The organism is Bradyrhizobium sp. 18BD (assembly GCF_054185225.1).
Map to the genome: position 1 here is coordinate 169,704 of NZ_JAVAYL010000014.1, position 57,040 is coordinate 226,743.

50 protein-coding genes (1 of these 50 running past the window's edge) are annotated in these 57,040 nt (G+C 64.8%); 28 read left to right on the forward strand and 22 right to left on the reverse strand.

Annotation, left to right across the window (positions count from 1 at the left end):
* A protein-coding gene (locus tag RAD16_RS24940) for a glycosyltransferase (protein ID WP_458160497.1) crosses the window boundary here: on the forward strand, positions 1 to 597 show its 3' portion. It extends 489 nt beyond the left edge of the window; only the last 597 of its 1,086 coding nucleotides appear in the window; the start codon falls outside the window, past its left edge; its stop codon occupies positions 595 to 597.
* 99 nt (positions 598 to 696) lie between these two features.
* Positions 697 to 1,767 (forward strand): endo-1,4-beta-xylanase, encoded by a 1,071-nt coding sequence (locus RAD16_RS24945; RefSeq protein WP_458160498.1) that lies wholly within the window; start codon positions 697 to 699, stop codon positions 1,765 to 1,767.
* A 7-nt stretch (positions 1,768 to 1,774) separates the two neighbouring features.
* On the opposite strand, the gene RAD16_RS24950 is transcribed toward RAD16_RS24945, so the two are convergent.
* The 3 genes from RAD16_RS24950 to RAD16_RS24960 form a co-directional block, all read right to left on the reverse strand.
* Positions 1,775 to 2,722 (reverse strand): DUF6492 family protein, encoded by a 948-nt coding sequence (locus RAD16_RS24950; RefSeq protein WP_458160499.1) that lies wholly within the window; start codon positions 2,720 to 2,722, stop codon positions 1,775 to 1,777.
* A gap of 95 nt (positions 2,723 to 2,817) precedes the next feature.
* Positions 2,818 to 3,612, reverse strand: a complete 795-nt coding sequence (locus tag RAD16_RS24955; protein ID WP_458160500.1) for a protein-L-isoaspartate O-methyltransferase family protein — start codon at positions 3,610 to 3,612, stop codon at positions 2,818 to 2,820.
* Complete coding sequence (locus tag RAD16_RS24960) at positions 3,609 to 7,079, reverse strand: ATP-binding protein (RefSeq protein WP_458160501.1); 3,471 nt, start codon at positions 7,077 to 7,079, stop codon at positions 3,609 to 3,611. The genes RAD16_RS24955 and RAD16_RS24960 overlap by 4 nt, the downstream gene beginning before the upstream one ends.
* 136 nt (positions 7,080 to 7,215) lie before the next feature.
* Here RAD16_RS24960 and RAD16_RS24965 point away from each other — a divergent pair, with 136 nt between their 5' ends.
* The 4 genes from RAD16_RS24965 to RAD16_RS24980 all read left to right on the forward strand — a co-directional run bounded on the left by RAD16_RS24965 (position 7,216) and on the right by RAD16_RS24980 (position 15,918).
* A complete protein-coding gene (locus RAD16_RS24965) occupies positions 7,216 to 13,677 on the forward strand; it encodes an amino acid adenylation domain-containing protein (protein WP_458160502.1) in 6,462 nt (2,153 codons plus the stop codon).
* 144 nt (positions 13,678 to 13,821) lie between these two features.
* Positions 13,822 to 13,989 carry a hypothetical protein gene (locus RAD16_RS24970; RefSeq protein ID WP_458160503.1) on the forward strand — a complete coding sequence of 56 codons (168 nt, stop codon included), beginning with the start codon at positions 13,822 to 13,824 and terminating at the stop codon, positions 13,987 to 13,989.
* A gap of 220 nt (positions 13,990 to 14,209) precedes the next feature.
* Positions 14,210 to 14,941, forward strand: a complete 732-nt coding sequence (locus RAD16_RS24975) for a 4'-phosphopantetheinyl transferase family protein (protein WP_458160504.1) — start codon at positions 14,210 to 14,212, stop codon at positions 14,939 to 14,941.
* Positions 14,938 to 15,918, forward strand: a complete 981-nt coding sequence (locus RAD16_RS24980; protein ID WP_458160505.1) for an LLM class flavin-dependent oxidoreductase — start codon at positions 14,938 to 14,940, stop codon at positions 15,916 to 15,918. Before RAD16_RS24975 ends, RAD16_RS24980 begins: the two co-directional genes overlap by 4 nt.
* 206 nt (positions 15,919 to 16,124) lie before the next feature.
* Here RAD16_RS24980 and RAD16_RS24985 read toward each other — a convergent pair whose 3' ends face one another.
* The 3 genes from RAD16_RS24985 to RAD16_RS24995 are packed head-to-tail and all read right to left on the reverse strand — an operon-like array spanning position 16,125 to position 19,163.
* Positions 16,125 to 16,964 carry an ABC transporter ATP-binding protein gene (locus RAD16_RS24985; RefSeq protein WP_458160506.1) on the reverse strand — a complete coding sequence of 280 codons (840 nt, stop codon included), beginning with the start codon at positions 16,962 to 16,964 and terminating at the stop codon, positions 16,125 to 16,127.
* The gene (locus tag RAD16_RS24990) at positions 16,961 to 17,761 is read right to left on the reverse strand and encodes an ABC transporter permease (protein WP_458160507.1); all 801 of its coding nucleotides are present in this window, start codon (positions 17,759 to 17,761) and stop codon (positions 16,961 to 16,963) included. Before RAD16_RS24990 ends, RAD16_RS24985 begins: the two co-directional genes overlap by 4 nt.
* Before the next feature lie 4 nt (positions 17,762 to 17,765).
* Positions 17,766 to 19,163, reverse strand: a complete 1,398-nt coding sequence (locus tag RAD16_RS24995) for an ABC transporter substrate-binding protein (protein ID WP_458160508.1) — start codon at positions 19,161 to 19,163, stop codon at positions 17,766 to 17,768.
* On the opposite strand from RAD16_RS24995, the gene RAD16_RS25000 reads away from it, so the two are divergent.
* Both RAD16_RS25000 and RAD16_RS25005 read left to right on the forward strand, forming a co-directional pair.
* On the forward strand, positions 19,129 to 19,362 hold the full coding sequence (locus RAD16_RS25000; protein WP_458160509.1) for a hypothetical protein: 234 nt from the start codon (positions 19,129 to 19,131) through the stop codon (positions 19,360 to 19,362). The two genes, RAD16_RS24995 and RAD16_RS25000, sit on opposite strands and share 35 nt — an antisense overlap.
* A gap of 125 nt (positions 19,363 to 19,487) precedes the next feature.
* The gene (locus RAD16_RS25005; RefSeq protein ID WP_458160510.1) at positions 19,488 to 20,321 is read left to right on the forward strand and encodes a Crp/Fnr family transcriptional regulator; all 834 of its coding nucleotides are present in this window, start codon (positions 19,488 to 19,490) and stop codon (positions 20,319 to 20,321) included.
* Between the two features lie 169 nt (positions 20,322 to 20,490).
* Here RAD16_RS25005 and RAD16_RS25010 read toward each other — a convergent pair whose 3' ends face one another.
* The 3 genes from RAD16_RS25010 to RAD16_RS25020 form a co-directional block, all read right to left on the reverse strand.
* A complete protein-coding gene (locus RAD16_RS25010) occupies positions 20,491 to 21,516 on the reverse strand; it encodes a histone deacetylase family protein (protein WP_458160511.1) in 1,026 nt (341 codons plus the stop codon).
* A gap of 185 nt (positions 21,517 to 21,701) precedes the next feature.
* Positions 21,702 to 22,643, reverse strand: a complete 942-nt coding sequence (locus RAD16_RS25015) for an SMP-30/gluconolactonase/LRE family protein (protein ID WP_458160512.1) — start codon at positions 22,641 to 22,643, stop codon at positions 21,702 to 21,704.
* Entirely contained in the window at positions 22,600 to 24,675 is a 2,076-nt protein-coding gene (locus RAD16_RS25020) for a PQQ-dependent sugar dehydrogenase (protein WP_458160513.1), read from the reverse strand. The genes RAD16_RS25015 and RAD16_RS25020 overlap by 44 nt, the downstream gene beginning before the upstream one ends.
* Before the next feature lie 206 nt (positions 24,676 to 24,881).
* Here RAD16_RS25020 and RAD16_RS25025 point away from each other — a divergent pair, with 206 nt between their 5' ends.
* Positions 24,882 to 25,115 carry a DUF6894 family protein gene (locus RAD16_RS25025; protein WP_458160514.1) on the forward strand — a complete coding sequence of 78 codons (234 nt, stop codon included), beginning with the start codon at positions 24,882 to 24,884 and terminating at the stop codon, positions 25,113 to 25,115.
* Positions 25,116 to 25,124: 9 nt separating this feature from the next.
* Positions 25,125 to 25,301 (forward strand): hypothetical protein, encoded by a 177-nt coding sequence (locus RAD16_RS25030; RefSeq protein WP_458160515.1) that lies wholly within the window; start codon positions 25,125 to 25,127, stop codon positions 25,299 to 25,301.
* 92 nt (positions 25,302 to 25,393) lie between these two features.
* Here the strand turns inward: RAD16_RS25030 and RAD16_RS25035 are convergent, their stop codons facing one another.
* The gene (locus tag RAD16_RS25035) at positions 25,394 to 26,167 is read right to left on the reverse strand and encodes an enoyl-CoA hydratase-related protein (RefSeq protein WP_458160516.1); all 774 of its coding nucleotides are present in this window, start codon (positions 26,165 to 26,167) and stop codon (positions 25,394 to 25,396) included.
* A 128-nt stretch (positions 26,168 to 26,295) separates the two neighbouring features.
* Between RAD16_RS25035 and RAD16_RS25040 the strand changes: the two genes are divergently transcribed.
* Entirely contained in the window at positions 26,296 to 27,885 is a 1,590-nt protein-coding gene (locus tag RAD16_RS25040) for a gamma-glutamyltransferase family protein (RefSeq protein ID WP_458160517.1), read from the forward strand.
* Positions 27,886 to 27,887: 2 nt separating this feature from the next.
* On the opposite strand, the gene RAD16_RS25045 is transcribed toward RAD16_RS25040, so the two are convergent.
* Genes RAD16_RS25045 through RAD16_RS25060 form a run of 4 tightly spaced genes read right to left on the reverse strand, consistent with a single transcriptional unit; the run spans position 27,888 to position 31,359 of the window.
* Entirely contained in the window at positions 27,888 to 29,171 is a 1,284-nt protein-coding gene (locus RAD16_RS25045) for an NAD(P)/FAD-dependent oxidoreductase (protein ID WP_458160518.1), read from the reverse strand.
* Positions 29,172 to 29,184: 13 nt separating this feature from the next.
* On the reverse strand, positions 29,185 to 29,916 hold the full coding sequence (locus RAD16_RS25050; protein ID WP_458160519.1) for an amino acid ABC transporter ATP-binding protein: 732 nt from the start codon (positions 29,914 to 29,916) through the stop codon (positions 29,185 to 29,187).
* The gene (locus RAD16_RS25055; protein ID WP_458160520.1) at positions 29,913 to 30,566 is read right to left on the reverse strand and encodes an amino acid ABC transporter permease; all 654 of its coding nucleotides are present in this window, start codon (positions 30,564 to 30,566) and stop codon (positions 29,913 to 29,915) included. Before RAD16_RS25055 ends, RAD16_RS25050 begins: the two co-directional genes overlap by 4 nt.
* A gap of 34 nt (positions 30,567 to 30,600) precedes the next feature.
* Entirely contained in the window at positions 30,601 to 31,359 is a 759-nt protein-coding gene (locus RAD16_RS25060) for an ABC transporter substrate-binding protein (protein ID WP_458160521.1), read from the reverse strand.
* Between the two features lie 180 nt (positions 31,360 to 31,539).
* On the opposite strand from RAD16_RS25060, the gene RAD16_RS25065 reads away from it, so the two are divergent.
* Positions 31,540 to 32,199 carry a helix-turn-helix domain-containing protein gene (locus RAD16_RS25065; RefSeq protein WP_458160522.1) on the forward strand — a complete coding sequence of 220 codons (660 nt, stop codon included), beginning with the start codon at positions 31,540 to 31,542 and terminating at the stop codon, positions 32,197 to 32,199.
* A 286-nt stretch (positions 32,200 to 32,485) separates the two neighbouring features.
* Here RAD16_RS25065 and RAD16_RS25070 read toward each other — a convergent pair whose 3' ends face one another.
* Together RAD16_RS25070 and RAD16_RS25075 are read right to left on the reverse strand one after the other, a co-directional pair.
* Entirely contained in the window at positions 32,486 to 33,751 is a 1,266-nt protein-coding gene (locus RAD16_RS25070) for a D-amino acid dehydrogenase (protein WP_458160523.1), read from the reverse strand.
* A 70-nt stretch (positions 33,752 to 33,821) separates the two neighbouring features.
* Complete coding sequence (locus RAD16_RS25075) at positions 33,822 to 35,150, reverse strand: aminotransferase class III-fold pyridoxal phosphate-dependent enzyme (protein ID WP_458160524.1); 1,329 nt, start codon at positions 35,148 to 35,150, stop codon at positions 33,822 to 33,824.
* A 148-nt stretch (positions 35,151 to 35,298) separates the two neighbouring features.
* On the opposite strand from RAD16_RS25075, the gene RAD16_RS25080 reads away from it, so the two are divergent.
* Both RAD16_RS25080 and RAD16_RS25085 read left to right on the forward strand, forming a co-directional pair.
* On the forward strand, positions 35,299 to 35,847 hold the full coding sequence (locus tag RAD16_RS25080; RefSeq protein WP_008561958.1) for a cupin domain-containing protein: 549 nt from the start codon (positions 35,299 to 35,301) through the stop codon (positions 35,845 to 35,847).
* A 198-nt stretch (positions 35,848 to 36,045) separates the two neighbouring features.
* A complete protein-coding gene (locus RAD16_RS25085; RefSeq protein ID WP_283084201.1) occupies positions 36,046 to 36,198 on the forward strand; it encodes a hypothetical protein in 153 nt (50 codons plus the stop codon).
* A 42-nt stretch (positions 36,199 to 36,240) separates the two neighbouring features.
* Here the strand turns inward: RAD16_RS25085 and RAD16_RS25090 are convergent, their stop codons facing one another.
* Genes RAD16_RS25090 through RAD16_RS25100 form a run of 3 tightly spaced genes read right to left on the reverse strand, consistent with a single transcriptional unit; the run spans position 36,241 to position 40,044 of the window.
* Positions 36,241 to 38,502, reverse strand: a complete 2,262-nt coding sequence (locus tag RAD16_RS25090; protein ID WP_458160525.1) for a xanthine dehydrogenase family protein molybdopterin-binding subunit — start codon at positions 38,500 to 38,502, stop codon at positions 36,241 to 36,243.
* Complete coding sequence (locus tag RAD16_RS25095; RefSeq protein ID WP_458160526.1) at positions 38,495 to 39,550, reverse strand: FAD binding domain-containing protein; 1,056 nt, start codon at positions 39,548 to 39,550, stop codon at positions 38,495 to 38,497. Before RAD16_RS25095 ends, RAD16_RS25090 begins: the two co-directional genes overlap by 8 nt.
* A complete protein-coding gene (locus RAD16_RS25100) occupies positions 39,547 to 40,044 on the reverse strand; it encodes a (2Fe-2S)-binding protein (protein WP_008140891.1) in 498 nt (165 codons plus the stop codon). Before RAD16_RS25100 ends, RAD16_RS25095 begins: the two co-directional genes overlap by 4 nt.
* 241 nt (positions 40,045 to 40,285) lie before the next feature.
* On the opposite strand from RAD16_RS25100, the gene RAD16_RS25105 reads away from it, so the two are divergent.
* Both RAD16_RS25105 and RAD16_RS25110 read left to right on the forward strand, forming a co-directional pair.
* Positions 40,286 to 40,909 carry a TetR/AcrR family transcriptional regulator gene (locus RAD16_RS25105; protein ID WP_458160556.1) on the forward strand — a complete coding sequence of 208 codons (624 nt, stop codon included), beginning with the start codon at positions 40,286 to 40,288 and terminating at the stop codon, positions 40,907 to 40,909.
* A 79-nt stretch (positions 40,910 to 40,988) separates the two neighbouring features.
* Positions 40,989 to 41,396 carry a DUF4864 domain-containing protein gene (locus RAD16_RS25110; protein ID WP_458160527.1) on the forward strand — a complete coding sequence of 136 codons (408 nt, stop codon included), beginning with the start codon at positions 40,989 to 40,991 and terminating at the stop codon, positions 41,394 to 41,396.
* On the opposite strand, the gene RAD16_RS25115 is transcribed toward RAD16_RS25110, so the two are convergent.
* A complete protein-coding gene (locus tag RAD16_RS25115) occupies positions 41,393 to 42,658 on the reverse strand; it encodes an MFS transporter (RefSeq protein WP_458160528.1) in 1,266 nt (421 codons plus the stop codon). The two genes, RAD16_RS25110 and RAD16_RS25115, sit on opposite strands and share 4 nt — an antisense overlap.
* Positions 42,597 to 42,857, reverse strand: coding sequence for a hypothetical protein (locus RAD16_RS25120; RefSeq protein WP_458160557.1), 261 nt, complete (start codon positions 42,855 to 42,857; stop codon positions 42,597 to 42,599). The genes RAD16_RS25115 and RAD16_RS25120 overlap by 62 nt, the downstream gene beginning before the upstream one ends.
* Here RAD16_RS25120 and RAD16_RS25125 point away from each other — a divergent pair.
* From RAD16_RS25125 to RAD16_RS25160, 8 genes are all read left to right on the forward strand, one after another.
* On the forward strand, positions 42,808 to 43,251 hold the full coding sequence (locus RAD16_RS25125) for a hypothetical protein (protein WP_458160529.1): 444 nt from the start codon (positions 42,808 to 42,810) through the stop codon (positions 43,249 to 43,251). The two genes, RAD16_RS25120 and RAD16_RS25125, sit on opposite strands and share 50 nt — an antisense overlap.
* Positions 43,252 to 43,328: 77 nt before the next feature.
* Positions 43,329 to 43,613, forward strand: a complete 285-nt coding sequence (locus RAD16_RS25130; RefSeq protein WP_458160530.1) for a hypothetical protein — start codon at positions 43,329 to 43,331, stop codon at positions 43,611 to 43,613.
* A 9-nt stretch (positions 43,614 to 43,622) separates the two neighbouring features.
* Positions 43,623 to 45,062, forward strand: coding sequence for a TolC family protein (locus RAD16_RS25135; protein ID WP_458160531.1), 1,440 nt, complete (start codon positions 43,623 to 43,625; stop codon positions 45,060 to 45,062).
* Between the two features lie 13 nt (positions 45,063 to 45,075).
* Positions 45,076 to 46,407 carry a multicopper oxidase family protein gene (locus RAD16_RS25140; protein ID WP_458160532.1) on the forward strand — a complete coding sequence of 444 codons (1,332 nt, stop codon included), beginning with the start codon at positions 45,076 to 45,078 and terminating at the stop codon, positions 46,405 to 46,407.
* A gap of 32 nt (positions 46,408 to 46,439) precedes the next feature.
* Complete coding sequence (locus RAD16_RS25145) at positions 46,440 to 46,892, forward strand: cupredoxin domain-containing protein (RefSeq protein ID WP_458160533.1); 453 nt, start codon at positions 46,440 to 46,442, stop codon at positions 46,890 to 46,892.
* Between the two features lie 11 nt (positions 46,893 to 46,903).
* Positions 46,904 to 47,236, forward strand: coding sequence for a copper-binding protein (locus tag RAD16_RS25150; protein WP_458160534.1), 333 nt, complete (start codon positions 46,904 to 46,906; stop codon positions 47,234 to 47,236).
* Positions 47,237 to 47,603: 367 nt separating this feature from the next.
* Positions 47,604 to 49,745 (forward strand): flagellar biosynthesis protein FlhA, encoded by a 2,142-nt coding sequence (flhA, locus tag RAD16_RS25155; RefSeq protein ID WP_458160535.1) that lies wholly within the window; start codon positions 47,604 to 47,606, stop codon positions 49,743 to 49,745.
* 294 nt (positions 49,746 to 50,039) lie between these two features.
* Positions 50,040 to 50,240 carry a hypothetical protein gene (locus RAD16_RS25160; protein ID WP_326897770.1) on the forward strand — a complete coding sequence of 67 codons (201 nt, stop codon included), beginning with the start codon at positions 50,040 to 50,042 and terminating at the stop codon, positions 50,238 to 50,240.
* Between the two features lie 955 nt (positions 50,241 to 51,195).
* Here the strand turns inward: RAD16_RS25160 and RAD16_RS25165 are convergent.
* Positions 51,196 to 52,812 carry a winged helix-turn-helix domain-containing protein gene (locus tag RAD16_RS25165; protein WP_458160536.1) on the reverse strand — a complete coding sequence of 539 codons (1,617 nt, stop codon included), beginning with the start codon at positions 52,810 to 52,812 and terminating at the stop codon, positions 51,196 to 51,198.
* Between RAD16_RS25165 and RAD16_RS25170 the strand changes: the two genes are divergently transcribed.
* The 4 genes from RAD16_RS25170 (at position 52,805) to RAD16_RS25185 (ending at position 56,980) form a co-directional block, all read left to right on the forward strand.
* Positions 52,805 to 53,803 (forward strand): SDR family NAD(P)-dependent oxidoreductase, encoded by a 999-nt coding sequence (locus tag RAD16_RS25170; protein ID WP_458160537.1) that lies wholly within the window; start codon positions 52,805 to 52,807, stop codon positions 53,801 to 53,803. The two genes, RAD16_RS25165 and RAD16_RS25170, sit on opposite strands and share 8 nt — an antisense overlap.
* 120 nt (positions 53,804 to 53,923) lie before the next feature.
* Positions 53,924 to 54,667, forward strand: coding sequence for an SDR family NAD(P)-dependent oxidoreductase (locus RAD16_RS25175; protein WP_458160538.1), 744 nt, complete (start codon positions 53,924 to 53,926; stop codon positions 54,665 to 54,667).
* A 286-nt stretch (positions 54,668 to 54,953) separates the two neighbouring features.
* Positions 54,954 to 55,211, forward strand: coding sequence for a hypothetical protein (locus RAD16_RS25180; RefSeq protein ID WP_141262990.1), 258 nt, complete (start codon positions 54,954 to 54,956; stop codon positions 55,209 to 55,211).
* An 818-nt stretch (positions 55,212 to 56,029) separates the two neighbouring features.
* A complete protein-coding gene (locus RAD16_RS25185) occupies positions 56,030 to 56,980 on the forward strand; it encodes a PAS domain S-box protein (RefSeq protein ID WP_458160539.1) in 951 nt (316 codons plus the stop codon).
* Positions 56,981 to 57,040 lie beyond the last annotated feature (60 nt).

Sequence of the window (57,040 nt, forward strand, 5' to 3'; positions counted from 1 at the left end):
CCGCATGTCGAGATCTGGCCGGTCGGCATCGAGACCGATGTGTGGATGCCTGCGCCGGCCGAGCAGAAGAGCGTCGACGTGCTGCTCTACGACAAGGTGCGCTGGGAGCATGACCGCTTCGATGCGGAGCTGATCGAGCCGATCCGCCGGCATCTCGCAGCAAGCGGCCGCACGGTCGAATTGATCCGCTACAGCCATTACAAGGAAGACGATTACAAGGCGGCGCTGGCGCGCTGCCGCAGCATGATCTTCCTGTGCGAGCACGAGAGCCAGGGCATCGCCTGCCAGCAGGCGCTGTCGAGCGGCGTTCCCGTGTTCGCCTGGGATCGCGGCGGACCGTGGCAGGACCCGGAGTATTTTCCGCACCGGGTGAGATACGAGGGCGGCGTGTCCTCGGTGCCCTATTTCGACGCGCGCTGCGGCATGACATTCACCGATGCCGGCAGCTTCATCTCGGATTGGAGCGGCTTCTGGTCGCATGTCGGCGCGGGCGACTTCGCGCCTCGCGACTATGCGATGGACAATCTCACGCTCGAGAAGGGCGCGCTTCATTATTACGGGATCGCTGAAGCGGTGATGCAGCGTCGGGCGCGCTGACAAGGCCGTTCGCGAAAGTTAACCCAACAACAGGAAACCGCGGCGTCGCAAGGCGCCGCTTGGTACATTGGCGCGTTGGTTCCGGAAGGACGCGGCCACGTGATCAAGCTCGACAGACGCGAATTTCTCCTCGGCAGCGCCGCCACGCTCGCGGCGGGCGCATCGGCATCCGCGGCGCCGCCGGTGTCGAAATTTGCGCAGCGCCGTCCAGGCTTCGGCGCTGCCGCCACGCTCTGGGACCTGCAGGCCGATCCGCGGCTCGGCGAAGCCATCAGCACCTATTGCACGCAGGTCGTGCCGGTGCTCGAGCTGAAATGGCCGATGCTGCGGCCGGACGCGCACACCTTCGCCTTCGAGCGCGCCGACGCCATCTATGATTTCGCGGAGAAGAACGACCTGACCATGCGCGGCCACGCGCTGGCCTGGTATCACGACATTCCGGACTGGACCAGGCAGATTAAGGATTCGAAAGGCGTCGAGCGCGCCTATGTCGATCACATCAATACCGTCGTGTCCTACTACAAGGGCAAGCTGACCTCGTGGGACGTCGTCAACGAGCCGATCCCGGACAATCCCAAGGGGGTCGGCGACCGGCGCGACACGTTCTGGACCCAGCATCTCGGCAAGAGCTGGATTCCGCTGGCCTTCCGCACGGCGGCCGCGGCGGACCCTTACGTCAAGCTCGCGATCAATGAATACGACATCGAGTCGGCCAAAGACTCGTTCATCGCCAAGCGCGCGGCCTACCGCAACCTGATCATGGAGCTGCTCGATCAGGGCGTCCCGCTGCACGCCGTGGGGCTGCAATCGCATCTGCATGCCGAGCTCGAGATCGACACGCATGGCTTGGCCGAATTCGTCACCGAGCTGCGCTCGTGGGGCCTGGAGGTGTACGTCACCGAGCTCGACGTCGACGACCAGAAGCTGACGGGCAATCCGGCCGAACGCGACGCCATCGTCGCCAAGCGTGTCGACGATCTGCTGACCGCCATTTCAACCAGCGGCCCGGTGCGCTCGATCCTGACCTGGGGTCTCTCAGATCGATACAGCTGGATCAACGGCACCTTCGCCCGCAAGGACAAGCAGCCGAACCGGCCCTTGCCGCTCGACGGCGAGTTCAAGCCAAAGCCGTTCATGGACGTGATCAGCAAGTTCACGAAAGACGTCTGAAGACGCTCTAGCGCGTCTTCACCTCGAACTCGGCCGCGTCGCCCATGTCTTCGGGCGACAGGCTCGGACCGCGACGGTCGCGCGAGCTGAGACGGAATACGTCGCGGATGTCCTCGATCGAGGTCGACGAATAGGACTGGATGCAGAGCGCAACCTGCTCCGGCGACGCCGCGCGCATCATCGCCTCGATGGCCGGACGATCGAGGCGGGTATCGTCCCAATGCGACACCGCGATGCTGTCCTCCGTCACCCGATGCGCCGCCAGGTGCGCAGGCGAATTGGCGACGAAGTTTCCGTAAAGCAGATATTCGGAGAACTTCTTCTTCCGACACAGCGCGAGCGCCCAGCTCTGGCCCGTCGCCGACTTGATGGCGTCGGTCATCGCGCGCGCCGCGTCCTTGTCCCAGACCAGCGCGTTTCCGACATAATCGTCGGCCGGGAACGTGCGCTCCTTGATGCCGAGAAGCTGATCGACGGTGCGGAGCCACAGCACATGCAGCGGATGGTTGGCGTCGATCCCCTTGGGCGTGACGAACAGCGGCGTCTTCTCGGTGCCGGCGTACTGTCCGACGTCGAATTCGCGGAAGAACAGATTGTCCGAATCCAGGATGCAGACCCGCTGCTCGGGCGCGTTGAGGACGCCGGCGATCTTGAGGATCTGCTGGATGTGCCATCCATGCACCGGCGACGACAGCAAGGAGAGCCAGACGCGCCGGCTGCTGATGAACTGCAGCGCCGGCGGCAGCGCGAACAGCCATTTCGGCAAATAGCGCGAGGCCGGAACGATGACGCGCTTGTCGGATGCGAACCGCGCGAACAGCGGCACATCCTCATCGTTAACGAGAACATAATGCCGCGTATAGCCCGTGAGCCAGGTGTCGATGCTCTCGCTGAGCAGCGAGAAGCGCTCGATATCCTTGGCATAGCTGGCGGTCAGCAGGGCAACGGAATGCATGATGCGTGCTCAAATGGCCATCGAGCTGCACTCATACAAGCGGCGCGAGACGTTGGAAACTTCGATTCGCAATCAAGGTAAAATGAAACGAATTGTTAGCCATCCGAGGGCAGCCCCTGCGCGATGCCGCGAAAGCGCAGTGGTGCCAGGGCGGAGGCGCGCTGCCACCAATCGGCGACGCGGTCGTCGAGCGCGGTGACCCCGCGGCCCCGGCCGGGATAGATCCGGATCTGCTGCACCGCCTCGGCTTCGAAGCCCTTGCCCTTGCGGGTGACCTTGAGGGCGGCACCTTCGCGATCCCGCTGGGTCAGCGGCACCAGGAGACGGCCGCGCCGACGGAGCGACTGGAGCCAGAGCGGATGCGGGTGCGAGAAGCCGGCGTGGACGAGGATCACGTCGGCAGCCTCACCGGTGTCCTTGCATCCGTCACCATTGATCACCGCGACATTGCGATAGGGGCGAAGGTAATCCGCAGCGCGCGTCGCAAGCCGCTCGTCGCATTCGATCGCATGCACCCAGCCCTTCGGTCCGACGATCTCCGACAGCACCGCCGAGAAATAGCCGAGCCCGCAGCCGATCTGCACGACGCGGTCCTTTTCCTTGACGTCAAGCACGTCGATGAAATGCGCCCACAGGCTCGGCAGTCCGGTGTCGAGCTTGCGGCGCGCGTCGATCGCGACCAGCACGTTGTCGTAGAGATGAACGGGATCGGCATCGGGCGTCAGCCGGTAGCTGCGCGCCGCCTCGCTCTTGATGCGCCAGGGTCCCCCCGCCAGAAAATCTTCGCGCGGCACGGAGCCGAGGGCTGCGAGCAGGCGTTTCGAGGAAATCCGCTCGCGCTTTGCGATTCTCTCCACATAGCGCGCACGCGCCTCCGCGAGATCGTTCATCTTGCGGCATCAGCCTGTTCGCGGACGGGCGCGTCGCCGCCGAGCTCGTTGACGAGCTGCATCGCCTGTTTGAGGTCCGGCGTATAAAAGCCCTCGCTGAACTTGCTGACGATCGGCACCAGCAGGAGGCTTGCATGCTCGCGCTTGCCGGCCTCGTGCGACAGGCGCGCGAGGCTGACGGCGGTGCGCAGCTCCCAGGACAGCGCGCCCTGCTTGCGTGCGGTCTCCAGCGACAGGCCGAACAGGTCCTCCGCCTCCTGCACCGACGCCGGGTCGCCGGCCGACAGCGTGATCTCGCCCTGCAGGCGATAGACCTCGGCGAGGTAGGAATGGTCGCCGGTCCGCCGCGCGGTCGCGAGCGCGCCGTCCAGCGCGCGCAAGGCGGCATCGCGCATCCCGACCTTGGCATAGGCTTCCGCGAGCAGGCAGCGGAACCAGCAGCCGGCGAGCCACGAATCCATCGCCTCATATTCGTCGAGGCCGAAGCGCATCTGGCTGATGCCCTCGTCGGCCTCGCCGAGCTGCGCCAGCGCCCAGCCGCGCAGGATCGCGGCCTGCTGTTTCCAGTGCAGGAAATTGTGCTCCGTGGCGATGATCATGGCGCGATTGGCGTAGTCGCGCGTGCCCTCGATATCGCGCAGATGCTGGCAGAGATAGGCGCCGAACACGAGCGCGAAGGCGAGCGAGAACGGATGACGGATCTTCTCCGCGTGCAGGATCGCCTGCTCGCTGTGCTGGCGCGCGGCGTCGGGCCGGCCCAGGAACCAAAGGAGATAGCCGAGATAGGACAGCGAGACCACGCCGGGATCGGTACCGTGGCGCTCCATCAGATCGGAGTGCAGATCGGGGCTGTAGAGGTTGATGCAGCGATGCAGATGGTGTTGGGCTGCGGCAAATCGGCCGCGGTAGAGCATGGTCATCGCGATCGAGCGATGCGCCTCGATCAGATAGCCAGTCTGCTGCGCCGGCTGCGTCCGCTCGTTGAGCCGCTCGCGCTTGGCGAACTTCAACAGCTCGACGCTGAGATCGTGCGCGCGGGTGAGGTCGGCGCGGATGAAATGGCAGACCCAGAGGCCGCGGGTGGCGGCGAAGGCCTTCTCGTCGTCGTCGAGCTGCTGGCCGAGCTCGAGCGCGCGGATGTAATTCTCCTCGACCTCCTGCACGGCATAGCCCTTGGCGGCGATCAGCGCATTGCCGAGCGCGATGCGCAGCTCGAGCTCCATCTCGTCGGCACCCTGCATGCGCGCATTGGCCTGCACGACGCTGAGGCCGCGCCTGAGATGCCCGATCGCCTCCAGATTGGCGCCGCTCTTGGCCGCCTGCTTGCCAGCCTTGAGCCAGAAGCTGGCGGCGCCTTCACTCTGGGCCGACTCGGTCAGATGATGGGCCAGCAGCTCCGGCTCGCGGTCGGTCTTCTCCGGATACATCTCGGCCAGGATCTGGGCGATCCGTGCATGCAGCTTGCGCCGCTCGCTGTGCAAAAGGCTCGCATGCGCGGCGTTCTGGATCATCACATGCTTGAAGGTGTAGAGCGCATCGGGCGGATGACCGCGGCGCATGATCAGCCCGGCTTCCTCCAGATGATTGAGCGCAGCCTCGATCTGCTCCGCCGGCGTGTTGGCAACCGCCTGAAGCGTCTCGTAGGAAAACTCGCGGCCGATGGTGGCGCCGATCTGCGCGATCCGCTTGAACGGCCCCATCCGGTCGAGCCGCGCCATCAGCGAGTCCGTCAGCGTCGCCGGGATCGCGAGCTGGCGCCACGCGCCCGACAGCACGTAGCGCCCGTGCCGCTCGGTCAGCAGGTTGGATTCGAGAACGGTCTTGGTGAGCTCTTCCAGGAACAGCGGCACGCCGTCGGTCTTGACGATGATCTCCTCGACGACCTCCTTGGGGAGCTCACGGCCGGCGACGCGCTCGACCAGCGTCGTGCGCAATTGCCGGCTCAGGCGGTTCAGCACCAGCGTGGTGATGTGCGAATGCGCACTCCAGCTCGGCTGGAATTCGGAGCGCGCGGTGATGACGACCAGGATCGGCCGGTTCTGCACCCGGTCGACCAGGAGATCGAGGACCTCGCGGGAGGTCGGATCGATCCAGTGCAAATCCTCGAAAGCGATCACCAGCGGCATCTCGCGCGCGAGGCCGAGGAAGTGGCTGACCAGCGCCGCGACGGTGGCATCCTTCTGCTGTTGCGGCGACAGATCGAGCGGCGGATAGCGCTCGCCGGTCGGGATCGACAACAGCGCGGCGAACAGCGGCACGACCTGCTCGATGTCGCCATGCGCGGCGGCGATCGCGGTCTCCAGGCTCGCCAGCGACAGCGCAGACGAATCCTCGCGGTCGAGACCGAGGGAGAATTTGAGCTGTTCGGAGAACGGATAGAACGCGGTGGACGTGTAATAGGGCGAGCACTGGAACGAGACCTGCCCGTGGCGGTCGCCCGAGATCCGCTCGAAGATTTCCTGGATGATGCGCGACTTGCCGATGCCGGGCTCGCCGAACTTGACCACGACCTGGCCGTCACCGTCCTTGGCCTGCTGCCAGCGCCCCATCAGCAGCGCGATCTCTTCCTCGCGGTTGACCAGCGGCGTCAATCGACCGCCCATCGCGGCAGCGAAGCGCGTTTCGACGCGCGTGGCGCGCACCACGTGCCAGGCCTGCGCCTTCTCCGAGATGCCTTTCAGCGCGTGGACGCCGAGATTGCGATAGTCGAACTTGCCCTTGATCAGCGACTGCGTCGATGCCGAGATGACCACGCCGTTGGGCGGCGCCAGAGCCTGCAGGCGCGCGGCGAGATTAACGGTTTCGCCGACCGCCGAGTCGCGCTCCTCGGTGCCCTGCCCCACGAGATCGCCGACCACGACGAGACCGGTCGCGATGCCGATACGGACGGCGGGCGAGTGGCTGAGTGCGCCGCGCTGCTCGATCGCGCGCGCGGTGGAGAGCACTCGCACGATCTCCAGCCCCGCGCGCACCGCGCGCTCGGCGTCGTCCTCATGGGCGGTCGGATAGCCGAAATAGACCAAAATACCGTCGCCGACGAAACGGGCGGCAAAGCCTTCGTAGTGCTTCACCACACGTACGCAGGTCTCGCGAAAACTCGCGATCATGTCGCGCACGTCTTCCGGATCGAACTGCGCCGAGAGCGCGGTGGAATCGACCATGTCACAGAACATGGTGGTGAGCTGGCGCCGTTCGGCGCCGGCCTCTGTCCGGCTCTGCGGACGCGCCGTCGTCGCCGGCGGCTCCGCGGTTTCCGCCTGGAACAGCGCCGCCATCGCCCGCCGCAGCCGCTTGCGGTCGCCGAGCGGCAAGCCGAGCTCGACCAGGTCAGCTTCGGTCAAGTCCGCCATGACATCGAGATCGAGGCGGTGCTGCGTGAAGAGATCGGTGTACTGGCCAAGACCGATACCTTCGAGCCAGCTCTTCAGCCCGCCTTCCGTCCCCGTGCCCGGCTCGTTCTCCAGCATGGTGATTCCGCCCGACCATCACTCCGTCGAAGGGCTTTAGAGCCCCTCAACCACAGATTTTGGGGCTCAAACTTCACCTCAGACTGGACGCGTTCCCTAAGTCTTGGGAAGAATAGCTCAATCAGATCAAAAGGGAATGGCGTTGTCGGACATTGCATCCGGAGCGGGAGAGGGATCGGACGGCGGAAGCGCTGAAACCAAGATATTCGCGCATATCGGCGGCCTTCTCGACTTCTACGCCCGCAAGACACCAGCGGCACCTGCCCTGCTCGCGCCGGGTCGGCCGCCTCTCACCTATGCCGCGCTTGGCGAGCGGACGCAGGATCTCGTCCGCACGCTGCGCGGGCTCGGCATTGCGCCTGCTGACCGGATCGCTGTTGCACTGCCGCGCGGCGCCGACAGCGCATTGGCGATGATCGCGGTCGCATCGGCCGGCGCCTGCATCCCCGTCAATCCGGATCTGACCGCAGACGAGCTGCAGCGCTATTTCAGCGAATTGAAGCTCACCGCGCTCGTCACCCGGGCCGACATGAACTCACCAAGCCGTGATGTCGCCAGGGCGCTGGATATTGCAGTGATCGATTTCGTGCCGGGGCCGAAAGACGATCTCGGCGGCGGCGCATTCAAGGGCCCGGTGGTCGGCCCGGCCAACCCCAGCGGCGCCTCGCGCGGCGACGACGATGCGTTCATCCTCCTGACCTCGGGCACCGCGGCGCGGCCAAAGATGGTGCCGCTCACACATCGCAATGTGTGCCTGTCAGCCTACAATGCAGGCCACGTGCTGTCGCTTTCATCCCGCGACCGTCTGCTCAACGCCCTGCCGCTGTTTCACGCCCATGGCCTGATCTCCGGTCTGCTGACGGCGCTGGCCGCGGGCTCGAGCGTGATCTGCACCGAAGGCTTCGACGCAGCGTCGTTCTTCGGCTGGATGCGGGAGCTGCACCCGACCTGGTACACGGCGGTGCCGACCATTCATCGCGCCCTGCTGACGGCGGCAGAAGCAAACCCGGACCTCGCCCGAGCCTCCTCGCTGCGCGTGATCCGCTCGGCCTCGTCCTCGCTCGCGCCCACGATCCTGAACGGGCTGGAGACGACGTTCGGCGTTCCCGTGCTCGAAACCTACGGCATGACGGAAGCGGCCTCGCAGATCGCCGCCAATCCGTTCGAGCTGCGCAAGATCGGATCGGTCGGCCGCGCTGCGGGGCCGGAGATCGCGATCATGGACGAGGCGGGCCGCACGCTTGCGAGCGGCGGGCATGGCGAGATCATGCTACGCGGTCCCAACATGACGCGCGGCTATTATAATGACGAGGCGGCGACAGAGGCCGCTTTCCGCGACGGCTGGTTCAGGACCGGCGATCTCGGCTATCTCGATGCCGACGGCTATCTCTTCATCGTCGGCCGCATCAAGGACGTCATCAATCGCGGCGGCCAGAAGATCTCGCCGCTCGAGGTGGAGGAGGTCCTGCTCAGCCATCCGGCGGTGCTGGAGGCCGGCGTATTCGCCGTCCCGCATCCAAAGCTCGGCGAGAACGTCGCCGCGGTCGTGGTGCTGCGGGCGAATTCCGAGGCGACCTCGGACCAGCTGCGCCAGTTCGCGCGCAAGCGTCTCGCAGCCTACAAGGTGCCGAGCCTGATCCGCAGCGTCGCAGCGCTGCCGAAGGGCGCCAGCGGCAAGGTCAAGCGCAATGCGCTGGCCGACCTGATCGCAGCGCCGGGCGACAGCCATGAGGCGGCGCAGCTTCCGCGCAATGAATTGGAAACCCAGCTCGCGGAAATCTGGGCCGGTCTGCTGGAGCTGCCGCAGGTCGGCGTCGATCAGGACGTCTTCGCACTCGGCGCGGATTCGCTTGCGGCGACGCAGATGCGCTCGCGCCTGCGCGAACGCTTCAATGTCGACTTCTCCTTCGAGGATATCTTCGATTGCGCCACGGTGTCGGCGCTGGCGGCCCGGATCGAGACTGCCGCAAGCCGCCGCGACGCGGCATTGCCGGCCTGGCGGCAGGCCGCGGCAGCCGACGCACCACTCTCGTTCCAGCAGCAGCGGATGTATCTGCTCTCGCGGCTCGATCCGACCCGCTACAATTATAATGTCGTCGAAGTCGCACTCCTCAAAGGCCCGGTCGATATCGCCGCGCTGTCCGCGGGCCTCACCGCGATCTGCGCGCGCCACGAGGCGCTGCGCTCAATCTTCATCGAACCGCAGGGCGAGCCGGTGCAACGGGTGCTGCCATCGCCGCCCCGGTTCGAGCGGATCAAACTCAAGCCCAGCCCCGCGGACAGACAGGCCGCGGTGATCCGGCGCGAGGCGCTCAAGCTCGCGCAGTATGAGTTCGACCTGGCGCGCGAGGCGCCGCTGAAGGTCTCGCTGCTGTCGTTCGACGAATCCAGCCACGCGCTGGTCGTGAACGTACATCACCTCGTCACCGACGGCTGGTCGCAGCGGCTGTTCTGGGAAGAGCTCGCCGCGCATTATTCCGCCGCACGCAAGAAGAGCGTGGCGGCCCTTCCTTGGCCCGCCTTTCAGTATCGCGATTTTGCGCTGTGGCAGCAGAGTTGGGCGCAGACACCGGCGGCAAAGGAGCAGCTTGGCTACTGGAAGACCCAGCTCGACGGCGTCACCACGCTGCCGCTGCGGACCGACCGGGCACGGCCGGAGGTCTGGAGCGGCCACGGCGCCCGTCATTATTTCGAGTTCTCCAAGGCGCTCTCGGGCGACATCCGCGCATTGAGCCAGGACCAGGGCGTCACGCCCTTCATGACGCTGCTCGCGGTGTTCCAGTGCCTGCTGTTCCGCCACACTTCGCATGAGGACGTTGCGACCGGCTCGCTGATCGCCAACCGCAACCAGATCGAAAGCGAGCGCCTGATCGGGCTGTTTGCCAACACCCTGATCCTGCGCAACGATTTTGGCGGCGATCCGAGTTTTGGCGACATGTTGCGGCGGGTGCGGCAGGTCACGCTCGATGCCTATCGCAACCAGGACCTTCCGATCGAGGAGGTGCTGCGCGCGTTGCAGGTCGCGCGACGGACGGACGGCAATCCGCTGTTCCGGATCATGTTCATCCTGCAGAACGCCTCGATCGAGGCCGCGCGTTTTCCCGGCCTGTCGACACGGCGGCTGGAGGTCGACCCAAAGGTCGCACGCTTCGACATCACGCTCGAACTGGTCGAGGCCGACGGCCGCTTCACCGGCTTCTTCGAATACGCCACCGACCTGTTCGACGCGGCGACGATCGAAGGCATGGCCGCCCAGTTCAAGACCCTGCTCAAGGCCGCGATCGCCGATCCCGAGCAGCGCATCTCGCGCCTGCCGCTGCTCACCGAGGCCGAGCGCCGGCAGTTGCTGGCGAAGGGCCAGGGCTTGGCTGCCAATTTCACGACGCGCGGCAATGTGATCGAACGGTTCGAGCGCCAGGCGAAGAGGACGCCGAACGCGATCGCCGTGTCGGATGGCCGCAGCTCGCTGACCTATCGCGAGCTGGCACGTCGCAGCCAGGCGATCGCGCGCTGGCTGGTCCGCGAAGGCGTCGGCCCCGAGACGGTGGTCGCCTTGCTTGCGGAGCGCGGGCCGGACCTGCTGGCCGCGATGATCGCGGTGCAGCGCGTCGGCGCGGCCTTCCTGAATCTCGATCCGGACCAGCCGCCGGCGCGGCTCGCGACCATTCTGGGATCGAGCTGCGCCCGCATGCTGCTGACCGGGCGCGCGCCGTCAGCTTTGGTCGAGGCACTGCTCGAGCCGCTGGTCGAGCGCATCCATGTGGCCGAACTCGAGGACACCATCGCGCCGGGGACGACCAAGCCGGCCCGGGCGGCGCGGCGCACAGGCGCGAGCCTTGCTTATCTGATCTATACGTCCGGCTCCTCCGGCGCGCCGAAGGGCGTCATGATCGAGCAGCGCGGCCTGTCGAACCATCTGGCATCGCTGATTTCCGAGCTCAATCTCTCGGCCAAGGACGTGATTGCGCAGACGGCGCCGCAGAGCTTTGTCATCTCGGTCTGGCAGTTCCTCGTAGGCCCCATGGTCGGCGCGCGCGTGCACATCTGCGGCAATGCGGTCGTGCAAGACCCGATCCGGCTCGCGCAGGAGATCGAGCGCGAGGGCATCACCGTGCTCGAGATTGTGCCGTCGCTGTTGCGCGTGATCCTCGAGCGCATGGACGCGGCACAGGTTCGGCGCGCATTTGCGAAGCTGCGCCTCCTGATCTCGACCGGCGAGCCGTTGCCGGTCGATCTCTGCCGCGCCTGGTTCGCCCACTGCCCGAAGGTGCCGCTGATCAACGCCTATGGCGCGTCGGAATGTTCCGACGACGTCTCGCTGCATCGCCTGACCAAGGCGCCGCCGACCTTCACGAGCAATGTGGCGGTCGGCGCGCCGCTGCCGAACACCCAGCTTCACGTGCTCGATCAAAACCTGCAGCCGCTCCCGGCCGGCGTGACCGGCGAGCTCTGCATCGGCGGCACCGGAATCGGACGCGGCTATATCAACGATCCCGCGCAGAGCCGGCTGCGTTTCATCGCCGATCCGTTCGCGCGCCAGGAAGGCGCGCGGCTGTACCGGACCGGCGACCTCGCGCGCCGCCGCACTGACGGCACGATCGAATGCCTCGGCCGCGCCGACCATCAGGTCAAGGTCCGCGGCTACCGTATCGAGCTCAAGGAGATCGAAACCACGCTGGCCGATCATCCCGACGTGCGCGCCGGCATCGTCGAACCGCGCCGCGAGGCCGGCGGCGATGTCAGGCTGATTGCCCATATCCTTGCAAGATCAGGCAGCCAGAGCAGCGCCAGCGCGCTGCGCGAATTCCTGAAGAGCCGACTGCCGAGCCACGCGATCCCGTCCGCATTCCTGTTCCTGGACCAGGTGCCGCTCAACGCCCATGGCAAGCTCGACCGGTCGGCGCTGCTCGCGCCGGCACACCAGGACACGTCTGGGCCGGACGCGGCGGTGCCGGCGCGGCGCTTCACCGAAAAAGTGCTCACCGACATTTGGATCGACCTGCTGAAGGTCGAGAGCATCGGCGTCACCGACAATTTCTTCGACCTCGGCGGCCATTCGCTGCTGGCGGGCCAGGCGATGGCGCGCGTTGCCCGTGCACTCGGCGTGTCGCTGCCAATCAAGACCATCTTCGAGGCGCCGACGATCGAGGAGCTCGCGCGCCGGGTCGACGACGCCGTGGCGGCGAAGCCGCACCAGCCTGCCGCAAGCTTTCCAAACCTGGCTCGAACAAGACTGGCCGAAAACGGCCTGCCGACGCTCGCGATCGCGCAGGACCAGATGATTCGCATCGAGCAGAACCTGCCGGGGCTGCCGCTGTTCAACCTGCCCTTCGCCTTCCGTCTCGAAGGCCCGCTCGATCCGGCCGCCCTCGCACAGGCGTTCGGCGACATCGTGCGCCGCCACGAATCGCTGCGGACCGGGTTCGGCTGGAGCGGCGGCGAACCCGTCAGCCGGATCGCCACCGCAAGCGAGCTTGGACCCGTCCTCACCGTCGAGACCATCGGCGACGGGCAGGTGCACAACAATAAGCGGCGCAAGGCCCTCGAGCGCAGGAAGATCGATCTCCTGATCAAGCAGGAAACCTATACCCCGTTCGACACCGCGCGGCCGCCGCTGCTGCGGGCGCGGCTGTTGCGGCTCCATGCCGACCACCACGTGCTGCTGCTGACGCTGCATCATGCCGTTGCCGACGGCTGGTCGATCGGCGTGCTGTTCGAGGAATTGTCGAGCCGTTATGCGGCGCTGACCGGACGTCCGTCGGCGCCGCTGCCGAAACCGCCACCGGCCTTTTCCGACGTCGCGCGCTGGCAGCGCTGGTGGTGCGGCACCGACGCCGCCCGCCGCCAAGCCTCCGACTGGACCGGAAATTTGCGCGGCGCGACGCCGATCTTCGACGGCAAAGCGAGCCCCGGCGCATCCACCGGGCATCATCCGGTCAGCCTGGAGCGCGAGCTGATCGGCGGGCTGACGGCATTCGCCGGCCAGCATAATGCCACGCTGTTCATGTGCCTCCTCACGGGCCTGAAGGCCCTGCTGTCGGCGAGGACCGGCCGCGGCGACATCGCAATTGCCACTGCCATGGCGAATCGCGCCCAGCCCGACACCGACCGGATCGTCGGCCCGTTCGAGAACACCGTGATCGTCCGCACCCGAATCACGCCGGAGCTGTCGTTCACGCAAGCCCTGGGCAAGGTCCGCCAGAGCGTGCTCGATGCGCATGCGCGGCAGGAGCTGCCGTTCAACATGCTGGCCGACCATCTCGAGCAGGAGGGGATCGATCCGGCCGCGCTGCTCCAGGTCTATTTCACTCTGCAAAATCCGCTGCGCCAGCCGCTCGACCTGCCGGAGATTGCCGCGCAATCGATCGGCAATGTCGCGCGCGAAGGGCAGCCGGTGCTGCCGATCGACCAGACCTGGCTGTCGCTGATGCTCAAGGAACGCCCGACCGGAATCACCGGTTCATGCAATTACAAGGGCGAATTGCTCGATGGCCGCATGGTCGGCGAGTGGATGGGGGATCTCGTCACACTGCTGGGTGCGGCCCTCGCCCAACCCGGCACGCCGCTCGGCCGATTGCTCGCGCGCAGGGCGGCGTGACCGGCCATACAGGACGAACGAATAGGGGTTCACTCGCCAAAGCTGTGAATGATCAAGTTGCATCTTGATTATTTGGCGCCATACGCGCAACATTATTCCCGCGTTTTGATTTGGACTATTATTTTTCAACCGGGGGAGTTTGTTATGGGTTTCATCAAATTTACCAAGGGCACCTCGCTGAGCGACAAGGACCGCAAGGCCCTGCAAAAGCTGCTGACCGACGAGAAGAAGAAGCTCCAGTCGGCGCTGAAGGAAGTCGACGCCAGCCTTTCGGTGCTGAGCGGCGCGAAGAAGGCCAAGAAGAAAAAGTAAGACTAGTCGGCGGAGATGCCGCACGAAATCTTCGGGCAACGGCCACGCCGCCTGCGAGCTGTGGGGGCTCGCACAAGCTTGCGTCCGTAAACCGTCCAGCAATCGACAAGAATTTGCCCGGCTGGACCATTACAAGCGTCCGCTTAGTTGATTCTTGCTCAGTTGTTTCTTCCGTCAGGGCCGGGGATTTGGCCTCGGCCTGACGCCAAAGGCCCAATTGATGGCAGACGACAGGATTGAACTGTTTGTCGGACTAATCGAGACCTTTGACGCGCCGGGCGCGGCAGATGCCTGCCGCCGGCTCCTCTCGGTCGACGAACGGGTCCGCGCCGACCGCTTCATGTTCGAGCGGCATCGGCGGCAATATATTTTCGCACACGCCATGCTTCGCCTGGCGCTGTCACAGGTCGCGCCCAACGTCGCGCCGACCGACTGGTCGTTTGCGGCCGGACGCTACGGGCGGCCGTTTGTCGCGGCGCCCAAGACCTCGACCGCACTGCATTTCAGCCTGTCGCACGCCGACGGCTGCGTCGCCTGCGTCGTATCGGGGCATGAGACGGTCGGCGTCGACGTCGAGACCGTGTCACGGCGGGTCGCGCCGCTCTCCACCGCGCTTCGCTTCTTTGCGCCGGAGGAGGTCGAGACCCTGCGCAGCCTGCCGGAGCCGGCCGCGATCGAGCGCTTCTTCGACTACTGGACGCTGAAGGAGGCCTATCTCAAGGCCAGGGGCTTCGGGCTCAATCTGCCGCTCGACGCCTTCGCGATGCAGGTGTCGCGCGAGGCGATCGAGATCAGCTTCAAGCCCGATATCGCCGACGATCCCGATGGCTGGCGCTTCTCGCTCTGCTCGCCCTCCCCCTCGCATCGCCTCGCCATCGCCGACGGCTCCCGTGCGAGCGGCGGCCTTCCCATCACCCGCAACGCCTGGCCTTTCCAGGAAGCGGCTGAATGACGACCTCGCGGCTGCGCGTCTTTCCCGCAATCTCGCGCAACCGCGATCCCAAAAAATATGTCGGCGAGCTGATGCGGGTGGCAGAGTTCGCCGACCGCAACGGCTTCGAAGGCATCCTGCTGTTCGAGGGCAACGACGTGTTCGTCGAGCCCTGGGCCATGGCGCAGCACATCATGGCGGCGACGACGCGGTCCTCGCCACTGATCGCGGTCAATCCGGTCTACATGCATCCGTTCACGGCGGCGAAATTCGTTTCGTCGCTGGCGCAGCTCTACGGCCGCAAGGTCTATCTCAACATGATCACGGGGACCGCGGTCAGCGACTTGCAGGGCCTCGGCGACGAGCAGTCGCATGCCGACCGCTATATCAGGCTCGGCGAGTTCGTGGCGCTGATGCGCCAGTTGCTGGAAAGCCCGCGGCCGGTGAACGTCGAGGGCCGGTTCTATCGCGCGCAGCATCTGCAACTGCGCCCGCGCCTGCCGGCGGAGCTGATGCCGGAATTTCTCATCGCCGGCCAATCGGAAGCCGCGCAGCGCGTGGCGAAGGAGACCGGCTGCATCAAGATGCAGATGCTGCCGCCCGATCTCGATCGCGGGCTCGATGTATCAGGCATGAATTTCGGCATCTTCGCCCGCGAGGGACGCGAAGAAGCGCGGCAGGCGGCGCAGGCGCGCTTCCGCGACAGGGCCGATGACCGCGAGCTGCTCGCGCTGACTGTCGAGAACAGCGACTCCGTGTGGAAGCGGCGACTGTATGAAGGGCAGAGCGGCGAACTCCAGGACAACGGCTACTGGCTGCTGCCATTCCTGACCTTCCAGGCCGACTGCCCCTACCTCGTCGGCAGCTACGAGGAGGTCGGCGCGAAGCTGAAGGAGTTTGCGGCGAAGGGCCTGACCACGATCATGCTCGACATGGTCGCCGACGAGACCGAGATGCAGCACGTCTGCAAGGCGCTCAAAGCGAGCGGGATGTTTTGAACTCTTCTCCCTCTCCCCGCGTGCGGGGAGAGGGTCGGGGTGAGGGGGCTCTCCGCGAGGACGGTGACAATCGGACTCGCGGAGACTCCCCCTCACCCGGATTGCATCTGCGATGCAATCCGGCCTCTCCCGCAAGCGGGGAGAGGCGAGAAGGGCCCGCTGCCAGGTTCAATTCCTCAGGGCTGCCCCTGCAGCGAGCGGATGTTCTAGGACGTCACGCCGAGCGGGCCGAGCCGCGCCAAGGGCTCGGAGCCCTCCGGCCGCCGTAACAGCTGCATGACATGGCGCTTCAGGCGCACGAATTCGGGTTCGGTCACGAGATCATGGCTGCGTGGCCGGACAAAGGGCAGCACGATATCCTCGATCACCCGGCCGGGCCTCGCGCTCATCACCACGATGCGGTCGGCGAGGAACAGCGCCTCGTCGATGTCGTGGGTGACGAAGACCATGGTGGTCGGGATCTTGCCCCAGATGTCGAGCAGAACCTCCTGCATCATGCCGCGCGTCTGCGCGTCGAGCGCGCTGAAAGGCTCATCCATCAGCAGCACCCGCGGCTGGTTGATCAGGACCCGCGCGATCTCGACGCGCTGCTGCATGCCGCCCGACAGCTGCGCCGGATAGAAGGCTTCGAAGCCGGACAGGCCGACCAGCTTGAGGATGGCGTCGGCAGCGTGGTCGCGCTCCCGCCTCGCAAGACCACGCATCTTCGGGCCGAAGGCGACATTGTCGCGGACCCGCTTCCAGGGAAACAGCGTGTGCTGCTGGAACACCATGCCGCGATCCGGGCTCGGCCCCTGAACGTCCTGCCCGTCGACCATGAGCCGGCCCGCCGTGACCGGCAGATGCCCGGCCAGCGCACCGAGCAGCGTGGACTTGCCGCAGCCGGAGGGGCCGAGAATGCAGACGAGCTCGCCCGGTGCGATTGCGACATCGAGACCGCTCACCGCCTCGAAGGCATCCGCGTCGGCGCCGAGCGAAATCGAGACGCCGGCGACATCGATGCGACCGACGCTGTTCGTGCCGATATCCGCAACCCGGATGTTCATCGCGCCACCTTCGGGCTGCGCCAGGGCATCAGAAGCTGCCCCGCCGTCGTCAGCAGCCAGCTCGAGCCCATGCCGAGCAGGCCGATGATCAGCATGCCGACGATGATGTCGGCATAGTTCTGCAGCGTGTAGGCTTCCCAGGTGTAATAGCCGATGCCGAACTGACCCGAGATCATCTCCGCAGTGACGAGGCAGAACCACGAGGTGCCCATGCCGATCGCAAGCCCCGTGACGATGCTGGGCGCGGCATCCGGCAGCACCACCTCCGTCAGGATCGCCAGCTCCCCCGCACCCAGGCTACGCGCGGAGGCGACCAGCCTGCGGTCGACATTGGCAACGCCATGGACCGTGTTCAGCACGATCGGAAACAGCGCCCCGATGAAGGTGATGTAGATCATCGACAGTTCGGACGACGGGAAGACCAGGATCGAGAGCGGGATCCACGCCACCGCCGGGATCGGCCGCAGCAATTCGAGCGGCGGCAGCAACAGGTCGCTCGCCGCGCGCGACCGGCCGATCGCGAAGCCAAGGACCACGCCAATCACCACCGCCGCACCGTAGCCCGCGAACACGCGCCACAGGCTGCTGGTGATGTGCGCCGCCAGTTTCGGCGAACGAAACAGAGCGAGTGCGGATTGAACGACCTCGACCGGCGGCGGCACGTTGCGGAAGGTGACGATCCCGAGATTGAGATGCGTCATCGATGCGACCTGCCACAGCGCGATGCAGGCCAGGATCGAAAGCCCGCGGACCGCCCATCGAAGACCTGCAGGCCGCACCTGGACAGAGGTCGCCATGGCCTCACCGGCTCACGACGAGGGACTCGCGCGCGGCTGCGAAGTCGAGCACGGCGCCGCCATGCTGCTTCGACCAGCGCTCGGCCGCGTCCTTGAGCAGGAACGCACTCAGCTCGCCGCCGGACGAGCGCACGAACCAAGCCTGGTTCGCGAACAGCTTGATGCCGCTTTCGCGATCCTGGGCATAGACGACGCGGATGATCTTTCCGTCCTTCTCGAGACCGGCGAGCGCCTTCAGCGCGTTCTCGGGCGAGGCATAGTGGCGAACATGGGTTTCGTCCTTGACCCAGATCTGGGCAACGCGGCTGAAGTCGCCGATCTCGACGCCCGTCGCCGCGTCCTTGGCGCGAAGCGGAAGCTGCGCGTAGTTCTTCAGCTCCGCATCATAGTCGCGCCCGGCCTGCGCAGCCGCGATGCGAATGAACTTGTCCGTGACGAAATGATTGATATCCAGATCGCTGTCGGCGCGCTTGAGCAGCTTCAGCGTCTTGATCGACGTGGCGACCGCCTGGCGATACTCCGGCTTCCAGGTCACGTCGCGGGTCTGAAGCCCGAGCGGGCCATGAAAGAGATAGTCGACTTCCGCCTCGATGCCGGTCACCTTCGCAATCAGCTCGCTGTATTTCTCCGGCTCCTCCGCGATCAGGCGATTCGCCTCAAGCGCGGCGCGCAAATAGGCGACGACGATCTCCGGATATTTTTCGGCGTACTCGGCGTCGACCAGGCTGCCGTGGAACGTCGGCGCGTTGGCCTGCGCGCCATCAAAAATCTTGCGCGCAAAGCCGCGCCATGGAAACAGCTCGGCGAACGGCACGAAGTCGGCATGCGCCTCGATCTTTCCCGCCTGCAAGGCAGGCCCCGCCACCTCCGGCGCCTGCGTGATGATGTTGACGTCGGTCTCGGGATTCCACCCCTTGGCCTCGATGGCGCGGAGCAGCATGCCGTGCGAAGTCGAGGCAAAGGGAACGGAGATGGTCTTGCCCTTGAGCTCGTCGAGCGACTGCACCGGCGAGCTCGATGGCACCACGATGCCATTGCCGCTGCCCTTGGTGCTGCCGGACAAGACACTGATGAACAGGCTGCGGCGGCCCGCCTTCTGGAACGCAACGCCGTTCAGCGAGCCCGGGAAATCCGCCATCGCACCGAAATCGAGCTTGCCCGCGACCATCTCGTTGGTGAGCGGTGCGCCGCTCGTGAAATTCTTCCACTGGATGTCGTAGGTGACGTCCTTGTACTTGCCGTCATGGGGCAGGAATTTTTCCAGCAGCTTCAGCTCGCGAATGAGCAGCCCGCCGGTCGCGCAGTTGATCGTCGTATCCTGCGTCCCGACCGCCACACGGATCGTCTCCGCCTGCGCGGTCGCGAACATGGCGATCGTCAAAGTCACGACTGCCGCACTCATTCTGAAAGAGCTGAAAACGATCATCGAACTGTCCTCGGCAGGCCGGCTCATGCCGGCGGCGATGCGAGCCGGCACTATCGAAGGCGCGGCGAACAGCATGAAGCAATTACTTGCATCGTCATTACCGCTGCCCGTCGTGAATCCGTCACGCAGCACCGCAAAGGATTTTCTCAGGAGCAACCCATCGGCAGAGAAATAATTCCGCCGACGATCGTCGTACATATCAAGCTTTGCTAAGTGATTTGGAACGATCGCAAAGAGATGGACATCGCCCCGCCGCGGCTCTTACCTAGTCGCAAGACCCCGAAGAGCTGACGGATTACGATGACCACACTCAAGGAAGCTGCCGCGACCGAGCCTGCCGCTTTCGCTGACCGAAGCCACGCAGGCGTTGCGTTCGATTGGCCCGCCAACACGCGCCGGCCACGCAGTGCACGCGCGACGCCCGCAAGCTCGGCGCTGTTCATGAGCGAGACGATCGACGGACTGAACGCAGGCGCGCATTTCCTCGATCGACTCTCCGCATCGGAACAGACACGCGTGCACGCGGCCGGCCGCACCATCACGGTGCCGCAGGGCGAGATGGTGTTCAGCCAGGGCGACGGCCACGACGGCATCTTCATCATCCGTCGCGGGCAGGTTCGGGTCTATTACACGGCGCCGTCGGGGCGCGAGATCACGCTCGCCTATTGGACGCCGGGACATTTCATCGGCGGTCCGGAGATTTCCGGCGGCGGCATTCACATGTGGTCCGGCATCGCCATCGAGGCCTGCGAGATCTCGGCGCTGTCAGGCCCCGCGCTCGAGAAGCTGCTGACCGGCATGCCGCGCTTCGCGCTGGCGCTGATCGACGGGCTCATCGCCAAGGGCAAATGCTACTCCTCGATGGCGCAGATCCTCGGCACGCGGTCGGTGATCGAACGGCTGGCGCAGTTCCTGCTTACGCTGTCGGAGCTGCACGGTGTCGCCGAGGGCGACACCATCATCATCAACCGCAAGATCACCCATGACCAGATCGCGGCGATGGTCGGCTCGACCCGGCAATGGGTCACGATGATGCTGAAGCGTTTCCAGAACCGCCGCATCATCGCCATCGACAGCAGCACGATCCGGATCAGGCGGATGGATCTGCTGGAGCAGATTTTGTTCAAGGACTGAAGCAGACGAGCGTGAGACGAGGGCTCTCTTCTCCCTCTCCCCGTTCTTACGGGGAGAGGGTCGGGGTGAGCGGCCCCTCTCGCCAAGTGAGGCTGTCGAAGACCTGTACCCCCTCACCCGGATCGCAAGAGCGATCCGACCTCTCCACGCGAGCGGAGAGAGGTAAAGCTCACCTTGCCTCTTCGAATCCCGCCAGCACCGAGGTCAGGTTGGCGCCGAGGATATCCGAGAGATAGCCACCTTCCTGCACGAACACGGTCGGCAGGCCCATCTTGGCGATGGCCTGGCCGATGCGGCGGAAGCCGGGCGTGGTGACGGCGAGGCCCTTCAGCGGGTCGTGCTCGGAGGCATCGAGGCCGAGCGCGATCACGAGCGCGCCGGGCGCGAAGGATTCGATGGCCTTGCGCGCGACATCCATCGCCTGGATGTAGCCGTCATCGCCGGTGCCGATCGCCAGCGGGATGTTGAGATTGGTACCGAGGCCGGGACCCTCGCCGCGCTCATGCGCATAGCCCCACACATAGGGATAATACGCGACCGGATCGGCGTGGATCGAGACCGTGTACACGTCCGGCCTCGCGTAGAAGATTCCTTGGGTGCCGTTGCCGTGATGGACATCGACGTCGAGGATCACGACGCGCTCGTGCTTGAGGCGCAGATGCGCGGCGACGATCGCGCTGTTGTTGAGGAAGCAGAAGCCGCCGGCCATGTCGCGATAGGCGTGATGGCCGGGTGGACGACAGAGCGCGTAAACCGCATCTTCACCGTCCATCACCATCTGCGCCGCGGTGACCGCAACATCCGTCGCAGCGCAGGCCGCGGCCCAGGTGCCGGGACCAATCGGCGCTGCGGTATCTGCGGTATGCCAGCCGAGCTTGCCGACGATGTGGGTGGGATAGGTCGCGGCATGGCGCACGGGATGGATGTTGCCGATCATCTCCGGACCGGAATCGCCGAGCGCGGTCCAGGCGTCCCAGGCTTCGCTCAGGAACGACAGATATTCCGGGCTGTGGATGCGCGCGCGGGGCCCCTGACCGAACTTGGTCGGCTCGACCAGTTGATGCTTGCCGTCCTTGAGACCCTTGAGCAGGCGGTCGGCGCGCTCGGGCTGCTCGGTGGTGCGCTTGACGACACCGCGAACCAAGAAGAATTGCGGATCGTGGCTGCGATGCAGTTCGGTATGGACGGCTTTCACTCAAACACTCCGTGGTCGCATGGGCTGTACCACAGAAGTCTTGATCCCTGCGGCCGCCAGACGCAAGCAAGAAGAATGCCGTCCCCGTCGCGCCGCCCTGCGCCGGAAGCAGACCGCCGTTGAAGTGTTCTCTTGTTTGAGCATGATCTTTCGGAAAACCGCTACACACTTTTCCGGATCATGCTCTAGCAGCGTCCGCGCTGGAGGCAGTGCTCGCGGCCCTGCTGGTCGGTGCGGAAGGACTCGATGAAGCCGCCCTGGCGCTGGGTGACGAAGACGGTCTTGCCGTCACTGCCGCCGAACGCGAGGTTGGTCGGCTCCTTGGCCCTCAGCGCGACCTCGCGCTCGACCGCGCCATTGGGCTTCATCAGCGCGATCGTGCCCTTGAGGATGCGCGCGACATAAAGGCGGCCGGCGACGTCGGTACGCAGGCCATCGACGGTGTCGGGCTGAAATGCCTTGACGAGCCTGGCACCGGTAAGCTCGTTGCCCTTGATGGTGTAGGACCAGATCTGGCCGTTGCTGGACTCGCTGATATAGAGCGTCTTGCCGTCCGGACTGAGATCGATGCCGTTGGTCGTTCCCATCGCACGCGGCGCCGTCATAACCTGCCCTTGTGCCGACCCATCCGCGGCCTTGGCAATCCGCCAGATGTGGCCTTCCCTGCCCTTCCAGTTCGGATCGGTCGCATAGATCGTGCCGTCGCGGGCGATGGTGATGTCGTTGGGCTGGTTCATCTCGTCGGAGTGAAACCAGAGGGCAGGCGCGGTGCTTCCCTTCGCGATGGTGAAGATGTTGTGCTTCTTGTAGTCGGCGATGAACATGGTGCCGCTGCGATCGAAGCGGATCGCGTTGCCGACGCTGCCTTCGGGAAGCAACGCGAACAGCTGTGACGCTGCACCACCCGCAGGCAATTTGCCGATCGTGCCGGGCTTGCCGAAATTGACCACGAACAGATTGCCGTCGAGATCGGCGGCCGGCCCTTCGATTCCAGAAGTGTATTCGCCCGGCGGCGTCACCTGCACGCTTTCGAACAGCTTCGTTTCCGCCTGCGCGGATGCGGTCGCGATAATGAGGAAGACGCTACTGCACAGGCACCAGAAATTCCTGCCGGATGTAATAGCCATCGTCGTCGCTGCACTCACCATTCAAATAAGGATCGGCCGGCCGGAAGAATCGGCTGAAGCCGGATTTGTCTACAGCGCTCCTTTGTGTCACGACAACGACCTTGCCGGCCGGTATTTCGCCGCATTCCTTGTTGGCCTTGCCGTAGATTTTGCGTTGCGGCGGACCGGGCTTGATCCGCATCCGTGTGCCCGGAACCATCTTGGCGACGAGCAGGTCCGCCGTATCGAGCAGGCGCGCGTAGCCGGGCTCGGTCTTCGGCAGGCTCTCGCCGCCGGGCGGCATCAGCTTCTCGGCGCCGAGCCCGCGCAGGCGCGTGCGCAACCTGCCTGAATCAGGGTCGCCGGGATAGATCCAGCCGTCCTGCGACAGCATAAAGCGGAGCGCGGTTGCGTCCTTCTCCGCCTCCGATTGACCCGCCTTCAGGCCGAAATCGGAATGGCAGCCGACGCAATGCTTCTCGACGAGGCCCTTGCGCAAATTGGTGAGGCGAACGCTGTTCTGAGCGTCCCTGGCGACGAAGACCGCGAGCTGGTCGATCATCGCCTGGCTGCGCGTGTCGCAGGGGAGTGGCGGAGGCGGATCGCCCGCGGCACGATCGATGCGGATCACCGTCTGGTTCTTGTCCTCGACCAGCCAGATCGCGCCGTCCTCGGCGACGGTTACGCCGACGGGGGCGCCTTGCGGCCGCGCACCGTTCACACGATGCCAGCCGGCGATCAGCTCGTCGAACGGTGCGGCGGCAATCTCGGTGCCGTCGGCCTGAAAGCTGTGGGTCGGATCAGCCGCGCAGCTGACACGGTAGCGCACCGGCGGAGGGCTCGGCTTGGGAAAGCCGTGGTCGTCGACATCGTAGACGAGAACCCGGCTGCCGGTGGGGCGATAGCCGTGCAGGCCGACCAGCAGCTTGCCCTCCAGCTCCGGGAATTTCGCGCCGTGATAATAGAGCATCGCGAGCGGTGCGCCGTGCGGCGGCATCAGCGAGAGCGGCGCTTTGTAGAGTGCGTTGGCTGTGCAGAGCGATTTGTAGACGCCTGCTTGCAGCACGCTTTTGAATTCGGGGCTCGGCGTCGACAGGTCGTAGCAATAGGGCCAGCCGTAATGCCTGCCCTGCTCGATCGCGTTGATCTCCTCATTCGGCTTGAAGATATCGGGCAGGTCGCGGCCGTTCTCGCCCTGCAGGAAGGCGTAGCCGGCATCGGGGAAGTTCGGATGCAGCGCCAGCGCCATCGAGTTGCGCAGGCCGCGGGCGTAGACGATGTGCGGCGGGTCGGGATCCTTCGCCGTCAACGCCGGGAAGACACCACCCGCGGGCGGCGTGAATAGCCAGATCGACGCCATCGCGGATGTGCCCTCGGCCGCCGCGCATGGCTTTGTGATCGGCGCCGGCGTGATGCAGTCGTCGCTGTGCGAGCCGATGTTGACGAACAGCCGGCCACTTTTATCAAAGACGAACTGCTTGAGCGGGTGCGCGCTCTCGTCGAGCCTGGTGCCATCGGGCAGCGTGATCCGGCGGCCCGGCATGTGACGGATGATGGTCTCGACCGTGCCGCGCGGATTGTCCGCGAGCGGATCGAACCGGAAGATGGTCTCGGCGGTCGCGGCATAGAGCTTCTTGTCCGGGCCGATCACGAGGCCGAAGGGATACTCGACGTCGGTCAGCAATTCCTTGAACCGCTGGCCCTGGGGCGCGCGCGGATCGAGCAGCAGCAGCCGTCCGTCGGTGTGCCCCCAGCCGCCCATGTCGGCCACCACGAACAGGTCGCGGCCGGGCACCTGGACGATCGAGCGCGGGAATTTGAGACGGCCCTCTTCGCTGGCGACGAGGCCGGCGCAAAATCCCGCCTTCATGTCGATCTGGAGTCTGGGAAAGGCCAGATCGCCGCTGCCGCAGGTCTCCGTGCCGATCGCGTAGCCGCTTTTCCTCACCGGTTCGGAGGAGGCGCCGGGGGCGAGAGCGAGCAGCGCCCCGGCGACGACAGCCGCGAACAGGCGTGAGCGTCGACGTTCACGCCAGAATGTGAGGTGAGGCACGGCAGGCTCCGGACTTTCCGGCCAGAGTTGTTCCATGTCGAGGGAACGCCGTCCAGTTGGTCATCACCCGCCTGTGATTAAACCTGTAACGACCTTGGTGCCGACCAATCTCCGTAGATTCCCTTACCGGGCTCGCCCCGAATGTTTCGCGAATGCCTCGGGTGGTATCGGTTTGCCGTCCCAATCGCTCCCAATAGGAGACGCATATGGTCCAGGTCTATTTCCACTGCTCCAACACCGACGGCACGCTGATCGATCGCAGCGGCACGGCGGTGGCCAGCCTGACCGAGGCGCGTGACCGTGCGGCCCAGATCATGAATTCGATGATCCAGACGCCCGGCTCTGAGGACTGGCGCGACTGGGTGATCCATGTCAGCGGCTCCGACGGCGAGGATCTGTTCGACCTCCCCTTCACCGCCATGCTCGGCAAGCCGCATTGAGGTGATGCCATGCTGTTCGCTTCGCTGACCATGCTCTGCCAGCCGCTCAGCTTCGTCGCCACCAAATGGCAGAAGCTGGTGCGGATCGCCGGCAACCCCTACCGCCCCGAGCTGCACTACATGCGCGGCCCGGGCCCGAAATGGCGCGCCAAATATCAGGCCAGCCGGCTGGACCGCGGGCTCTGAGCACTGCGGCTTCGCCGCTCTCCTGCTGATCTCTATCTTCGTCGTCATAGCCGGGCTTATCCCGGCCATTTTGCGTTTTTGGAGATCCGTATTCACTTCCCCGTAAACTTCGCCTTGCGCTTTTCCACGAAGGCATTGCGGCCTTCGACGGCATCGGCGCTCTTGCGGATCGTGGCCTGAAGCTCGATCTCGCGGCGGAACTGCGCCTCGTAGGTCGCGTGCTCGCTCTCCTCGACCAGGGCGCGGGTTGCGACCAAAGCCCGCGTCGGGCCGTCGGCGAGGCGACGCGCGAGGACCAGCGCTTCGTCCATCAGCCTGGCATCGTCGACGACCTGCCGCACCAGGCCGATGTCCCGGGCGCGTTCCGCCGTCAGCGGCTCGTTCAGCAGCATCAGCTCGAGCGCGCGCTGACGGCCGATCAGGCGCGGCAACAGCCAGGTCGAGCCGAGATCGGGCACCAGCGCAATGCGGCTGAAGACCTGGATGAAGCTTGCCGACCGCGCCGCAACAATCATGTCGCCGGCCATCGCGAGGCTGAAGCCGCCGCCGGCGGCAACGCCGTTGACGGCAACGACCACGGGCACGCGGCATTCGCGCAGCGCCTTGAAGGCCGGCCAATAGAACCGCATGACGCCGGCGGCGATGTCCTCGCCGAGCGCTTCCGACGCCTTCAAATTCTGCCCCGAGCAAAAACCGCGCCCCGCGCCGGTGAGGATGATGGCGCGGATGCCCTCATCCCCGGTCATCTCGGCGATGGCGGCGGCGAGCGCGCCGAGCAGGTCCGGCGTCATCGCGTTCAGGCTTGCCGGCTCGTCGAGCGTCAAGATCCCGACAGCGCCATCCCGCGCCTGTTTCACACCTGCCATGTCGCGTCTCCCTTTGGATGTTCTCGTTGATGGCAATGTGCCATTCTTCGCGGGCTCCGCCAATTGCGGAGCTTCGACGTCAGCGCAACGAAGCCAAGACAACTGAATCCAGAGTTCAAGACGACATCATGCCTCATCAGTTCAGCCTCAACCAAACCGTCCGCAAACCCGCCGTCACATCCAAGGGCGGCATCGTCGCCTCGCAATCGCGGCGGGCGGCCGAGGTGGGGGCGGAGGTGCTGGCGGCCGGCGGCGATTGCGTCGACGCGATCGTGGCGACCACCTTTGCGCTGAACGTGCTGGAGCCCTGGAACAGCGGCATCGGCGGTGGCGGCGCGATGGTGCTCTACCGCGCCAAGGAAAATCGCTACGAGGTGATCGACTACGGCATGTGCGCGCCGCAGAGCATCCGCGCGGCCGATTACCCCATCGTTGGAGACCGCCTTGCGACCGACCTGTTTCCGTGGCCGCGGGTGAAGGACGACCGCAACGTTTACGGTCCGGGCGCGATCGCCGTGCCAGGTGTCGTCGCCGGCATGGAGGAAGCGCACCGTCGATACGCCAGAATGTCGTGGAAAGAGCTGGTCGCTCCGGCGGCCGCGCTCGCCGGCGAAGGCCTGCTGGCCGACTGGTGGACCACGCTGACGATCGCAGGCTCGGCGGCAGAACTTCGGCGCTATCCCGCGAGCGCGGCGATGTTCCTGAAGGACGGCCTGCCCCCGAGCCCGCCCTGGAGCATCGAAGCCGAGATCCGGCTACCGCAGGACAATCTGAAGGCGACGCTGTCGCATCTTGCCGAGGCCGGGCCGCGCGATTTCTATCAGGGCGATCTCGCCAAGAGCATCGCGTCCGACGTCAAGGCCGATGGCGGCTCGCTGTCGGTCGAGGATCTCGCCGCGTTCCGCGCCCATCTGCGCGAGCCGCTGGCAATCCCCTATCGCGGCGGCAAGGTGCTGGCGACGCCGGAGCTCACGGCCGGGCCGACCATGGCGCATGCGCTGCGCTTGTTGCAGCAGAATCTGAAGCCGGCAGGTACGCCGGATGCGGCCGCCTATGCCGAATATGCCGTTGCCCTGCAGGCGGCCTATCGCGAGCGGCTCAAGGACATGGGCGATGCCGACGGCAAGCGCTCGCTCGGCGCGGAATATCTGGCGCCCGCCTGCACCACGCATTTCTCCGTGGTTGACCGGGACGGCAACATCGCAGCGGTGACGCAGACACTGCTCTCGTCCTTTGGCTCGAAATACGTAACACCGCACACCGGCATTCCCATGAACAACGGCATCATGTGGTTCGATCCGACGCCGGGCACCACCAACTCGCTCGCCCCCGGCAAGCGCTGCCTCACCAACTACACGCCCGTCATCGCCGAGACCAAAGATGGCAAGCGCCTCGCGGTCGGCGCCTCCGGCGGCCGCCGCATCTTGCCTTCGGTCATGCAACTCGTGTCCTTTGCGATGGATTTCGACATGGACCTCGATGCCGCCATCCATCAGCCCCGGATCGACTGCAGCGAAGGCGCGATCGTGCTCGGCGACATCAGGCTGCCGGCGGATACGCGCAAGGCGCTCGCCGCACGCTTCGATTACAAGGAAACGCCGGTGCAGACCCTGCCGATGAAATTCGCCTGCCCGAGCGTGGTGATGCGCGACGGCGATGTGAATTCCGGCGCAGTCGAGATCTTCCAGCCCTGGGCCGACGCGGTGGCGGAAGGCTGAGGCTAGATCCCCAGCCGGTCCCGCACGCGGCCGGTGATCACGGCCGTCGTGACGCCGACCGGCCAGAACGCGTGCATCGGGATCGGCTTGATGCCGGTAACGGGCATGTCGATCTCGGCCTTGGCGCCGCCGATCAAGCGGCGCGCAAGCTGCGCGCCCATCGCGGTCGAGAGCGCGACGCCCCGGCCGTTGCAGCCGAGCGAGATCAGGATGTTCTCGGCGGGCTCGTGCACATGCGGATAGTGGTCCTTGGTGATGGCAAGCCGGCTGTTCCAGCCATGGGTCCAGGTCACGCCCTTGAGCTGCGGCCACAGCCGCTCGGCGTAGCGGATGAGATAGGCGACGTCATCAGGCGAGTTGATCCAGCGCATCGGGCCGCGGCCGCCCATCAGGAGGCGGTTGTTCTGGTCGATGCGGTAATAGACGGTGATGTGGCCGCTCTCATAGAGCACGGGACGCGTCGGCATAATCGAGCGCGCGACATCGTCCGAGAGCGGCGCGGTGGCGGCGATCGAGGAAAACACCGGAACGATGGTGCGGCGGAGCGCAGGCCAGAGATCATCCGTAAAACCGTTGGTCGCGAGCAGGACCTTGTCGGCATGCACGACCGCGCGCGGCGTCTCGATCCGCCACCGGCTGCCGTCGCGGCGGAGCGATAGTGCCGGCGTCTCGCCATGCACTTTCGCCCCCGCCGAGATCGCGGCGCGCGCGAGACCGCGGGCGTAGCTGAGCGGATGCAGATCGCCGCCGCGCGTGTCGAGCATGGCGCCGATGTAGCGATCCGTGCCGGTCATCTCGCGGAGTTGCTCGCGGTTCAGATACGACACCGGCATGCCGCGGCGGATGCATTGCTGCGCCGTCTTCTCGATCGCCGCGGCGCTCGCCTCGTTATAGGCCGCACGCAGCGTGCCGTTCTGCCGCGCCTCGCAGGGGATCTGGTAGCGGCGGATCAGATCGTGCGTGAAATTGGTGGTGCCGTAGGAGAACTCGATCATGCGGCGACCGAGCTCGGCACCGAAATCGGCTTCGATCTGATCGGGATCGTGCTTCAGGCCGGGATTGGTGTGGCCGCCATTGTTGCCCGACGCGCCCCAGCCCGGCTCCTGCGCCTCCAGCACCAAGGCTTCGACGCCCTGCTCCGCCAGATGCAGCGCGGTGGACAGGCCAGTGTAGCCACCGCCGACGATCGCGACGGAAACGCTTCTGTCCGTGTCGAGCGGCGGCGTGGCCACCCGCGCGACGGCGGTGTCGGCATAGAGCGAGGGCGGCAGGGGCAGACGCGTCATTACAAACGTCCGGTCAGAGCGGATGCAGCACGCGGCGCAGAAAGTCCTGCGTGCGTGGATGCTGGGGTTGGTTGAGCAGCGCCTTTGCCGGGCCCTGCTCGACGATGACACCGCCGTCGATGAACAGCACGCGATCGGCCACGTCGCGAGCAAAGCCCATCTCGTGGGTGACGACGACCATGGTCATGCCCTCGTCGGCGAGCTTGCGCATCACGCCGAGGACGTCGCCGACGAGTTCCGGGTCGAGCGCCGAGGTCGGCTCGTCGAACAGGATCGCCTTGGGTTGCATCGCCAGTGCCCGCGCGATCGCAACGCGCTGCTGCTGGCCGCCCGAGAGCTGCGGCGGATGCACGTCGGCCTTCTCGGCGAGCCCGACGCGGGCGAGCAGCGCGCGGCCGCGCTCATACGCCTGGGCGCGCGGCTCCTTCTTCACGAACAGCGGCCCCTCGATGACATTTTCCAGCGCGGTGCGATGCGGGAACAGGTTGAAACGCTGGAACACCATCGAGACCTGGGTGCGGATCGCGACGATCGACGGCGCATCACGATCGACCTTCAGGCCTTCGACGCTGATCTCGCCACGGTCGTAGCTTTCCAGCCCGTTGATACAGCGCAGGATGGTGGACTTGCCGGAGCCGGAGGGGCCGATGATGCAAACCACCTCGCCCTTCTCGACCTTCGCCGTGATGCCCTTGAGCACCTCGACCTTGCCAAAGCTCTTGTGGACGTCGTTCAGCTCGATCATCGCTTGCCGGCCCGCTTCTCGAAGTGACGGACCAGCAGGATCAGCGGGATGCTCATGGTGAGATACATCAGCGCCACCAGCGTGAACACGTTGGTGTTCTTGAAGGTCGAGGACGCGATCAGCTTGCCCTGCAGCGCCAGCTCGGCGACCGTGATGGTCGAGGCCTGCGAGGAATCCTTCAGCATCATGATCATGACGTTGCCATAGGGCGGCAGCACGATGCGCACCGCCTGCGGCAGTACCACGCGGCGCATGGTGAGCCACCAGCCCATGCCGATCGACTGCGCCGCCTCGATCTGGCCCCTGTCGATGGCCTCGATGCCGGCGCGGAAGTTTTCGGCCTGATAGGCCGAATAGGCGATGCCGAGCCCGAGGATCGCGGCCTGCAAGGCGCTGAGCGTGACGCCGAGATCGGGCATCACGAAGTAGAGATAGAACAGCAGCACGATAATCGGGATGCCGCGGATCACGTTGATCAGGCTGGCGCTGAGCATCGACAGCGCCTTGATGCCGGAGACCCGCATCATCGCCCAGATCAGGCCGAGCACCGTCGAGAGCAGCAGCGAGCCGATGGTGACGATGATCGTCAGCGCGACGCCGCTCATCAGGATCGGGAAGAACTCGGCGGCGTCGTGCCAGAAGCCTTTCATCGGGCAGCCTTCGATGAACCGCTATCAGTTTCTATCAGCCTTGTGCCTTCAGGCCCCATTTATCGAGGATCTTGTCGATGGTGCCGTTGGCCTTCAGCTTGGCGAGCGACGTGTTGATCTTGCCAAGCAGCGCGGCCTCGCCCTTGCGCACGCCGATGCCGACCGAGCCGACGGTAACGGGCTTGTAGCCGTCGACGAGGCGCACTTCGGGGAAGCCGCCCTGCTTGATGTTGTAAGCGAGGATCGGATAGTCGGCGTAGCCGGCCTTGAGTCGGCCGGTGTTCACGTCGCGCAGGATGTCGGGGATGGTGTCGTAGGCCTTCACGTCGGCGAACAGGCCGGACTTCTTCAGCGCATCGACGAAGGCGGTGCCGACCTGCGCGCCCACCGTCTCGCCCTTCAGATCGTCCTGCGTGACATAGGCCTTGGTGTCGGTCTTCGGCACGACCAAGCCTTCGCCATAGGTGTAGATCGGATCGGAGAAGTCGACGACCTCCTTGCGCGGCGCGGTGATGAACATCGCGGCCGCGATGATGTCGATCTTGCTCGAGGTCAGCGACGGGATCAGCGCCGAGAACTGCATCGGCTCGATCTGCACGTTGAAGCCGGCATCCTTGCCCACCTCGGTGACGAGATCGACCATGATGCCTTGGATGGTGTTGGTCTTGGTGTCGAGGAAGGTGAAGGGAATGCCCGTCGGCGTCGAGCCGACCTTCAGCACCTGCTGCGCCGAAGCCGGCGTCACCGCTGCAATCGCAAGCGCCGCGACCGCGGCCAGACCAAAACGCTTCATCGCATCCCCCTTTGGGTCCGGCCGGTGGCGGCGCCCGCGCGTTGTCGTGATCAGACGTTGCGGGCCAAGCCGTTTCGGCCTATTTTCACCAATATGAAAATTTGGCCACACTTTCGCGGGTGACGCAAGCGGTTTTCATGCACATGAAGGAAGCGGTTTGACGTGAGCGGTGGCAAAAGAATGCGCAAACCGGCCGCCGCAAAGCCGGCCAGGAAGGCCAAGAGCGGCAATAAGAGCGGCAAGAAGGCTACCGTGAAGCCGGCGGAGCCGGCAATGGATGTCGCAGTCGGCCGCCGTATCAGGGATCTCCGGCGTATCAGGCAATTCTCGCTCGAAACGGTCGCGGCACGGACGGAGCTTTCGATCGGCTTCCTCAGCCAGATCGAGCGCGGCCTTTCTTCGCCATCGCTGCGTGTGCTGGCCACGCTCGCCGACGTGCTCGGCGTCGGCATCGCTGCACTGTTCGGCGCAAGCCCGAGCGCAGACGGCGCATCCGATCAGGTGGTAACGCGCGGCCTGCAGCGGCCCGAGCTGAAGCTCTGGCGCACCGGCGTCTCGAAGCAATTGCTCAGCCCGGCCAGTGCCGACAACAAGCTGAACCTGTTCCTGGTGCATCTGGAGCCCGGCGGCTCCACCGGCGATGAGCTCTACACCCATGACGGCGAAGAGGCCGGCCTCGTGCTCGAAGGCGAGATGATGCTGACGGTGGACAGCGAGACGTGGTCGCTGAAGACCGGCGACAGCTTTCGCTTTGCGAGCCGCCGGCCGCACCGGTTTTCAAATCCGGCGCAGGATGCGAAGGCCGTGGTGCTGTGGGTGAATTGCGTGACGGGGGCGTAAGCCTCTCTCCACGCACACAACTCTCACCCCGTCATCCTGAGGTGCGAGGCGTGGGACGCAACGCGTCCCACGGGGAGCCTCGAAGGATGCGCGGCCCGAATGCAGCCGGGCCGTCGCCCTTCGAGGGCCGCTTCGCGGCCACCTCAGGGTGACGGGGATGGAGTTAGATGCGCCGCCGCCTCTACATCGTCATTGCGAGCGAAGCGAAGCAATCCAGACTTTTCCGCGGAGGGATTCTGGATTGCTTCGTCGCGAGAGCTCCTCGCAATGACGAGGGGATAGAGTCTCAGCCAAACCGGTGATTATACCGGTCCACCGTCAGCGCACTCACATCAACCTCCGGCTTCTTGCCCGACAGCATATCCGCGAGCACGCGCCCCGAGCCACAGGACATGGTCCAGCCGAGCGTGCCGTGACCGGTGTTGAGGTGGAGGTTGCCGTATTGCGTCGGGCCGATCACCGGAGGACCATCCGGCGTCATCGGACGCAGGCCGCTCCAGAACGTCGCCTTCGAGAGATCGCCGCCGCGCGGGAACAGGTCGGTCAGGGAGTGATCGAGTGTGGCGCGGCGGGCATCGTACAGCTTGGTCGAGAAGCCCGAGATTTCGGCGGTGCCGCCGACGCGGATGCGATTGCCCAGACGCGTGATCGCGACCTTGTAGCTCTCGTCCATCACGGTCGATTCCGGCGCGCCGGAGGCGTCCTTGATCGGCACCGTGATCGAATAGCCCTTCACCGGATAGACCGGCAGCGAGATGCCGAGCGGCGCGACCATCTGCGACGAATAGCTGCCGAGCGCGAGGACGTAAGCGTCTGCCTGCAGCATCCCGGCGCTGGTCGCGACACCGCTGACGCGCGCGCCTTCGGTGACGATGCGGTCGATGCCGGTGTTGAACATGAAGCGCACGCCGAGCGCCTGGGCATGCTTGGCCAGCGCCTGCGTGAACATGTGGCAGTCGCCGGTCTCGTCCTGCGGCAGGCGAAGTCCGCCGACGAACTTTTCTTTCACGCCGGCGAGCGCAGGCTCGACCGCGATGCAGCCTTCGCGGCTCAGCGTCTCGTAAGGCACGCCGTATTGCTTGAGCACGGCGACGTCCTCGCCGGTGCCGTCAAGCTGCGCCTGGTAGCGGAACAGCTGCAATGTGCCTTGCGAGCGCTCGTCATATTGAATGCCGATGTCGCGGCGCAGATCGCGCAGGCAATCGCGGCTGTACTCCGCGATCGGAATCATCCGGCTCTTGTTGACCGCGTAGCGCGCGCTGGTGCAGTTGCGCAGCATCTTGAGCAGCCAGACCCACATGACAGGATCGAGCTTCGGCCGGATCACCAGCGGGCCGTGCTTCATCAACAGCCACTTGATCGCCTTCACCGGCACGCCGGGGCCGGCCCAGGGCGAGGAATAGCCGGGCGACACTTCGCCGGCGTTGGCAAACGAGGTCTCCAGCGCCGGTTCGGGCTGACGGTCGATGACCGTCACTTCGTGGCCGGCACGTGCGAGGTAGTAGGCAGAGGTGACACCGATGACACCGCTGCCGAGGATCAGAACTTTCACGCTTCGTCAAACTCCCGCGGCATCACGCGCGCCGCTGCAAGATAAAACCCTGCAGCGGCGAGAGCAATTATCAGGCCACCTTCTTGATGGCGTCACCGAGGATCGAGACCATCTGGTCGATGTGGCTCTTCTCGACGATGAGGGGCGGCGACATCGCGAAGCTGTCGCCGCTCATGCGCAGGTAAAGACCGGTGTTGAAGCAGTCGACCATGACATCATAGCCGCGCGCGCCGACGACGCCGTCACGCGGGGCAAGCTCGACCGCGCCCATCAGACCGCAATTGCGGATGTCGACGACGTTCGGCAGACCCTTCAGCGAATGCAGCGCATCGCGCCAGTATTCGGCCATCGTCGCACCGCGCGTGAGCAGGCCTTCGTCCTTGTAAATGTCGAGCGTGGCGATACCCGCGGCGCAGGCGGTCGGATGCGCGGAATAGGTGTAGCCGTGGAACAGCTCCATCTGGTTTTCCGGGCCGACCATCATACCGTCATGCACCTTGCGGCTCGCGAACACCGCACCGCAGGGAATGGTGCCGTTGGTGATGCCCTTGGCGGTGGTCATCAGATCCGGCGTGACGCCGAAGAAGTTGGCGGCGAAAGGCGTGCCGAGGCGGCCGAAGCCGGTGATGACCTCGTCGAAGATCAGGAGGATGCCGTGCTTGTCGCAGATCTGGCGCAGGCGCTGCAGATAGCCCTTCGGCGGCGGCAGCACCGCAGTCGAACCCGGCACCGGCTCGACGATGACGGCGGCGATCGTCTCGGCGCCGTGCAGGCCGACCAGACGCTCGAGATCGTCAGCGAGATCGGCGCCATGCTCGGGCTGGTCCTTGGCGAAGGCATTACGAGAGAGATCGTGGGTGTGGCGGATGTGGTCGACGCCCGGCAGCAGGGTGGCGAAGGCGCGGCGGTTGGCGACCATGCCGCCGACCGAGGTGCCGCCGAAGCCGACGCCGTGATAGCCTCGCTCGCGGCCGATCAGGCGGGTGCGGCTCGACTGGCCGTTGGCACGATGATAGGCGAGCGCGATCTTCAGCGCGGTGTCGACCGACTCGGAGCCGGAGTTGGTGAAGAAGATGCGGTCGAGACCCTTCGGCGCGATCTCGGCGAGACGCTCGGCGAAGTCGAACGCCAGCGGATGGCCCATCTGGAAGGTCGGCGCGAAGTCCAGCGTCATCAGCTGGCGCTCGACCGCGGCGGCGATCTGCTTGCGGCCGTGGCCGGCATTGACGCACCAGAGGCCGGCGGAGCCGTCGATCACCTTGCGGCCGTCGACGGTGGTGTAGTGCATGCCCTCGGCCGAGGAGAACAGGCGCGGCGCTTTCTTGAACTGACGGTTGGCCGTGAACGGCATCCAGAACGAGTCGGTCTTGATAGTGTTCGGAATCTGATGAAGGGTCACGGGCCACGCTCCTTTGCTGACCCACTAGCAGAGCCACGGCTTCCCTGGGGCAACAAGTCCTTTTCTGGTGACCTGCAAGCCATTGATTTTACTGGGGCAGCCGGTCCATATTTGCGCGATCCGCAACACCTGAAACAGGGCCAGGGGCATGAGTGTCGACATCGGTGGACGGCTGCGATTCATCCGGGCGCGCCACAAGCTGTCGCAGCGCGAGCTGGCGAAGCGCGCCGGCGTCACCAATTCGACGATCTCGCTGATCGAATCCAACCAGATGAACCCGTCGGTCGGCGCGCTCAAGCGCATCCTCGACGGCATCCCGATGGGGCTCGCCGAGTTCTTCGCGCTCGAGCCGGAGTCACGACGCAAGATCTTCTACCGCGCGGAGGAACTGACCGAAGTCGGCAAGAAGCCGATCTCGTATCGGCAGATCGGTGACAATCTGTTCGGCCGCAGCCTGCAGATCCTGAAGGAGCGCTACGAGCCCGGCAGCGACACCGGGCGCGTGCACCTCGTCCATGACGGCGAAGAAGGCGGCATCGTGATCTCGGGTAAGCTCGAAGTCACCGTCGAGGACGAGCGCCGCATCCTCAATCCCGGCGATGCCTATTATTTCGAGAGCCGACGCCCGCATCGCTTCCGCTGCGTCGGCGGCAAGCCGTGCGAAGTGATCTCGGCCTGCACGCCGCCGACATTTTGACGCGCATCGGGAACATCCGGGATCTTACGGAGCCACCGGTTTCCTACGGAGCTTGAGCCATCTCAATTTCCGCGCGCGGAACCTCTATATGGTGCGAACCGTAGCCGAGCAGCCTGACGCAGAGGTGCTGAGGTTACGGCCCCGGACACTTCGGCTTCTTTGGGCACTCCGGGGCCGCTCCGTAACAGAGCTCGCAAGATGAAGATCACACTCGCTAACGCAGAAGCCGCGCTCGACGAAGTTCAGCGCGATGCCGACAAGCTCCATTCACGCGAGCTGCGCAAGGCTATTGCCGAATACATCGAGACCCAGCGCGAAGCGCTCAAGGCGCTCCGCAAGAAGCTGCATTGACGTACGGCGGCGGAGCGAGAAGATCTCGCCCCGCCTCTTGCCTCAAGCCTGCAGCAACAGTTCCTCGATCTTGATCGGGAAGCGGCGAACACGCTTGCCCGTCGCATGCCAGACCGCGTTGGCGACCGCACCGGCGCTGCCGGTGATGCCGATTTCGCCGACACCCTTGATGCCGAGCGCATTCACATGCGGATCGTGCTCCTCGACCGTGATCACGTCGAGCGGCGGCACGTCGGCATTCACCGGGATGTGGTACTCGCCGAGATTGGCGTTCATGATCCGGCCGCTGCGGCGATCGGTGATGGCCTCCTCATGTAGCGCGAACGACATGCCCCAGATCATCCCGCCGAACAGCTGGCTCTTCACCAGATGCGGATTGACGATGCGTCCCGCGGCGAAGGCGCCGACCATGCGGGTGACACGGACCTGGCCGAGCTCGGGATCGACCTTCACCTCCGCGAACACCGCGCCATGGGCGTGCATCGCATATTCTTCCATCGCCGCAGGATTCGGCGCGCCGGTTCCGCGCGCCTCGACCTCGGCGACCCCGGCGCGCGCGAGGATGTCGACGTAGCTCTCGCCGCGACTCTCGTCGTCGCGCCGGATCAATCGGCCGTTGCGCGCGATCACGCCGGCATTGCCGGCGCCGAACAGCGGCGATCGCTCGTCGTTGGTGGCGAGATCGGCGAGCTTGGCGATCACGGCAGCGCCAGCGCTGTGGATCGCAGCACCCGCTGTTGCCGTGTGCGCCGAGCCGCCGGCAATCCCTGCGTCGGGCAGATCGGACGAACCGGCCTTGAACTCGACGCGGTCGATATCGAGCCCGAGCTCGTCAGCCGCGATCTGGGCCAGCGCGGTCCAGGCGCCCTGCCCCATGTCATGCGCGCCGATCTCCATCGCGCCGGAGCCGTCGCGGCGGATCACAGCGCGCGCCTCCGCCTGAAACATCAGCGCGGGGAACGTCGCAGTGCCCATCCCCCAGCCGACCAGAAGTCCGGCGTCGTCGCGCATCTGTCTGGGCTGGAGCGGGCGCTTCGCCCAGCCAAAACGCGCTGCGCCCTGATCATAGCAGGCACGCAGCGCTTTCGAGGAAAATGGTTTTCCCGTGATCGGCTCGACCTCGGCATAGTTCTTGAGGCGGAACGCGAGCGGATCGATGCCGCAGGCCCAGGCCATCTCGTCGATCGCGCTTTCCAGCGCAATCGATCCGGTCGCCTCGCCCGGCGCGCGCATGAACAGCGGCGTACCGGTGTTGACGCGCACGGCGTCGTGCGAGGTGTGGATCGCCGGGCTGGCGTAGAGCGTGTGCGAAGCGTCGGCCGCGGGCTCGTAAAAGTCGTCGAACGTGCTCGACACAGTCCTGGCATGGTGCTCGAGCGCGGTCAGATGTCCTTCACCATCAGTGCCGATGCGCAAGCGCTGGCGCGTTGGCGCGCGATGGCCGACCGGGCCGTACATCTGCTCACGCCGCAGCACGAGCTTTACCGGCTTGCCGACCAGCTTTGCGGCCATCAGGCCGAGCACGGGAGGTCCGGCCATGAGACCCTTGGAGCCAAACCCGCCGCCGAGGAACGGGCTGCGGATGTGGATCTTGTCGTGCGCGATGCCGAATAATTCGGCGACGCGAGCCAGTGACAGCATGAGACCCTGGGTCGGCATGTCGATCTGCACACTGTCACCATCCCAGTGAGCTACGATCGCATGCGGTTCCATCGCGTTGTGATATTGCGGCGGCGTCTCGTAAATCGCGTCGATCTGCTTGTCGGCCGTGGCGAGGCCTGCTTCGATATCGCCGTGGTGATTTTCGGTAGGATTGCCGACACCGACGACCGGCGGCACGTAACTCGTGCCGGCATCGAGGCCGACCAGGGCCGGCATCGTCTCGTAGCGGGGCGCCAGCAGCACCGCGCCTTCCGTCGCCGCCTCCAGCGTCTCCGCGATCACGACGGCGATCGGCTGGTTGGCGTAGCGGACCTCGTTGCTCTGCAAGACTTCCATCCGGAACACGAACGGATTGGTCTTGATCTCGGGGTCGATCGCGAGCTGCGGTTTGTGGTCGGGCGTCATGACGTCGACGACGCCGGGGTGGCGCTTTGCGGCGGCGACGTCGAGCGAGGTGACACGGCCACGCGCGATGCCGGCGACCGCCATTACCGCGAACAGCATGCCGGGCGGATGGTTGTCCGCGGCGTAGGTCGCCTGCCCCTTGACCTTGAGGATGCCGTCACGGCGGGTCAGCGGCTGGCCGATGTTCGAGCCGTGGCGCAGATGGGCGGGCGCGCTGGTCAGATTAAGCTCAGGCATGGATGGCTCCGGACGTGGAGGCAAAGGGAGAGGCCGGCAGCGCGGGGATGCGCGCGGGCGTACCGGCGGCGGCAAGGGTCAGCGCGCGCACGACGATGCGGCGCGCGAGCTCGATCTTGAAGGCGTTGTCACCGGACGGTTTTGCGTCGGTGAGCGCGCGCCAGGCGGCTTCCTGGAAGGCGTCGGCCGTGGGTGCAACGCCCCTCAGCACGTCTTCCGCGGGGCGAGCGCGCCAGGGCTTTGCGGCGACACCACCGAGCGCCAGCCGCGCTTCCGCGACCTTGCCGTTCTCGATCCGCAGGGTAGCCGCGGCAGACACAACCGCGAAGGCATAAGACGTCCGCTCGCGAACCTTGAGATAGCGCGCATGCGTTGCGAAACCACGCGCAGCGGGCGGCAGGCGCACCGCGACGATGAGGTCGCCGGGTTCGAGCGCGGATTCACGCTGAGGCGCATCGCCGGGCAGCAGATGCAGTTCGTCGAGCGCGATCTCGCGGCGGCCATTCTTGCCCTCGATCTCGACGATGGCATCGAGTGCAACCAGCGGCACGCAGAAGTCCGAGGGATGCGTCGCGATGCAGCTCTCGCTCCAGCCGAGCACGGCATGGGTGCGGTTCTCGCCGTCGCGGGCGTCGCAGCCGCTGCCGGCCTCGCGCCTGTTGCAGCGGCTTGCAGTGTCGTAGAAATATGCGCAGCGTGTCCGCTGCAGCAGATTGCCGCCGACGGTCGCGGCATTGCGCAATTGCGCCGACGCGCCCGAGAGCAGCGCTTCGGCCACGGCCGGATATGAGCGCGCGAACACCGAATCATGCGCGAGGTCGGCGTTGCTGACCAGCGCGCCGATGCGCAACGATCCGTCGGCGAGGGTCTCGATTTGATCGAGCCCGTCGAGATGCGTGACGTCGACCAGGCGATCCGGCCGGCTGACGCCGCCCTTCATCAGATCGAGCAGGTTGGTGCCGGCGGCGAGATAAACGGCGCCCGGCTGGGCGGCAGCAGCGACGGCTTCGGCCACCGTGGCCGGCCTGACATAATCGAACTGTTTCATGCGGAGCGCCTCTGATTGGATTCGTCCATGCCGGCCTGCGCTTCGAGCACGGCATCGACGATGCCGGCATAGGCGCCGCAGCGGCACAGATTGCCACTCATGCATTCGCGGATGCGCTCGGGATCGTTGCCGGCCTGCGCCTCCTGCATCATGCCGATCGCGCTCATGATCTGGCCGGGCGTGCAGAATCCGCACTGGAAGCCGTCATGGGCGATGAAGGCGGCCTGGACCGGATGAAGCTGATCGCCGCGCGCGACGCCTTCGATGGTAAGGATATCGGCGCCGTCATGGCTGATGGCGAGCGCGAGGCAGGAATTGATGCGCTTGCCGTCGACGAGAATGGTGCAGGCGCCGCACTGGCCGCGGTCGCATCCCTTCTTGGTTCCGGTCAAATGGAGGCGCTCACGCAGGAGATCGAGCAGCGTGACGCGCGGATCGTCGAGGACAAAGTCGCGCCGCGCACCGTTCACGGTGAGGCTGATGGAGTGGTTCATACAAGGCTCCGATCAGATATGGACATGGCTCATCGGTCGGCGCGCCACCTCCGTGGCCGCCGTCGATACCGCGCCGCCCGGACACAATCCGGACCGGCACATGAACGAAGATACGGAGGCACCCTCCGCTTAACAAGGGCCGCCGGAAAATATTTGGAATTCGTCAAAAGCCCATGCGCAGACAACGCGATGCAGCCCTGCAAGGGTTCAATCTAACCAATTCGTGATCTACATTGGCGGCATGGACGACCACATCGACCAGATTCGGAAGCCCCGCGCCGACGCCGTGCGCAATCGCGAGCGCGTGCTCGAGGCTGCGAAGGTCGTTTTCAACGCGGGCGGACCGGAGGCAAGCCTCGAGGCCGTGGCCAAGCGCGCCGGCGTCGGCATCGGCACGCTCTATCGGCATTTTCCGACTCGCGAGGATTTGTTCGAGGCGGTGTACCGGCGCGAGGTCGAGCAGCTCAGCGAGCTCGCCGAGCAGTTGAAGAATGCCAAGGACCCGGTCGACGCCTTGCGGCGCTGGCTGCGGTCAGGTGTCGAATTCGTTGCGACCAAGAAGGGCATGGTGGCAGCCCTGGCACTCGCGGTACAGAGCGGGTCCGAGCTGCATGCCTTCTCCTTCGAGCGCCTGACCAAGGCGATCGGCTCGCTGCTCGATCGCGCAGCCGCGGCTGGCGCAATGCGCGCCGACATCAGTCCCGAGGACTTGCTGCGCGCGTTCTTCGGCATGTGCTACATGCACGACCAGCCCGGCTGGCAATCCTCGGTGCTGCGGATGCTCGACGTGTTTGTCGACGGCCTGCGCGTGCAGCCCGGCGCGAAGGCCAAATCACGCACCGCCAAGCGCGCGAAGCCGCTGTGAAACCGAAGCGATAGCGCGTCCGTACTTGGCAGGGTCGTGCTAGGATCAGCATCGCCGGGATTTCAACGCGGAGTCTGTCATGCGCATTGCCGCCTTGCTGGTCGCTCTTTCTCTTGTTCTTGGCCCTGTCACGGCACGCGCCGGCGACGTCTCGGCGGCACAGGGCGTCATCCGCGCCCAGGAGCAGGCCTTTGCACGCGACGATGCGGCCGCGGCCTATTCCCACGCCGCGCCGGCGATCAGGGAGATATTCCCCGCGCCCGACATCTTCATGTCCATGGTGCAGAACGGCTACGCGCCGGTCTACCGGCACAAGAGCTTTGAGTTCGGCGAGAGCAAGAGCGAAGGCAACTGGATCTCTCAGCACGTCCACATCGTCGATGCCAATGGCGAGGCCTGGGAAGCGCTCTACACGCTCGATCAGCAGGCTGACGGCAGCTACAAGATCACCGGCTGCTCGCTGCTGAAGATCGGGCGGGAGGTTTAGGTCGCAAACCCCGGCCCGGCTTTCGTCGCGCTCATCCGCGAGCGGATCAGCAGCGTCAGGACGATGCCGATGTTGAGCGCGTTCCATGCCACGCCGTTGGCAAACGCCGCGGCATAGGATCCCGTCGCATCGAAGATCACGCCCGACACCCAGCCGCCGAAGGACATGCCGAACACGGAGGCGAAGATCACGATGCCGACACGGGTTGCGGCTTCGCTCGCGGGCATCGCCTCGCGCACGATGATGGCGTAGCTCGGCACGATGCCGCCCTGGAACAGGCCGAACATCGCCGAGATGATGTAGAGCGAGGCGAGGCTGTCGAAGAACAGGTAGAACACCAGCGCAAAACCCTGCGCCAGCGATCCGACCAGCAGCGTGCGGATGCCGCCGATCTTGTCGGCGAGGAAGCCCGAGCCGATCCGGCTGATAATGCCGCAAGCCATCATCAGCGACAGCATCTCGGCGCCGCGCGCCACGCCATAGCCGAGGTCGCCGCAATAGGCGACGATATGCACCTGCGGCATCGCCATGGCGACGCAGCAGGAGATGCTGGCGATCGAGAGCAGCACGGTCAGCGTGTTGGTGGACAGTTTGAGATCGACCTGCGGCGGCCGCGCGTTGGCGTGATTGCAGACCTTGTCGTCGCCCATCTGCGCGCGCAGGACCAGAACCAGGATCGACATCAGGGCCAGGCAGACGAGGCCGATGCCGATATGGGTGGTGCGCCAGCCGATCGTCTGCATGCCCTCGTTCACGATCGGCGGCCACATCGTGCCGGCGACGTAATTGCCGCTGGCGACAATGGTCACGGCGAGACCACGATAGCGCTCGAACCAGTGCGAGGCCTCCGCCATCAGCGGCGCGAAGGTCGCTGATGTCCCGAGCCCGATCAGGAAATAGGCCGCCACGAACTGCCAGAGCTGCGTCGAGAGTCCCGCCAGCGTGTTGGCAATGCCGAGGAAGGCGATGCTGATCGCCATCGCCGGCACGATGCCGAACCGGTCGGTGATCTTGCCGGCGATCACGCCGCCGAGCCCGAAGCCGAACATCATCAGCGTGAAGGCCAGCGACACCGCGCCGCGCGTGGCGGCGAATTCGGCCTGCACGATAGGAATCACGACCACGACCGCCCACATGCCGACGCCGCCGACCGAGCCGATCAGCAGCGCGAGCAAAAGCCGCACCCACGCCTGACGCGAATCAGGGGTGAACGAAGCCGGTCTCTGTGCTGGGTGATTTGGTGCGTGCACGGCGCGGACCATGTTCGGTGATCGCCACGCGGTCAAGCATCGTGCCGCGATATTGGGCATGCGCGGTGCACTGCGGTAAGAAGAGCTTGGCGAAAGTTCGTTTTGCCATTAGTTTGCAATCTGCGTGTGCAACAATGCCGCGCGAGGAGCCTGTTGGCGGAATGCTGTTGCAATTGACGCGATCGATGCGGATCAAGGTGGGGCGGATCATCGCCCTCGCCTATCTGTTCTGCGTGCTCGCGCCGGCTGCGGCATTGGCCTGGGGCAGTGGTCCAGCGCCATGCCTCGACGACGGGATCCTTGCCGACCTCGTTCCGGTGCATCACCAGATGGCCGCGGACCATAAGCATGGCGACATGTCGCATGACCACGCGGGACCGCATGCGCATCACCAGACCGCCGCACAGGACGCACCCGCCTCGCATCACCACGACGGCAAGGGCAAGGCTGGCCCATGCTGCGCGATGATGTGCGTCAGCGCGCTGCCGGCCGATCTGCCCAGCGTCGCCAAGCCGCTGCAGCCGATCTCTGCCTGCACGCCAGAGATCGTGGTGAGCCTGCACAGCGCAGCACCGCCCCGGCACTACCGCCCTCCCATCGCCTGATCTGACTCGACGACGTCAGGGCCGACGCGCGTCTGCGCGCGCGAACCCGTGGTCTCAAGACAGATCTAGGATGATTCATGCTGAGCCTTTCCGGGGCGAAGTCTGCCGTCGCATCTGCGGCGCGTGGACCACACTCTCTATTCAATTGGCCGCTGCTGGCCGTGATTGCGCTGTCGCTGTCCGGCTGCGTGCCGGCAACCACGCAAGTGGCCACCGCCGATCCTGCCGATCCCGCGGCGAAGGTCGCGCCTGTCGGCTATCGGTCGGCGATCGCGCCCTACACCAGCCTGCGGCCCGCGACGCCGGCGCCATGGCGCGACCGCAACGACGCTGTCGCGCCGCAGCCGAAGCAAGACCGGTAGGAACGCGCCATGGCACACCATTTTGCGCGAAGCCTGCTGGTTCTCGCCTCGTTCGGTCTCTTTGCACCAGGTCTTGCCGGCTGCGCCGCCTTCTCGCCCGACAGCGGCATGACCGAGGTCGCGGAGCTGACCAGCCAGAGCATCAACAAGGATGTCGCCTTCGTTCGAACGCCTGAGGGCGCCGGCGTGGTCGACGCGCGCGTTCGCCAGTTGCTGTCGCGGACACTTAGCGCCGGCGCGGCCGTCCAGATCGCGCTGCTCAACAACAAGGGGCTGCAAGCCGCCTATAACGAGCTGGCACTGGCCGAGACCGATCTGGTCGAGCAGAGCCTGCCGCCCAATCCCGTGTTCTCGATCTCGCGGATTACAGGCAACGGCGCGAGCGAGATCGAACGGCAGGTGGTCGGCGACATTCTCGCGCTGGCCACCTTGCCGTTCCGCTCCGACATCGCCCGCGAGCGTTTTCGTCAGGCGCAACTGCGCGCGGTGCTGGCGACATTACGGCTCGCCGCGGACGTACGACGTGCCTATGTCGGCGCCGTCGCGAGCAACGAGATGGTGGTGCTGCTGACCGACGCGAAAGCGACGGCGGAATCGACCGCGCAGCTTGCCGTCAAGCTCGGCGAGACCGGCTCGCTCAACAAGCTCGACCAGGCCCGCGAACAGGTGTTTTACGCCGAGACCACCGCCGACCTCGCCACCGCGCGACAGGCAGCGACCAGCGCCCGCGAAAGACTGGCCCGGCTGATGGGACTGTGGGACGGCGGCCTCGACTTCCGCCTGCCCAATCAATTGCCGCCGCTGCCGCGCCGGCCGCAAGCGCTGCCCTCGATCGAAGCCGACGCGGTCGCCCATCGCATCGACTTGCAGATTGCGCGGCTGGAGCTGACGGCGCTGGCGAAATCGCTGAACCTCACCGAGGCGACGCGATTCGTCACGCTGCTCGATCTCGCCGGCATCTCCCGCCGCACCCAGGATCCCGAAGGTCCGCCGTTCCGCGAGCGCGGCTTCGACGTGCAGTTCCAGATTCCGATCTTCGACGGCGGCGAGGTGCGCGTGCGGCAGGCGGCGGAGACCTACAATCTCGCCTTCAACCGCCTCACCGAGCGGGCCGTGAACGTTCGATCCGAGGCGCGCGATGCTTATCGTGTCTATCGCTCCAGCTACGACATCGCCAGCCACTACCAGCGCGAGATCATCCCGTTGCGAAAGATCATCACCGACGAGATGCAGCTCCGCTTCTCCAGCATGCAGGTCGATATTTTCGCGCTGCTGACCGAGGCACGGCAACGCCTGGCCGCGCTGCGCGGCGCGATCGACGCCAGGCAAAGATTCTTCCTCGCCCAGTCCGAGTTGCAGACCGCCGTCAATGGCGGCGGCGCGCCTGCGGCCGGTGGCGACAATCCAACCACCGTCGCCGCGGCAGCGCCTGCCGATGGCGGCCACTGACATGGAGACCAGCATGTTTTCCCGCCGAGGATTTTTGGGCACCGCCGCGCTTGCGAGCGCCTCCGTCGTCAGCGGCCGCGTTCAGGCGGCGTCGATCCCGGAAGCGCCCACCATGGACAAGGTGGTGATGCTGCCGCCGCTGCATCCGATCAGCGGGCCCGACTATCGCCCCGTGGTCACGCTGAACGGCTGGTCGCTGCCCTTCCGCATGAACGGCGACTGGAAGGAATTCCACCTCGTCGCCGAACCCGTGGTGCGCGAATTCGCCGAAGGCATGAAGGTGAATCTGTGGGGTTACAACGGCCAGTCGCCGGGCCCGACGATCGAAGCCGTCGAGGGTGACAAGGTCCGCATCTTCGTCACCAACCGCTTGCCCGAATACACCACCGTGCACTGGCACGGCATGATCATCCCCAGCGGCATGGACGGCGTCGGCGGGCTGACCCAGCCGCACATCGATCCGGGCAAGACCTTCGTCTACGAGTTCGAGATGAAGAAGAGCGGGACCTTCATGTACCACCCGCATTCCGACGAGATGGTGCAGATGGCGATGGGCATGATGGGCATGGTCGTCGTGCATCCCCGCGATCAAAGCTTCCGGCCCGTCGACCGCGACTTCGTCTTCGTGATGAGCACCTATCGCGTCGATCCCGGCACCTATTTGCCGCAGGTCAACGAGATGACCGACTTCAACATGTGGACCTGGAATTCGCGGGTGTTTCCGGGCATCGATCCCTTGCCGGTGCGGCTCGGCGACAGAGTGCGCGTGCGCATCGGCAATCTCAGCATGACCAACCATCCGATCCATCTGCACGGCCACAGCTTCGCGGTGACCTGCACCGACGGCGGCTGGATTCCGGAAAGCGCGCAGTATCCGGAGACGACCACCGACGTCCCCGTCGGCGCGGTGCGCGTATTCGACGTTCTCGCCGACAATCTCGGCGACTGGGCGTTCCACTGCCACAAGTCGCATCACACCATGAACGCGATGGGACACGAGGTGCGCAACCTCATCGGCGTGTCGCGCAAGGATCTCGCGAGGGCCGTCGGCAAGCTCGCGCCGGATGCGATGGCGATGGGCTCGACCGGCATGGCGATGGGCAAGATGGAGATGCCCGCGCCCGACAACACGCTGCCGATGATGACCGGCACCGGTCAGTTCGGCCCGATCGAGATGGGCGGCATGTTCACGGTGATGAAGATCCGCGAGGACCTCGCGCGCGACGATTACCGCGATCCCGGCCCCTACCAATTCCCGAAAGGCACCGTCGCCTACGAGGTCGAGGGGCCCGATGCAGCACCGGCACGGCAACCCAACGCGCCGATGCACAAGATGAAGATGTGAACGTTTCGATGAACCACCAACTGGAGAAGAAGATGAAGACGACCAAACTTGCACTCGCGCTGGCTGCGCTTTCGATCGCGCCAGCCCTTGCTCACGAGCAGCACGACCACGGGACCTTCTCGGCCGGCGAGCCTGGCAATCCCAACAAGCCCGCGCGCACCATCGAGGTCCTGATGAACGAGATGGACTACACGCCCGCCAAGATCGAGGTCAAACGCGGCGAGCAGATCCGCTTCGTGCTGCGCAATGTCGGCAAGGAGGACCATGAATTCCTGCTCGCCACCACGAAGGAGAATCTCGCGCATGCCGAGGTGATGAAGAAGCATCCGCACATGGAGCATGACGATCCCAACGGTGTGCGCCTCGCACCGAGTAAGACGGCCGAGATCCTCTGGAAGTTCAGCAAGGCCGGCACGTTCGAATTTTCCTGCCTGATCCCGGGCCATCGGGATTACGGCATGGTCGGCCACGTCACCGTGAAATGAGGGAGTCCACCATGAACCGCATCATCCGCATCGCCGCAGCGCTGGCTGTGACCGCCGGCCTCGCCACGGGAGCCTTTTCTTCCGGAGCCTTTACTCAGGGAGCCCTGGCGGCCGGGGCCGCCCCGATCAGCGGCGAGGTCAAGAAGATCGACGAGAGCGCCGGCAAGATCACCCTCAAGCACGGGCCGGCCAAGAGCCTCGGCATGGAGGAGCCCATGACCATGGTCTACCGCGTCAAGGACCCGGCTCTGCTCAAGCAGGTCAAGGTCGGCGACAAGGTGACCTTCGAGGCCGAGGAGGCCGCGTCGGGGTACACGGTGACGAAGATGGAGAAGGCCAAGTAGCCGACTTCCCTCAATCCGTCATTCCGGGGCGCGCCCTTTGGCGCGAGCTATGATGCGCAATTGCGCATCTGAGAATCCATGCCTCCCCATCGCCCGCGGCCTGATGGATTCCGGGTTCGCCCTTAGGGCGCCCCGGAATGACCTCCAAGACCCCCGTCCTGCCCCCTGCCGCCCCCTCCGTTAACCCTTTGCTAACCATACACCCGGCAAGAATTGCCGAGTGAAGTCGAGTGTCGTCAGCCGCGTTTAGAACGGGAGACCCCCCGTGGACGCCAGTGCGGTGCCTCACTTTCGGAACGGCGGCCCTTCGGCCGCCGTGCAGACGTTTGGGGCGCGCGGCCGGCGGTCGCGCGGGGAGGCAGCTACCATGGTCGACGTCACCGCAGGACAGGGCGTAGGCAGCCCGAAGCCGAGCATCCCCTCCCTCAACGACATCGTCAGCATCCTCAAGCGCGGCGACATCGCGCTGGCGCTCGGCGTGCTCACCATCCTGGTGGTGCTGATCCTGCCGCTGCCCGCCATCGTGCTGGACCTGTTCCTGGCGATCTCGATCACGCTCTCGATCCTGATCCTGATGACCTCGCTGTTCATCCAGGCGCCGCTGGAATTCTCCGCCTTCCCGACCATCCTGCTGATCTCGACCATGCTGCGCCTGTCGCTCAACATGGCCTCGACCCGCCTGATCTTGTCGCACGGGCACGAGGGCACGGATGCCGCCGGTCACGTCATCGAAGCCTTCGGCAGCTTCGTGATGGGCGGCAATTTCGTCATCGGCATCATCGTCTTCGCCATCCTGATCATCGTCAATTTCGTCGTCATCACCAAGGGTTCGGGCCGTATCGCCGAAGTCGCCGCGCGCTTCCACCTCGACGCGATGCCCGGCAAGCAGATGGCGATCGACGCCGACCTCTCCGCCGGCCTGATCGACGAGAAGGTCGCCAAGCAGCGCCGCAAGGAGCTGGAGGACGAGAGCGGCTTCTTCGGCGCCATGGACGGTGCCTCCAAATTCGTCCGCGGCGATGCCATCGCCGGCCTGCTGATCGTCTTCATCAACGTCGTCGGCGGCATGATCATCGGCGTCGCGCAGCAGGGCCTCTCCTTCGCCGACGCCGGCCGCAGCTACACGCTGCTGACCGTCGGTGACGGCCTCGTCACCCAGGTGCCGGCGCTGATCGTCTCGACCGCGGCCGGCCTGCTGGTCTCCAAGGCCGGCGTCTCCGGCGCCGCCGACAAGGCGCTGATGAAGCAGTTTTCCGGCTATCCGCAGGCGCTCGCGATGTCGTCGGCGGTCATGCTGGTGCTGGCGGCCCTGCCGGGCATTCCGACCATTCCCTTCCTGGCGCTCGGCGCCGGCGCCGGCGCGCTGGCCTGGCACGCCCGCAACCACAAGAAGACCGCTATTCACGCCGAGCAAGCCGCCAAGGCCGCGCCTGCGGCAGGCGCTCCGGGGGCCGCGGGCGCCGCCGCTGCGGAAGAGCCGATCTCGGCCGCGCTCAAGATCGACGACCTCAAGATCGAGCTCGGCTATGCCCTGTTGCCGCTCGTCAACGGCCCCGACGGCACCGACCGCCTCACCGAGCAGATCAAGGCGCTGCGCCGCTCGCTCGCGATCGAGATGGGCTTTGTGATGCCGGCAGTTCGTATCCTCGACAACGTCCAGCTCGAAGCCAACACCTACATCATCAAGATCAAGGAGGTCGACGCCGGCAGCGGCAAGATCTGGCCGAACCAGTTCATGGTCATGGACCCCGGCGGCAGCCAGGTGCAGGTGCCCGGCATCCACACCACCGAGCCGACCTTCGGCCTGCCCGCGACCTGGGTCGATGCCAGCCTCAAGGAAGAGGCTTCGCTCAAGGGCTACACCGTCGTCGACGCCGCGACCGTGCTCTCGACCCACCTCACCGAGCTGCTCAAGGCCAACATGTCGGACCTGCTCTCCTATGGCGAGGTGCAGAAGCTGCTCAAGGAGCTGCCGAAGGAGCAGAGCGAGCTGGTCAAGGACATCGTGCCCGGCCAGGTCACGGTCTCCGGCATCCAGCGCGTGCTGCAATTGCTGCTGGCCGAGCGCATCTCGATCCGCGACCTCTCGACCATCCTCGAAGGCATCGCGGATTCGCTGGCTTTCTCGCGCAATCCCGCGACCATGGTCGAGCACGTCCGCGCCCGCCTCGCACGGCAGATCTGCGCCCAGAACACCTCCTACAACGGCTATCTGCCGCTGATCGCGTTGTCGGCGCGGTGGGAGCAGGCCTTTGCCGAATCCATCATCGGCCAGGGCGAAGAGCGCAGCCTCGCGATGCAGCCGTCGAAACTGTCGGAGTTCATGACCGCCGTGCGCGAGGCATTCGAGCGCGCCGCGCGCGAAGGCGAGGCGCCGGTGCTGGTCACCTCTGCGGCAATTCGTCCCTTCGTGCGTTCCCTGGTGGAGCGGTTCCGCGCCCAGACCACCGTGTTGTCGCAGGCTGAAATCCACCCGAGGGCGAGGCTGAAAACGGTCGGAAGCATCTGATTTGCCTTAAGAAGCCGTGTGTTTTTCGGCCACAGGCAAATGGTTTTTGAGTTCCTGGCGCCTTGTCGACCAAATGCCGACAAGGCGCCTCGCAAGCAAATTACATCCTTGAAATAATTATATAATCGAACAATCTCGGATCGTTTTTGATCGCGATCTTTCACGTCCTTTCACGCTCTTGTGATCGCCCCTTGGGAACGAATCCCCCCAATACTAGGTTGTTGGGCACCGGAAGCATGAACTAGCCTGAACTGGCTGGCGACTACTTCCGGTAGATGGCGGCAGGAGGCTTCCATGAACCACTCGATCTACAGCGCAGATCGCTCGACCCACTTGAAGGTGGTCGTCGTAGCCCTCGTCGCAGGGATCGCGTTGGCAGGCTTCGGCATCACGGCACGTTCGGGTTCGGACGAAGGTCTGACCCAGACCGCCCGCGTCATCAAGGCCGGCAAGCCGGTCGTTATCACCAGTTCGAACGCGTCCCTCGTTCGATAAGGAGAACTGACAAGTTTTGTGAATTCACGCGGCCCTTTACCAGCCCCCCAAAGTCGCCACGTGGATATGTAGACGACCCCAACCCCAAGTCGACTACAGAAAGCGCCCGCCCCCCACGGGCGCTTTCTCATGTCTGGGGTACTGTTCAGGACGCGCATAAGTCTATCCAGCTCGTCATTGCGAGCGCAGCGAAGCAATCCAGAATCCCTCTGCAGAGGCAGTCTGGATTGCTTCGTCGCTTCGCTCCTCGCAATGACGGAGCAAGGCGCATTGCCGTCGCTTCCATGGCTCGCATCTCCTTCGCAGACACACCTTCGCGCTCTCGCGGCTCATCTCGCCCGAGCTTTGCTGGTCGCCTCACCCTCGGTGAAAGAGGGCGCAGGGAAGACCGGGTGCCGGCCGGGCACCCACGGTCCACTGTGCGAAGGGTGGCTACAAAGATCTGCACAGCGGCATACAGGTGAAGCCCAACACACGGCCTTCCCTGCGCAGTGGTTTGACGGCTTATGTCGCGCTCTCCCCGGGGAGCGATGCACTATTGCCCCCGTCGCCTCGCGGATGACTGATGGATGAACCCGGTCGGGCCGCATACATCACCACAAGACTTGGCGCACAGACCCCGGGCGCCAGGACCACACGATTTTGCCGTACGCCGATCACACCGGTCGTGCGCGCGACGGTTTTGCTCACAGTTACCCGCCCTGCAAAACCCTTCGCGCCGATGTGACCCGCGCCCACCGCCGCCCGGCCCGCGTTCGTGACGATCGCGATACGCCCCTCTTCCTTGGGCCGGAATAACGCGACACATACGCCAATTCCGAATTTCGGTAAAGTGGATATTTTCGACTGTCGATCTCGACCAATTCATGGCGTGTTTTGCCCGTCGGGCAGCACAAGGGCTTGTGGCCCGTTGCCTCCGAATCATCATTGCGAGCGCAGCGATGGCGGACCGAAATCAGGCTCCGGACTTTAAACCCGCGCGCGACAGCGCTTCACACATCTTCTCGCGATATGGCGGCGCAAAGCACCACATCTTGTAGTACGCGTCGGCTTCGCGGATCGTGAACCCCGGCCTCATGCGCAGCAGAGTTGCTACGTGCGCCTCCGCCTCCTTGATGCGGTCGAGGTAGGGCAACGTGTAGGCCATGTGCAGATGGCTGATCCAGAGTTGCTCGACATAGGATTGGCGGAACGCGCTAAAGGCCCCTGCATAGTCATCGCGGGCGAAGGCGCGTTTTGCACTCGCCCACCACCACCAGCGGGGCGTGCTGGGCGCCGTCAGCGCAATCCCCCGTTCAGCGAGCGCAACGCCCTCATCCCAGAAGCCCGCATAGGCCATGAGATTGCCGAGCGGGCCGAGATTTTGCGGATCATTGGGATTGAGTTCGATCGCTCGCATCGTCTCGATGCGAAGCAGATCAGGCTGGCAGGCCATCCAGGCGGCACGTGCGACCAGTCCGCGAACGAATGCGTCGTTCGGCGCGATCTCGACGGCGCGATTTGCCGCTTCAACCGCCTTATCCGCGAGGTCAAGGCGATCTTCGACGCTGCCGACTTCGCCGCTCGGCGAGGGAAAGCCCCACGTCCGTTGACTATTGAACACCAGAACCAGCGCCGCCCAGGCTGCTGCGTTTCGCGGCTCCGCGCGCGTCAGGCGTTCAAGGCATTCGCGCGCCTTTGCGACGGGCTCCAGAACGGTCGCATCTGTCGGAATGCCGATCACCCCCTGGACGATGCACTCATAAGGCGTCAGCTCGTGACTGGGCTTGGACTGTATACGCCTGTATTCGGCAGCGCCGATCGCGCCCCAATAGCTGCCGATCATGGCGCTGGCCTGGCCGGATATCTCGTCCTGCGTGGCCAGCAGGTTGGAGGCGGTCACGTTGGCTCTGAAAGTCTTGCTCCAGACCTGGGTGCCGTTCCGGGCATCGGACAGCTGAATATCGATGCGGGCCAGTTCGCCGTCCAGCCAGAGATGACCCTCGACGAGATAATCGACGCCGAGCGCGCGCCCGAAGTCGCCCGCGCTTTCGAAGCGATCCTTGTGGGATTTGGTCACGCTTCGCGCCAGAACGCGCAATTCGCCAAAGCGGCCCAGCGCAGAGATGACTTGCCGCGTCAGTCCGTCGGCAAGCACATCGAGGCCACTGCCGTCATGGTCCGCCTCGAATGGCCACACCGCGACAGTGGGTCCGGCCGAAAGATCCCGCGCGACCTGCACGGTCTGCTCGACCAGGGACATCATGTAGCCGCGCCGGGGAACGGTTCGAATTAGATCGCGGGCACTCTCGCCAAGCGCGCGCCGAATTTCGGAGATGCACTGGGTGAGGGAATCTTCGGTGACCGTCAGGCCAGGCCAATTGGTGGCCAGGAGCTCGTCCTTCGAGATGACCCGCCCTGGGCTCGTCGCCAGATGCCGCAGCACGCAGAACGATTGATAGCGCAGATCGATGCGCGCGCCGGTCGCGTCGCGCAATTCCTGTTGCCGCAGATCAAGCGTCAATTCGGCGATCTGGACCTGCTCCAGACCGTTCAAAACATTTGGTCCGACGTCTTTGGGACGGATGTTCACAACTGGCCCGGGTATCGCGCAGAAGACCTGCGGTAAACTGCACCTGCCTGACCCTGTGTGCAAGGCGATAACGCGGCGGCAACGATCAAGATTTCAGAACTATTTCGGATCGCTTCAGCTGGCTTTCAGGACGGCCAGCCGTGCGCTGCCTAGGGATCCGCCATCCCTGATCGCCAAACGGCGACCCGGGCATTCGGGCCGGACGAGATCCGCCCGAGAACGCGGTTCAATCCGGGAGTTCGTGATGGTCGGATGGGTTGTCTTGGTCACGGGTGGCCTGACGGGTATTGGACGCGCAGCCGCCATCGCCTTTGCAAGGCAAGGTGCCATCGTCGTCGTCGCCGGTCGGCGCGAGGAGGCCGGCGCGCAACTCGTCAACGAACTTCGTGCGGTCGGTTCGGACGCCGATTTCATCGCCGCGGATGTGCGCCACGAAGATAACGTTCGCATGATGATTGACCAGACCGTCGCGCGATTTGGGCGCCTCGACGTCGCCGTCAACAATGCGGGCACGGAAGGCAGGCCGGGTCCCGTGACGGAGCTGACGCCGGAAAGCTACGTGGCGGTGTTCGATACCAACGTGCTTGGAGTGCTGCTCTGCATGAAGCACGAACTACGCGTGATGCAGGCGCAGGGCTTCGGAAACGTCGTCAACATTTCATCGACCATGGGCAGTCGCGGCGCGGCCAACGCCTCTCTTTACGTCGCAAGCAAGCATGCCGTCGAAGGCCTGACCAAATCCGGCGCACTGGAGGCCGCGGCGTTCGGCGTCCGGGTCAATGCCATCGCGCCGGGCCCGATCGAAACTGCGATGCTCGATCGCTTTACCGGCTCGAACGACCGCAAGGCAGGGATGCTCGCCAGCATTCCGCTTCGGCGGGCCGGTAAGCCCGAAGAGCTGGCCGACGCAATCCTGTTCGTCGCCTCCGACAAGGCCTCTTTCGTCACCGGTCAGATCGTCAGCGTCAACGGCGGCAGGACCGCCAGTTGATCAAGCCGTTTGGAGCGACCGACACAGCTTTTCTCATCTCAAGATCTGTTCGGCCATGGCCCAAAGGTCAGACCGGCTCCGTCGCAGCTATCTATCTCTAACTCGAATAGGAACTTCGCCATGTCAAAGAAACTCGAAGGTAAAACTGCGCTAATCACAGGCGCCTCCCGTGGCATTGGTGCCGCTATCGCCAAGCAGCTCGCTGCTGATGGCGCCAGAGTCGCCATCACCTATGCCAGGGGCGCGGATGCAGCAGCTTCCGTCGTCAAGGCCATCGAGAGCGCCGGCGGCGAAGCTATCGCGATCCAGGCGGACGCTACCGATCCAAAGGCCGTTCAGGCCGCAGTGGACAAGACCGTGGGCACGTTCGGAAAGCTGGACGTGCTTGTGAACAATGCCGGCACCGCGATCCCGAAAAAATTCGAGGAGACGACGCTGGAAGAGCTCGACCAAGTGATCAACCTCAACGTCCGCAGTGTCTTCGTCACGACGCAGGCCGCCTTGAAGCAAATGAACAATGGAGGCCGAATCATCTCCATCGGCTCTTGCGTCGGCGAACGCATGATGACGCCAGGGCTAGTGCCGTATTCCGCGACCAAGGGCGCGATCCGCATGTTCACGCAAGGCCTGTCGCGAGAAGTCGGAGACCGCGGCATCACGGTGAATAATGTGCAGCCAGGACCGATCGATACCGATCTGAACCCCGCCTCTGGAGATTGGGCCACCCCGCAGAGGGCGGTCACGGCCCTCAATCGATACGGTAGGGTAGAAGAGGTAGCTTCGCTGGTGGCATTCGTCGCCAGCGACGCGTCGTCCTACATTACCGGAGCAAACTTGACGGTCGATGGCGGGACCAATGCCTGACGAATTGGCAAACCTGTTGCAATTGCCCCTGGGGCCAAGCTCGACGGCGCGAACCGTCGAGGCCGGTTACGGTGACAGTGCACCGTTACAGTAACAGTGCACTAAACGGTGCCAGATAAGTGCACTGTCACCGTAATCCAAGGTGAAGCAGCCCGCCAACGGCAGCTTTTGACCATAGCGGACACTGTTGCGCCGCCCCAAGGCGCGGACATCGTTTGCCGCGACTTTGATTCGGAACTGAAGCGGGACCAGCCTGTTGGTTCGATCAGCCAAGCGGAGTCTCGCAATGCGGATCATTCTGATAACAGCGGTTGGCTGGGCGTTGTCTTGCGGATTTGCGGCAGCACAGACCGACCCCAAGGACATGACAACTGGACGCTCGGCACCAGAAGAAAAAGGTCAATTGCAGCCCCAAGGTTGGACCGGACCGCTGGATACGAAATCGGGTGGCGCGCCGCCGGAAAGCCCGCAAGGTCAAAGCCCACCGGGAATGCAGGCGGCGCCGGACGGATCAACCAAAGTGGTGACCGAACCACGTAAGTAAGACGCGAAGGCTCCTCGCCCATCGACGGCCTAGACTACCAGACAGAGCGAGGAGCTTGCCGGCCTCTGAACTATCTATGGTCACTTGCCCGGCGCGTCACGCAATCGATGCAGCTCTCTGGCGGCGTCCTTGATCAGACCCTGCGCCGCCTCGCCCTCTTGGCCGACGATGAACCCCGATGCGAAAGCCAGGAGCCGCTTCTGCCCCATAGCCGCCAGTTTGGCGCTAGCGGCTTTTCTTGGACACAATAGGTTTCAGCGCGGCTGCCGGGATGATCCCGGCGCGCCGGGATTGTTGCCGCCATATGTTGAAGGACCGGTCCCGCTAAGGCTTGTTGGGCCGCCTGCCGTTCCGTTGGGGTCAGTTTTCGCTGCAGTGCGGCCCGGCCCGCGCATCATGTTCATAGAGCCAAACCAACCATGGTGGTGATGGTGCCGGTAGCTATTCGCCGAAGCGGCGCCACCGGAGAGAGCCAGGGCCAGTGCAAAAGTAAGAGTTGCGGTTTTCATGAATAAATCCTCCTTGCGAACGAACATCGGCAAGAGGACACCGTTCCATCGGCGAGCCATACTTCTGCCCTCGAGGATTTCCGCTCTAGGCTCCGTTGCTGACCTTGGCGGATTGAGCCTCGATGTCCGCTCTCCAGTGTTGAACCGACCATCGCCGAGCAAGCTGCCGCGGTCGGCTCGTGACCCAACGAAGACATCGCGGCCTTCGCATTTGGTGCTATGATGGGCCACCAACGGCAGTGCAGTATCTGGCTTTTCGGGGTCTTCTCGGTGTCGCGGAAATTAGGGCTTCAAAGCAGCGAGCCAGTTTTGGAACGTGCCGAGCGCCTGGCCAGTCTGCTGGCCTCCATAGTTGAGTCTAGCGACGATGCGATCGTTAGCAAGAATCTAGATGGCATTATTACAAGCTGGAACAAGGCAGCTGAGCGCATCTTCGGCTACTCTGCCTCCGAGGCGATCGGCCAGCCCATTGTACTTGTGATTCCGGAGGACCGGCAAAGCGAAGAGCGTGAGATTTTAACTCGTATCCGACGAGGTGAGCGCATAGACCATTTTGAGACTGTTCGGCGGCGTAAGGATGGTAGCTCAATCATCGTTTCGCTGACCATTTCTCCCGTCAAGGATGTCCATGGTAACGTCGTTGGCGCATCAAAGATCGCTAGAGATGTTACCGAGCAGAAGCGAACTCAGGAGCAGATTAGCATTCTGGCTCGCGAAGCGGAGCACCGAAGCAAGAACATCCTCTCGAACGTACAGGCAATCATCAATCTTTCTCAGTCCGACACTTCCGAGAGCCTCAAGGAAGTGATCAGCGGGCGCATCCAAGCGATGGCAAATGTTCACTCGCTGTTTCTTGAAACGCGGTGGATAGGCGCTGAAGTGTCGGCGATCGCTAAGCAGGAACTCGCCCCTTATCTCGATGAACACGGCACGCGGGTTCGGATGGACGGGCTGCAAACCGTGTTAGAACCTACCGCCGCGCAAGCGATTGCTGTGGTCTTGCATGAGTTGGCAACCAATGCTTCCAAGTATGGGGCGCTATCGAACGCGAAAGGTCATGTTAGGCTGACGTGGTCGCACAGCGAGGATGGACAACTGGCGCTCCGTTGGACCGAATTGGGCGGTCCGAGCGTAAATGCGCCACAACGCAAGGGCTTTGGTAGTCGCCTCATCGAAGGGACGATCAAGCCACTTGGTGGTAAGGTGCGCTTCGACTGGCGCGCGGAAGGGCTTGTTTGCGAAATCGCCGTTCCGACGTGAAATCCCAATCGAACGGGCCCCGCCGCTCTCACCGTGGCAACTTCTGCTCATGGCCCTGGG

Coding starts and splice junctions, on each gene's coding strand:
- RAD16_RS25175 (WP_458160538.1), top strand. CDS start 53,924: ATGTCAAAGAAACTCGAAGGTAAAACTGCGCTAATCACAGGCGCCTCC.
- RAD16_RS24950 (WP_458160499.1), bottom strand. CDS start 2,722: ATGCATTCCGTTGCCCTGCTGACCGCCAGCTATGCCAAGGATATCGAG.
- RAD16_RS25040 (WP_458160517.1), top strand. CDS start 26,296: ATGCCTCATCAGTTCAGCCTCAACCAAACCGTCCGCAAACCCGCCGTC.
- RAD16_RS25030 (WP_458160515.1), top strand. CDS start 25,125: ATGCTGTTCGCTTCGCTGACCATGCTCTGCCAGCCGCTCAGCTTCGTC.
- RAD16_RS25110 (WP_458160527.1), top strand. CDS start 40,989: ATGCGCATTGCCGCCTTGCTGGTCGCTCTTTCTCTTGTTCTTGGCCCT.
- RAD16_RS25045 (WP_458160518.1), bottom strand. CDS start 29,171: ATGACGCGTCTGCCCCTGCCGCCCTCGCTCTATGCCGACACCGCCGTC.
- RAD16_RS25055 (WP_458160520.1), bottom strand. CDS start 30,566: ATGAAAGGCTTCTGGCACGACGCCGCCGAGTTCTTCCCGATCCTGATG.
- RAD16_RS25105 (WP_458160556.1), top strand. CDS start 40,286: ATGGACGACCACATCGACCAGATTCGGAAGCCCCGCGCCGACGCCGTG.
- RAD16_RS25065 (WP_458160522.1), top strand. CDS start 31,540: ATGCGCAAACCGGCCGCCGCAAAGCCGGCCAGGAAGGCCAAGAGCGGC.
- RAD16_RS25080 (WP_008561958.1), top strand. CDS start 35,299: ATGAGTGTCGACATCGGTGGACGGCTGCGATTCATCCGGGCGCGCCAC.
- RAD16_RS25130 (WP_458160530.1), top strand. CDS start 43,329: ATGCTGAGCCTTTCCGGGGCGAAGTCTGCCGTCGCATCTGCGGCGCGT.
- RAD16_RS24965 (WP_458160502.1), top strand. CDS start 7,216: ATGGCGTTGTCGGACATTGCATCCGGAGCGGGAGAGGGATCGGACGGC.
- flhA (WP_458160535.1), top strand. CDS start 47,604: ATGGTCGACGTCACCGCAGGACAGGGCGTAGGCAGCCCGAAGCCGAGC.
- RAD16_RS25035 (WP_458160516.1), bottom strand. CDS start 26,167: ATGGCAGGTGTGAAACAGGCGCGGGATGGCGCTGTCGGGATCTTGACG.
- RAD16_RS25170 (WP_458160537.1), top strand. CDS start 52,805: ATGTTCACAACTGGCCCGGGTATCGCGCAGAAGACCTGCGGTAAACTG.
- RAD16_RS25160 (WP_326897770.1), top strand. CDS start 50,040: ATGAACCACTCGATCTACAGCGCAGATCGCTCGACCCACTTGAAGGTG.
- RAD16_RS24975 (WP_458160504.1), top strand. CDS start 14,210: ATGGCAGACGACAGGATTGAACTGTTTGTCGGACTAATCGAGACCTTT.
- RAD16_RS25015 (WP_458160512.1), bottom strand. CDS start 22,643: ATGGCTATTACATCCGGCAGGAATTTCTGGTGCCTGTGCAGTAGCGTC.
- RAD16_RS24985 (WP_458160506.1), bottom strand. CDS start 16,964: ATGAACATCCGGGTTGCGGATATCGGCACGAACAGCGTCGGTCGCATC.
- RAD16_RS24955 (WP_458160500.1), bottom strand. CDS start 3,612: ATGAACGATCTCGCGGAGGCGCGTGCGCGCTATGTGGAGAGAATCGCA.
- RAD16_RS25100 (WP_008140891.1), bottom strand. CDS start 40,044: ATGAACCACTCCATCAGCCTCACCGTGAACGGTGCGCGGCGCGACTTT.
- RAD16_RS25025 (WP_458160514.1), top strand. CDS start 24,882: ATGGTCCAGGTCTATTTCCACTGCTCCAACACCGACGGCACGCTGATC.
- RAD16_RS25000 (WP_458160509.1), top strand. CDS start 19,129: ATGGCGATCGTCAAAGTCACGACTGCCGCACTCATTCTGAAAGAGCTG.
- RAD16_RS25135 (WP_458160531.1), top strand. CDS start 43,623: ATGGCACACCATTTTGCGCGAAGCCTGCTGGTTCTCGCCTCGTTCGGT.
- RAD16_RS25115 (WP_458160528.1), bottom strand. CDS start 42,658: ATGGTCCGCGCCGTGCACGCACCAAATCACCCAGCACAGAGACCGGCT.
- RAD16_RS25005 (WP_458160510.1), top strand. CDS start 19,488: ATGACCACACTCAAGGAAGCTGCCGCGACCGAGCCTGCCGCTTTCGCT.
- RAD16_RS25145 (WP_458160533.1), top strand. CDS start 46,440: ATGAAGACGACCAAACTTGCACTCGCGCTGGCTGCGCTTTCGATCGCG.
- RAD16_RS25140 (WP_458160532.1), top strand. CDS start 45,076: ATGTTTTCCCGCCGAGGATTTTTGGGCACCGCCGCGCTTGCGAGCGCC.
- RAD16_RS25150 (WP_458160534.1), top strand. CDS start 46,904: ATGAACCGCATCATCCGCATCGCCGCAGCGCTGGCTGTGACCGCCGGC.
- RAD16_RS24960 (WP_458160501.1), bottom strand. CDS start 7,079: ATGCTGGAGAACGAGCCGGGCACGGGGACGGAAGGCGGGCTGAAGAGC.
- RAD16_RS25125 (WP_458160529.1), top strand. CDS start 42,808: ATGCTGTTGCAATTGACGCGATCGATGCGGATCAAGGTGGGGCGGATC.
- RAD16_RS25085 (WP_283084201.1), top strand. CDS start 36,046: ATGAAGATCACACTCGCTAACGCAGAAGCCGCGCTCGACGAAGTTCAG.
- RAD16_RS24990 (WP_458160507.1), bottom strand. CDS start 17,761: ATGGCGACCTCTGTCCAGGTGCGGCCTGCAGGTCTTCGATGGGCGGTC.
- RAD16_RS24995 (WP_458160508.1), bottom strand. CDS start 19,163: ATGAGTGCGGCAGTCGTGACTTTGACGATCGCCATGTTCGCGACCGCG.
- RAD16_RS25180 (WP_141262990.1), top strand. CDS start 54,954: ATGCGGATCATTCTGATAACAGCGGTTGGCTGGGCGTTGTCTTGCGGA.
- RAD16_RS24970 (WP_458160503.1), top strand. CDS start 13,822: ATGGGTTTCATCAAATTTACCAAGGGCACCTCGCTGAGCGACAAGGAC.
- RAD16_RS25050 (WP_458160519.1), bottom strand. CDS start 29,916: ATGATCGAGCTGAACGACGTCCACAAGAGCTTTGGCAAGGTCGAGGTG.
- RAD16_RS25120 (WP_458160557.1), bottom strand. CDS start 42,857: ATGATCCGCCCCACCTTGATCCGCATCGATCGCGTCAATTGCAACAGC.
- RAD16_RS24980 (WP_458160505.1), top strand. CDS start 14,938: ATGACGACCTCGCGGCTGCGCGTCTTTCCCGCAATCTCGCGCAACCGC.
- RAD16_RS25060 (WP_458160521.1), bottom strand. CDS start 31,359: ATGAAGCGTTTTGGTCTGGCCGCGGTCGCGGCGCTTGCGATTGCAGCG.
- RAD16_RS25095 (WP_458160526.1), bottom strand. CDS start 39,550: ATGAAACAGTTCGATTATGTCAGGCCGGCCACGGTGGCCGAAGCCGTC.
- RAD16_RS25090 (WP_458160525.1), bottom strand. CDS start 38,502: ATGCCTGAGCTTAATCTGACCAGCGCGCCCGCCCATCTGCGCCACGGC.